At 73.9% G+C, this 55,290-nt stretch carries 54 protein-coding genes and 1 pseudogene (1 of these 55 running past the window's edge); 26 read left to right on the forward strand and 29 right to left on the reverse strand.

The genetic code is table 11. The features are described from left to right. Positions 1–63: 63 nt before the first annotated feature. The gene (locus ACFVSN_RS03305) at positions 64–468 is read right to left on the reverse strand and encodes a hypothetical protein (RefSeq protein ID WP_387590444.1); all 405 of its coding nucleotides are present in this window, start codon (positions 466–468) and stop codon (positions 64–66) included. A gap of 185 nt (positions 469–653) precedes the next feature. Here ACFVSN_RS03305 and ACFVSN_RS03310 point away from each other — a divergent pair, with 185 nt between their 5' ends. The 5 genes from ACFVSN_RS03310 (at position 654) to ACFVSN_RS03330 (ending at position 5,168) form a co-directional block, all read left to right on the forward strand. After that, complete coding sequence (locus ACFVSN_RS03310; protein ID WP_387590441.1) at positions 654–1,916, forward strand: ABC transporter substrate-binding protein; 1,263 nt, start codon at positions 654–656, stop codon at positions 1,914–1,916. Further along, positions 1,913–2,839, forward strand: a complete 927-nt coding sequence (locus ACFVSN_RS03315) for a carbohydrate ABC transporter permease (protein WP_387590438.1) — start codon at positions 1,913–1,915, stop codon at positions 2,837–2,839. Before ACFVSN_RS03310 ends, ACFVSN_RS03315 begins: the two co-directional genes overlap by 4 nt. A 32-nt stretch (positions 2,840–2,871) precedes the next feature. Next, positions 2,872–3,666, forward strand: a complete 795-nt coding sequence (locus ACFVSN_RS03320; protein ID WP_387590620.1) for a carbohydrate ABC transporter permease — start codon at positions 2,872–2,874, stop codon at positions 3,664–3,666. A gap of 3 nt (positions 3,667–3,669) precedes the next feature. Continuing rightward, positions 3,670–4,803 (forward strand): ABC transporter ATP-binding protein, encoded by a 1,134-nt coding sequence (locus ACFVSN_RS03325; RefSeq protein WP_387590435.1) that lies wholly within the window; start codon positions 3,670–3,672, stop codon positions 4,801–4,803. A 95-nt stretch (positions 4,804–4,898) separates the two neighbouring features. Next, a complete protein-coding gene (locus ACFVSN_RS03330; protein ID WP_380439766.1) occupies positions 4,899–5,168 on the forward strand; it encodes a GlsB/YeaQ/YmgE family stress response membrane protein in 270 nt (89 codons plus the stop codon). Between the two features lie 32 nt (positions 5,169–5,200). Here the strand turns inward: ACFVSN_RS03330 and ACFVSN_RS03335 are convergent, their stop codons facing one another. Next, the gene (locus ACFVSN_RS03335) at positions 5,201–7,102 is read right to left on the reverse strand and encodes an amino acid transporter (RefSeq protein WP_387590432.1); all 1,902 of its coding nucleotides are present in this window, start codon (positions 7,100–7,102) and stop codon (positions 5,201–5,203) included. 457 nt (positions 7,103–7,559) lie between these two features. Between ACFVSN_RS03335 and ACFVSN_RS03340 the strand changes: the two genes are divergently transcribed. The 3 genes from ACFVSN_RS03340 (at position 7,560) to ACFVSN_RS03350 (ending at position 11,326) form a co-directional block, all read left to right on the forward strand. Continuing rightward, positions 7,560–9,080 (forward strand): N,N-dimethylformamidase beta subunit family domain-containing protein, encoded by a 1,521-nt coding sequence (locus ACFVSN_RS03340; protein WP_387590617.1) that lies wholly within the window; start codon positions 7,560–7,562, stop codon positions 9,078–9,080. A 181-nt stretch (positions 9,081–9,261) separates the two neighbouring features. Beyond that, a complete protein-coding gene (locus ACFVSN_RS03345; protein ID WP_387590429.1) occupies positions 9,262–9,999 on the forward strand; it encodes a polyprenol monophosphomannose synthase in 738 nt (245 codons plus the stop codon). A gap of 91 nt (positions 10,000–10,090) precedes the next feature. Further along, entirely contained in the window at positions 10,091–11,326 is a 1,236-nt protein-coding gene (locus ACFVSN_RS03350; protein WP_380439772.1) for an aromatic acid exporter family protein, read from the forward strand. A gap of 3 nt (positions 11,327–11,329) precedes the next feature. On the opposite strand, the gene ACFVSN_RS03355 is transcribed toward ACFVSN_RS03350, so the two are convergent. From ACFVSN_RS03355 to ACFVSN_RS03370, 4 genes are all read right to left on the reverse strand, one after another. Beyond that, positions 11,330–11,779: an SRPBCC domain-containing protein gene (locus ACFVSN_RS03355; protein ID WP_387590425.1), complete on the reverse strand. Its 450-nt coding sequence runs from the start codon at positions 11,777–11,779 to the stop codon at positions 11,330–11,332. Between the two features lie 6 nt (positions 11,780–11,785). Continuing rightward, positions 11,786–12,259 (reverse strand): VOC family protein, encoded by a 474-nt coding sequence (locus tag ACFVSN_RS03360; protein WP_387590422.1) that lies wholly within the window; start codon positions 12,257–12,259, stop codon positions 11,786–11,788. 171 nt (positions 12,260–12,430) lie between these two features. Further along, a complete protein-coding gene (locus tag ACFVSN_RS03365) occupies positions 12,431–14,413 on the reverse strand; it encodes a phosphocholine-specific phospholipase C (protein ID WP_387590419.1) in 1,983 nt (660 codons plus the stop codon). A 14-nt stretch (positions 14,414–14,427) separates the two neighbouring features. Continuing rightward, positions 14,428–15,861 carry an endonuclease/exonuclease/phosphatase family protein gene (locus ACFVSN_RS03370; RefSeq protein WP_387953610.1) on the reverse strand — a complete coding sequence of 478 codons (1,434 nt, stop codon included), beginning with the start codon at positions 15,859–15,861 and terminating at the stop codon, positions 14,428–14,430. Between the two features lie 485 nt (positions 15,862–16,346). On the opposite strand from ACFVSN_RS03370, the gene ACFVSN_RS03375 reads away from it, so the two are divergent. Then, a complete protein-coding gene (locus ACFVSN_RS03375) occupies positions 16,347–17,177 on the forward strand; it encodes a DUF4328 domain-containing protein (RefSeq protein ID WP_387953612.1) in 831 nt (276 codons plus the stop codon). A 61-nt stretch (positions 17,178–17,238) separates the two neighbouring features. Here ACFVSN_RS03375 and ACFVSN_RS03380 read toward each other — a convergent pair whose 3' ends face one another. The 5 genes from ACFVSN_RS03380 to ACFVSN_RS03400 form a co-directional block, all read right to left on the reverse strand. Further along, positions 17,239–18,471, reverse strand: coding sequence for a hypothetical protein (locus ACFVSN_RS03380; RefSeq protein WP_387590410.1), 1,233 nt, complete (start codon positions 18,469–18,471; stop codon positions 17,239–17,241). Continuing rightward, on the reverse strand, positions 18,461–19,090 hold the full coding sequence (locus ACFVSN_RS03385) for a SigE family RNA polymerase sigma factor (protein ID WP_387590408.1): 630 nt from the start codon (positions 19,088–19,090) through the stop codon (positions 18,461–18,463). The genes ACFVSN_RS03380 and ACFVSN_RS03385 overlap by 11 nt, the downstream gene beginning before the upstream one ends. Before the next feature lie 183 nt (positions 19,091–19,273). Continuing rightward, complete coding sequence (locus ACFVSN_RS03390) at positions 19,274–19,540, reverse strand: metal-sensitive transcriptional regulator (protein ID WP_329931520.1); 267 nt, start codon at positions 19,538–19,540, stop codon at positions 19,274–19,276. A gap of 85 nt (positions 19,541–19,625) precedes the next feature. Next, entirely contained in the window at positions 19,626–19,973 is a 348-nt protein-coding gene (locus tag ACFVSN_RS03395; RefSeq protein WP_380439788.1) for a PRC-barrel domain-containing protein, read from the reverse strand. Positions 19,974–20,174: 201 nt separating this feature from the next. Then, positions 20,175–21,107 carry a LysR family transcriptional regulator gene (locus ACFVSN_RS03400; protein WP_387590404.1) on the reverse strand — a complete coding sequence of 311 codons (933 nt, stop codon included), beginning with the start codon at positions 21,105–21,107 and terminating at the stop codon, positions 20,175–20,177. A 272-nt stretch (positions 21,108–21,379) separates the two neighbouring features. Here ACFVSN_RS03400 and ACFVSN_RS03405 point away from each other — a divergent pair. Continuing rightward, a pseudogene (locus tag ACFVSN_RS03405) lies at positions 21,380–22,555 on the forward strand (MFS transporter); the annotation flags it as partial. A 209-nt stretch (positions 22,556–22,764) separates the two neighbouring features. Next, the gene (locus ACFVSN_RS03410; RefSeq protein WP_380439793.1) at positions 22,765–23,499 is read left to right on the forward strand and encodes a DUF4097 domain-containing protein; all 735 of its coding nucleotides are present in this window, start codon (positions 22,765–22,767) and stop codon (positions 23,497–23,499) included. On the opposite strand, the gene ACFVSN_RS03415 is transcribed toward ACFVSN_RS03410, so the two are convergent. Together ACFVSN_RS03415 and ACFVSN_RS03420 are read right to left on the reverse strand one after the other, a co-directional pair. Further along, on the reverse strand, positions 23,480–24,391 hold the full coding sequence (locus tag ACFVSN_RS03415) for an alpha/beta fold hydrolase (protein ID WP_387590401.1): 912 nt from the start codon (positions 24,389–24,391) through the stop codon (positions 23,480–23,482). The genes ACFVSN_RS03410 and ACFVSN_RS03415 overlap by 20 nt on opposite strands. Positions 24,392–24,483: 92 nt before the next feature. Further along, positions 24,484–25,677, reverse strand: coding sequence for a LuxR C-terminal-related transcriptional regulator (locus ACFVSN_RS03420; protein WP_387590399.1), 1,194 nt, complete (start codon positions 25,675–25,677; stop codon positions 24,484–24,486). 160 nt (positions 25,678–25,837) lie between these two features. Between ACFVSN_RS03420 and ACFVSN_RS03425 the strand changes: the two genes are divergently transcribed. Next, positions 25,838–26,542, forward strand: coding sequence for a VC0807 family protein (locus ACFVSN_RS03425; protein WP_380510661.1), 705 nt, complete (start codon positions 25,838–25,840; stop codon positions 26,540–26,542). On the opposite strand, the gene ACFVSN_RS03430 is transcribed toward ACFVSN_RS03425, so the two are convergent. Beyond that, positions 26,532–27,308, reverse strand: coding sequence for an NUDIX hydrolase (locus ACFVSN_RS03430; protein WP_387590396.1), 777 nt, complete (start codon positions 27,306–27,308; stop codon positions 26,532–26,534). The two genes, ACFVSN_RS03425 and ACFVSN_RS03430, sit on opposite strands and share 11 nt — an antisense overlap. A 328-nt stretch (positions 27,309–27,636) precedes the next feature. Between ACFVSN_RS03430 and ACFVSN_RS03435 the strand changes: the two genes are divergently transcribed. Next, positions 27,637–28,062 carry a hypothetical protein gene (locus ACFVSN_RS03435; RefSeq protein WP_387590393.1) on the forward strand — a complete coding sequence of 142 codons (426 nt, stop codon included), beginning with the start codon at positions 27,637–27,639 and terminating at the stop codon, positions 28,060–28,062. A gap of 49 nt (positions 28,063–28,111) precedes the next feature. Here the strand turns inward: ACFVSN_RS03435 and ACFVSN_RS03440 are convergent, their stop codons facing one another. Next, entirely contained in the window at positions 28,112–28,756 is a 645-nt protein-coding gene (locus ACFVSN_RS03440) for a hypothetical protein (RefSeq protein ID WP_380439805.1), read from the reverse strand. 168 nt (positions 28,757–28,924) lie between these two features. On the opposite strand from ACFVSN_RS03440, the gene ACFVSN_RS03445 reads away from it, so the two are divergent. The 4 genes from ACFVSN_RS03445 to ACFVSN_RS03460 all read left to right on the forward strand — a co-directional run bounded on the left by ACFVSN_RS03445 (position 28,925) and on the right by ACFVSN_RS03460 (position 33,023). Next, positions 28,925–30,373 carry a DUF2079 domain-containing protein gene (locus tag ACFVSN_RS03445; protein WP_387590390.1) on the forward strand — a complete coding sequence of 483 codons (1,449 nt, stop codon included), beginning with the start codon at positions 28,925–28,927 and terminating at the stop codon, positions 30,371–30,373. 133 nt (positions 30,374–30,506) lie between these two features. Then, complete coding sequence (locus tag ACFVSN_RS03450; RefSeq protein WP_380439913.1) at positions 30,507–30,914, forward strand: GntR family transcriptional regulator; 408 nt, start codon at positions 30,507–30,509, stop codon at positions 30,912–30,914. Between the two features lie 33 nt (positions 30,915–30,947). Further along, entirely contained in the window at positions 30,948–31,877 is a 930-nt protein-coding gene (locus ACFVSN_RS03455; protein WP_387590387.1) for an ABC transporter ATP-binding protein, read from the forward strand. A gap of 150 nt (positions 31,878–32,027) precedes the next feature. Next, positions 32,028–33,023, forward strand: coding sequence for a hypothetical protein (locus ACFVSN_RS03460; RefSeq protein WP_387590384.1), 996 nt, complete (start codon positions 32,028–32,030; stop codon positions 33,021–33,023). A 64-nt stretch (positions 33,024–33,087) separates the two neighbouring features. Here the strand turns inward: ACFVSN_RS03460 and ACFVSN_RS03465 are convergent, their stop codons facing one another. The 3 genes from ACFVSN_RS03465 to ACFVSN_RS03475 all read right to left on the reverse strand — a co-directional run bounded on the left by ACFVSN_RS03465 (position 33,088) and on the right by ACFVSN_RS03475 (position 37,462). Then, complete coding sequence (locus tag ACFVSN_RS03465; protein WP_387590381.1) at positions 33,088–33,762, reverse strand: response regulator; 675 nt, start codon at positions 33,760–33,762, stop codon at positions 33,088–33,090. After that, positions 33,759–35,090: a sensor histidine kinase gene (locus ACFVSN_RS03470; protein WP_387590378.1), complete on the reverse strand. Its 1,332-nt coding sequence runs from the start codon at positions 35,088–35,090 to the stop codon at positions 33,759–33,761. The genes ACFVSN_RS03465 and ACFVSN_RS03470 overlap by 4 nt, the downstream gene beginning before the upstream one ends. A gap of 155 nt (positions 35,091–35,245) precedes the next feature. After that, positions 35,246–37,462 (reverse strand): MMPL family transporter, encoded by a 2,217-nt coding sequence (locus ACFVSN_RS03475; RefSeq protein WP_387590376.1) that lies wholly within the window; start codon positions 37,460–37,462, stop codon positions 35,246–35,248. 415 nt (positions 37,463–37,877) lie between these two features. Between ACFVSN_RS03475 and ACFVSN_RS03480 the strand changes: the two genes are divergently transcribed. The 3 genes from ACFVSN_RS03480 to ACFVSN_RS03490 all read left to right on the forward strand — a co-directional run bounded on the left by ACFVSN_RS03480 (position 37,878) and on the right by ACFVSN_RS03490 (position 41,159). Beyond that, positions 37,878–38,999, forward strand: a complete 1,122-nt coding sequence (locus ACFVSN_RS03480) for a DegT/DnrJ/EryC1/StrS family aminotransferase (RefSeq protein ID WP_387590373.1) — start codon at positions 37,878–37,880, stop codon at positions 38,997–38,999. A 134-nt stretch (positions 39,000–39,133) separates the two neighbouring features. Beyond that, complete coding sequence (locus ACFVSN_RS03485; RefSeq protein ID WP_387590370.1) at positions 39,134–40,069, forward strand: NAD-dependent epimerase/dehydratase family protein; 936 nt, start codon at positions 39,134–39,136, stop codon at positions 40,067–40,069. Positions 40,070–40,079: 10 nt separating this feature from the next. Further along, complete coding sequence (locus ACFVSN_RS03490; protein ID WP_387590368.1) at positions 40,080–41,159, forward strand: hypothetical protein; 1,080 nt, start codon at positions 40,080–40,082, stop codon at positions 41,157–41,159. A 43-nt stretch (positions 41,160–41,202) separates the two neighbouring features. On the opposite strand, the gene ACFVSN_RS03495 is transcribed toward ACFVSN_RS03490, so the two are convergent. The 5 genes from ACFVSN_RS03495 to ACFVSN_RS03515 form a co-directional block, all read right to left on the reverse strand. After that, a complete protein-coding gene (locus ACFVSN_RS03495; protein WP_380439825.1) occupies positions 41,203–41,529 on the reverse strand; it encodes a deoxyxylulose-5-phosphate synthase in 327 nt (108 codons plus the stop codon). Between the two features lie 52 nt (positions 41,530–41,581). Then, positions 41,582–42,316, reverse strand: coding sequence for a polysaccharide deacetylase family protein (locus tag ACFVSN_RS03500; protein ID WP_387590365.1), 735 nt, complete (start codon positions 42,314–42,316; stop codon positions 41,582–41,584). Continuing rightward, complete coding sequence (locus ACFVSN_RS03505; RefSeq protein WP_387590362.1) at positions 42,313–43,047, reverse strand: SDR family NAD(P)-dependent oxidoreductase; 735 nt, start codon at positions 43,045–43,047, stop codon at positions 42,313–42,315. The genes ACFVSN_RS03500 and ACFVSN_RS03505 overlap by 4 nt, the downstream gene beginning before the upstream one ends. Positions 43,048–43,235: 188 nt before the next feature. After that, complete coding sequence (locus tag ACFVSN_RS03510; protein ID WP_387590359.1) at positions 43,236–44,123, reverse strand: hypothetical protein; 888 nt, start codon at positions 44,121–44,123, stop codon at positions 43,236–43,238. 153 nt (positions 44,124–44,276) lie between these two features. After that, positions 44,277–45,080: an SAM-dependent methyltransferase gene (locus ACFVSN_RS03515; protein WP_380495562.1), complete on the reverse strand. Its 804-nt coding sequence runs from the start codon at positions 45,078–45,080 to the stop codon at positions 44,277–44,279. Positions 45,081–45,321: 241 nt separating this feature from the next. Here ACFVSN_RS03515 and ACFVSN_RS03520 point away from each other — a divergent pair, with 241 nt between their 5' ends. Both ACFVSN_RS03520 and ACFVSN_RS03525 read left to right on the forward strand, forming a co-directional pair. Then, positions 45,322–45,906: an RNA polymerase sigma factor gene (locus ACFVSN_RS03520; protein WP_380439835.1), complete on the forward strand. Its 585-nt coding sequence runs from the start codon at positions 45,322–45,324 to the stop codon at positions 45,904–45,906. 146 nt (positions 45,907–46,052) lie between these two features. Next, complete coding sequence (locus ACFVSN_RS03525; protein WP_387590355.1) at positions 46,053–46,691, forward strand: hypothetical protein; 639 nt, start codon at positions 46,053–46,055, stop codon at positions 46,689–46,691. Between the two features lie 105 nt (positions 46,692–46,796). On the opposite strand, the gene ACFVSN_RS03530 is transcribed toward ACFVSN_RS03525, so the two are convergent. The 5 genes from ACFVSN_RS03530 to ACFVSN_RS03550 form a co-directional block, all read right to left on the reverse strand. Beyond that, positions 46,797–48,464, reverse strand: coding sequence for a condensation domain-containing protein (locus ACFVSN_RS03530; protein WP_387590352.1), 1,668 nt, complete (start codon positions 48,462–48,464; stop codon positions 46,797–46,799). Positions 48,465–48,577: 113 nt separating this feature from the next. Then, complete coding sequence (locus ACFVSN_RS03535; RefSeq protein WP_387590349.1) at positions 48,578–49,234, reverse strand: 4'-phosphopantetheinyl transferase family protein; 657 nt, start codon at positions 49,232–49,234, stop codon at positions 48,578–48,580. Further along, positions 49,231–49,989, reverse strand: coding sequence for a hypothetical protein (locus ACFVSN_RS03540; protein WP_387590346.1), 759 nt, complete (start codon positions 49,987–49,989; stop codon positions 49,231–49,233). The genes ACFVSN_RS03535 and ACFVSN_RS03540 overlap by 4 nt, the downstream gene beginning before the upstream one ends. 4 nt (positions 49,990–49,993) lie before the next feature. Next, a complete protein-coding gene (locus tag ACFVSN_RS03545) occupies positions 49,994–50,284 on the reverse strand; it encodes a phosphopantetheine-binding protein (protein ID WP_380495572.1) in 291 nt (96 codons plus the stop codon). A gap of 78 nt (positions 50,285–50,362) precedes the next feature. After that, positions 50,363–51,295: a 3-oxoacyl-[acyl-carrier-protein] synthase III C-terminal domain-containing protein gene (locus tag ACFVSN_RS03550; RefSeq protein WP_387590342.1), complete on the reverse strand. Its 933-nt coding sequence runs from the start codon at positions 51,293–51,295 to the stop codon at positions 50,363–50,365. Between the two features lie 162 nt (positions 51,296–51,457). Here ACFVSN_RS03550 and ACFVSN_RS03555 point away from each other — a divergent pair, with 162 nt between their 5' ends. From ACFVSN_RS03555 to ACFVSN_RS03570, 4 genes are all read left to right on the forward strand, one after another. Beyond that, positions 51,458–51,763, forward strand: coding sequence for a hypothetical protein (locus ACFVSN_RS03555; RefSeq protein WP_387590339.1), 306 nt, complete (start codon positions 51,458–51,460; stop codon positions 51,761–51,763). Continuing rightward, a complete protein-coding gene (locus ACFVSN_RS03560; RefSeq protein WP_387590337.1) occupies positions 51,760–52,932 on the forward strand; it encodes a glycosyltransferase in 1,173 nt (390 codons plus the stop codon). Before ACFVSN_RS03555 ends, ACFVSN_RS03560 begins: the two co-directional genes overlap by 4 nt. Before the next feature lie 135 nt (positions 52,933–53,067). Then, positions 53,068–54,048 (forward strand): ATP-binding cassette domain-containing protein, encoded by a 981-nt coding sequence (locus tag ACFVSN_RS03565; RefSeq protein WP_387590334.1) that lies wholly within the window; start codon positions 53,068–53,070, stop codon positions 54,046–54,048. A gap of 23 nt (positions 54,049–54,071) precedes the next feature. Next, on the forward strand, positions 54,072–54,836 hold the full coding sequence (locus ACFVSN_RS03570) for an ABC transporter permease (protein WP_387590331.1): 765 nt from the start codon (positions 54,072–54,074) through the stop codon (positions 54,834–54,836). 59 nt (positions 54,837–54,895) lie between these two features. Here the strand turns inward: ACFVSN_RS03570 and ACFVSN_RS03575 are convergent, their stop codons facing one another. Beyond that, positions 54,896–55,290, reverse strand: the 3' end of a protein-coding gene (locus ACFVSN_RS03575) for a PLP-dependent aminotransferase family protein (protein ID WP_387590328.1). It continues 895 nt past the right edge of the window; only the last 395 of its 1,290 coding nucleotides appear in the window; its start codon lies off the right edge, out of view; its stop codon occupies positions 54,896–54,898.

Here is a 55,290-nt window from a genome sequence, read left to right on the forward strand (position 1 = left end):
GGCCGCCGACCCCCACCCCGACGTCCGCGCGGCGGCCGAGGCGGCCCTGGAGGACTGAACCCGTCAGTAGCCCTCCCGCACCTCGAAGGTCCCGCCACTCCAGTAGACGGACGGTTCGTCGGCGTCGCTCGGCCAGTCGCTCTGCAGGTAGCGGCGGCCGCGGCCCAGGGCGCCGGCCTGGTGCGGGGTCAGGCGGCCCTCCATCAGGTCGGCGGCCTCGGCGTCCGTGATGGGGAGCACGGTCCGGTACTGGGCGTCGTTGGAGGCAGCCCAGTCGACGTACTCGGTGAAGACACTCACGAAGGCCTGCGAGCAGAGCTCGCAGCGCTTGACGGAGACGATGAAGTGCGAGTCGTCCTGGATCATCTTCTCGATCCGGACCCCGCTGTAGCTGTAGTGGTGCTCCCGCGCCACCAGCGCGTCCTCGGCGCAGCACGCCTCACACCCGAAAGTCGCGAACTCCGTCATGCCGGCCCCCGTGAACGCTCGACCCGTTGGGGGCACATCGTACTCAGCGGGGCGCGCGCACTGCCGCCGCGCAACCGCCGGTCGGCGCCACGGCCGCGAAGTCCTCGTCCGTGCACGTCCGTTGCCCTAGCGTGGCGGGACGCGCGCCGTCGAGCCCGGGGTCGTCCGGGAGTTCCGGGAGTGACATGCCGAAACGCCGTTGCCCACGGCCGCAGTTGGTGCTGCTCGCGTTCCTGCTGACCGCCTGCGGCGGCACCGGAAGCGCCACCACCGGCCCGGCGACGCTCGACTGGTACAACTTCCCCGACGACTCCGGCGCCCTCCAACAGGCCGCCGACGCCTGCAGCCGGGCCTCCGGCGGGCGCTACACGATCCGGTACGACAAGCTCCCGCGCACCGCCGACGGCCAGCGCCAGCAGCTCGTCCGCCGGCTCGCCGCGCACGACGCGGGCGTGGACATCATGGGGCTGGACGTCACGTGGGCCCCGGAGTTCGCGGAGGCGGGCTGGATCCGCGAGTGGACGGGTGCGCAGAAGGACGAGGTCACCGCCGACACCCTCCCCGCCGCACTGGAGACGGCCACCTGGAAGGACCGCCTCTACGCCGCGCCGTACAACTCCAACACCCAGCTCCTCTGGTACCGCGACGACCTGACCCCCACCCCGCCCCGAACGTGGACCGAGCTGCTCGCGCAGGCGGACGCCCTCGCCAAGCAGGGCAAGCCGCACTACGTCGAGGTGCAGGGCGCCCAGTACGAGGGCCTGACCGTCTGGTTCAACACCCTCGTGAGCAGCGCCGGCGGCTCGGTGCTCACCCCCGACGCGAGCGCGCCGGCGCTCGGGCCGCCCGCCGTCACCGCGGCCGGCGTCATCCGCGACCTCGCCCGCTCCCCCGCCGCCGACCCGTCGCTCGCCAACCAGATGGAGGACCAGGACCGGCTCGCCCTGGAGTCCGGCACGGCGGCCTTCGAGGTCAACTACCCGTTCGTCTACCCGGCGATGAAGGCCGACCGCCCCGACCTGTTCCCCCACTTCCGCTGGGCGCCCTACCCCGCCGTCACCCCGGACCGCCCGGCCGCCGTCACGATCGGCGGCATCGACCTCGCCGTCGGCGCCTACGGCCACCACCCGGACCTCGCCCACGAGGCGACGCTCTGCCTGCGCAACCGCGACAACCAGCTCGTCAACGCGCTCAAGGGTGGCCTGCCGCCCTCCCTCCGGAGCCTGTACACCGCGCGGGAGCTGACCGACAGCTACCCCTTCGCCGCCGACGTCCTCACCGCCCTCGACAACGCCTCGCTGCGCCCGCGGACGCCCGCCTACCAGAACGTCTCGATCGCGATCGCCCACGCGCTGTCGCCGCCGTCCGCCGTGGACCCGGAACGCACCGTCGCCGACCTGTCCGGCCAGATCAAGGACGCACTCGGCTCGAAGGGGCTGATCCCGTGACCGCACCGCCGCCCGCCGCACCGACGCCCGCCGCGGCCAAGGCGTCCGCCGGCTCCCGCGAGGAGCGCCGCCTCGGCTGGCTGCTGTGCGCCCCGGCCGTCCTCGTGATGGCGGCGGTCACGGCCTACCCGGTCGGCTACGCCGTCTACCTCTCGCTCCAGCGCTACGACCTGCGCTTCCCGCAGCACGCCCGCTTCGTCTGGCTCGACAACTACGCCGCCGTGCTGTCGAGTCCGTACTGGTGGCAGGCGCTGTGGGTGACGGTCGTGATCACCGTCGTCTCGGTGACGGTCGAGCTCGCGCTCGGCCTCGCGCTCGCCCTGGTGATGCACCGGACGGTCCTGTGGCGGGGCACCGTCCGCACCGCCGTCCTGGTGCCGTACGGCATCGTGACGGTCGTCGCCGCGTACTCGTGGCAGTACGCCTGGACGCCGGGCACCGGCTACCTGGCCGCCCTGCTGCCGGCGGGCAGCGCGCCGCTCACCGACCACTGGCAGGCGATCGGTCTGATCATCCTCGCGGAGGTGTGGAAGACGACGCCGTTCATGGCGCTCCTGCTGCTCGCGGGCCTCGCCCTGGTGCCCGAGGAGACGCTGCGCGCCGCCCAGGTGGACGGCGCGGGCCCGGCACAGCGCCTGCGCCTCGTCGTCCTGCCGCTGATGAAGCCGGCGATCCTCGTGGCGCTGCTGTTCCGCACGCTCGACGCGTTCCGCGTCTTCGACGACATCTACGTGCTGACCGGCGGCTCCGACAACACCGGCTCGGTCTCGATCCTCGGGTACGACAACCTGTTCACCGCCCTCAACCTCGGCATCGGCTCGGCGATCTCGGTCCTCGTCTTCCTGTGCGTGGCGGCCATCGCCCTCGTCTTCGTCACGGTGTTCGGCGCGGCGGCGCCGGGCGCCGGGGAGGACCGCCGGTGAACGCCGACACCCGCCGCCGGTCCGCGTGGACGATCGTCAACGCCGTCGTCGTGCTCTACGCGCTGTTCCCGGTCTGGTGGATCGCCGCGCTCTCCATCAAGGATCCGAGCACCCTCACCGACGGTGACTTCGTGCCCCGCCGCTGGACGCTGGAGAACTACCGCGGCATCTTCCGCACCTCCGAGTTCACCCGCGCGCTGCTCAACTCGGTCGGCATCGCCGTCATCGCGACCACCGTCGCCGTCGTGCTCGGCACCATGGCCGCCTACGCCGTCGCCCGGCTGCGCTTCCCCGGCAAGCGGCTGCTGATCGGCATGTCGCTGCTGATCGCGATGTTCCCGCCGATCTCGCTGGTGTCCCCGCTCTTCGACATCGAGCGCGTGCTGGGCCTGTTCGACACCTGGCCCGGTCTGATCATCCCGTACACGACCTTCTCGCTGCCGCTGGCGATCTACACCCTCTCCGCGTTCTTCCGGGAGATCCCGTGGGACCTGGAGAAGGCGGCCCGGGTCGACGGCGCCACGCCGTGGCAGGCGTTCCGGCTGGTCATCGCCCCGCTGGCGGCGCCCGGGGTGTTCACCACGGCGATCCTCGTCTTCATCTTCTGCTGGAACGACTTCCTGTTCGCGATCTCGCTCACCTCCACCCGCGCCGCGCGGACCGTCCCGGCGGCGATCGCGTTCTTCACCGGCAGCTCGCAGTTCCAGCAGCCGACCGGGTCGATCGCCGCGGCGGCCATGGTGATCACCGTCCCGATCGTGGTCTTCGTGCTGCTGTTCCAGCGGCGCATCGTGGCCGGCCTGACCGCCGGCGCAGTGAAGGGGTGACGGATGGCCGAGCTCGTCCTGGACGGACTCACCAAGCACTACCCGGACGGCGCGGTCGCCGTGCGGGGCGTCGATCTGACCATCGCGGACGGGGAGTTCGTGATCCTGGTCGGCCCGTCCGGGTGCGGCAAGTCCACCACCCTCAACATGATCGCGGGCCTGGAGGACATCACCGCGGGCACCCTGCGGATCGGCGGCCGGGTCGTCAACGACCTCGCGCCGAAGGACCGGGACATCGCCATGGTGTTCCAGAGCTACGCCCTCTACCCGCACATGACGGTGCGTCAGAACATGGGATTCGCCCTGCGGCTGGCCAGGGCGGACAAGGCGGAGATCGCCCGCAAGGTCGAGGAGGCCGCCCGCGTCCTCGACCTCACCGAGCACCTGGAGCGCCGCCCGGCACAGCTGTCCGGCGGACAGCGCCAGCGGGTCGCGATGGGCCGGGCGATCGTCCGCGCGCCGAAGGCCTTCCTGATGGACGAGCCGCTGTCCAACCTGGACGCCCAGCTGCGGGTGCAGATGCGCACCCAGATCTCCCGCCTCCAGCGCCGCCTCGGCACCACGACGGTCTACGTCACCCACGACCAGGTCGAGGCGATGACGCTGGGCGACCGCGTCGTGGTGATGCGCGGCGGCGTCGTCCAGCAGGTCGGCCCACCGCAGGAGCTCTACGACCGCCCGGTGAACCTGTTCGTCGCCGGCTTCATCGGCTCGCCCGCCATGAACGTCCTGGACGCGACCCTGGAGGAGGGTGCGCTGCGCACCGCGCTGGGCGAGCTGCCCCTCGACGACCGGCTGCGGCGGCGGCTGGAGGAGGCCGACGCGCCGCGCCGAGTGGTCGTGGGCATCCGCCCCGAGCACTTCGAGGACGCGGCGCTGCTGGAGCAGCGGCGCGGCGGGCGGACGGTGACGGTGGGCGTCGAGGTGCTGGAGTCGGTCGGTTCTGACGTGTTCGTGCACTTCACCGCGCGGAACGGTGCCGGTTCGGGCGCCGACGCCGGCCCCGAGGTGGTGGCCCGGATCGGCACCGCCACGCGGGCCGCCGAGGGCCGCCCGCTGGAGCTGTGGGTGGACACCGCCCGGATGCACGTCTTCGACCCCGGCACGGGCGCCGCGCTCACCTCGGCGGCCCGCTGACCAGCGGCGCGGCCCGCCGAGGTGCCCGTCCGGCCGAATCGGGCGATCATGGGACGGACCCCGACGGGGCGGCCCCGCCCGAAAGGTGGACTGCGATGTTCCAGCTCCTGTGGATTCTGCTCATCGGCTTCGTCCTGGGCGTGCTGGCCAAGCTCATCCTGCGCGGGCCGCAGTCGATCCCGTGGTGGCTGACGATGCTGCTCGGTGCCGCCGGCGCCTGGCTCGGCAACGCGGTCTCCGGCTGGGTCGGCGTGCGCCACACGTCGGGCATCGACTGGATCCGGCACATCCTCCAACTGGCTTTCGCGGTGGCGCTGGTGGCCTTCGTCGCACCGGCCTGGTCCAAGTCCCGGCCGAACCGTTAGGGGCTTCATCCGGCTCCCGGCCGAGCGGCCCGTCAGCCGACATGCACGGCCGGGCGGCGGCTGCGGTCGGGCTCGGCCTCGCGCAGCACCTCGCGGGTGACCGGCGCGATCTCGCCCTGCCCGAGCAGGAAGAACCGCAGGAACTGGGCGAAGGGGTTGCCCTCCGTCCACTCGAAGTAGATGTGCGGCTGCTGCCCGGTCAGGTCCCTGACCCGGAGCAGCAGCGCCGCCAGCGCGTTCGGCACGCTGGAGCTCTCCAGCGCGAGCACCCGGTAGCGCTCGTGCAGCACCTCGCCGTGGACGGTCAGTTCGGCCTCGAAGTCGGACGGGTCGAGCACGGTGACCTCGACGAAGACGAGGTCGTCCTCGGCCGGGATGTCGTTGTCGGCGCGGATCTGGCGGATCTTGTCCCGGTACTCGGCGAGGTCGCGGCTGTTCGGCTCGTTGGCGATCAGCCGCAGCGGCCGGTGGGTGTAGTCGCGCACGAAGCGCTCGGCCGTCTCGTCCAGGACGACGTCGGTGACGCGCAGTTCGAAGGCGCGCTTGAGCCGGGAGAGGAAGGAGACCAGCATGATCCCGGCGATGAAGCAGGCGCCGATCTTCACGCCGTCGGACCGTTCGACGACGTTGACGACCGTGGTGTAGAGGAAGACCGCGGCGATCACCGCGAAGATGACGGTCCAGCGCTTCTCCCTGGCCTTGCGGGCGGCGATGGTGACGGCGACGGCGGCGGAGCTGATCAGCACCAGCACGCCGGTCGCGTAGGCGCCGCCCTGCGCGTCGACGTTGGCGTCGAAGATCCAGGTCACGAGGAAGGCGATCAGGGTGAGCACGATGACCGTCGGCCGCACGGCGCGCGCCCAGTGCGGGGCCATGCCGTAGCGGGGCAGGTAGCGCGGCATGAGGTTCAGCAGCCCGGCCATCGCGGAGGCGCCGGCGAACCAGAGGATGGCGATGGTCGACAGGTCGTAGACGCTGCCGAAGGCGCTGCCCAGGTTCTCGTGGGCGAGGTAGGCGAGCGCCCGCCCGTTGGCCGGGCCGCCGGTCTTGAAGGCGTCCTTCGGGATGAGCAGGGTCGTGATGAGGCTCGTGGTGATGAGGAAGACGCTCATGATCACGGCCGCGGTGGTGAGCAGCTTGCGGGCGCCGCGGATCCGCCCGGTCGGCTTCTCCTCGGTGTCGTCCGGGTCGCCCTCGATGTGGGGCATCACGGCGACGCCGGTCTCGAACCCGGAGAGGCCGAGGGCGAGTTTGGGGAAGACGATGAGCGCCACGCCGATCATCGCGAAGGCGTTGCCGTGCTCGGCGGTCAGCCCGTCGGTCCAGTCGCCGAACACGTGCGGGGTCTTGAACAGGTGCCAGATGCCGTTGACGACGACCACGACGTTGAGCGCGAGGTAGACGGCGACGAGCACGACGGCCAGGCCGATCGCCTCGCTGAAGCCCTTGAGGAACACCGCGCCGAGCAGGGCCACCAGGATCAACGTGAGCAGCACCTGCTTGCCGGACAGGGCGCTGTGCAGGTGGGGGTTCTCGATCAGGTGCGCGGTGGCGTCGGCGGCCGACAGCGTGATGGTGATCATGAAGTCGGTGGCGGCGAAGCCGAGCAGTGTCAGCACGAAGAGCTTGCCCTGCCAGAACGACAGCAGCCGTTCCAGCATGGCGATCGAGCCCTCGCCGTGCGGGCTCTCGACGGCCACCCGGCGGTAGACCGGCAGCGCGCCGCAGAGGGTGACGAGCACCAGCACGACCGTCGCGACCGGCGAGAGCAGGCCGGCGGCGAGGGCCGCGATGCCGGGCTGGTAGCCGAGGGTGGAGAAGTAGTCGAGGCCGGTCAGGCACATGACGCGCCACCAGGCCGCGCCCTTCTCGTGCGGGGCCTGCGCGTGCGGCCCGGGATGCTGCTTGGCCATGTCCGCCAGGCCTTCCAGCATCCAGGCCCGGAACCTCGTGCCGCGTGTCGGAGGGGCCACCCCCGGGTCGGCCGTACCCGACGAAACCACGTACACCCCTGTCCATGACTCGTGTCGATGTGTCGATGACGCGGCCGGGCCGCCACGGCTCCTGACCCCCTGGCCGCCGGGCGGACGGCCCGGTCAGGCTAAGGGACCGGATCGGCGCCGCAGGGGAACCGCGCGACCGGACGCGCCGGGGAGCCCCCGGACGGCCCTCTCCGGTGGCGCACGGGCGCGGGACGTGCGGCGAGGGCGCGCGAACCCGTCGTACGCCCGGCGCGGCGGGTGGGAGACCATGACCGGAAAGAGTGAGGATGTGCGCGCGCCTTGACGCACGGGCGAGCGGGTAGAGAACACCGAGACGGGCAACCGGGAGGCCGACGTGGCGGACCAGCGGGCGGAACCGAGCCGACGAGGGGTCCTCGGTCTGGGCCTGATGGCCGCGGCCCTCACCTCCTGCGGCACCCACCACTCCGACGAACCCGCGAGCCCCGCGCCCTCCCCCGACCCCACCGGCGCGACCCCGCAGCGGGCCGGCCTCAAGGACGACCACCAGCCCGAGCAGTCACTGCCCGGCAACGCCGACTGGGAGATCACCAACCCCGGCCCGGCCGGCGCCATCGAGGGCTTCGCCGACCGCGTCAGCGTCCTGCCCGGCGAGCCCGTCGGCCTGCACGTCTCCACACCGGCCCCCGCGTTCACCGTCTCCGCCTACCGGATCGGCTGGTACGGCGGCGCCCGCGCCCGCCTGGTGTGGCGCCGCGAACACGTGCCGGGCGCCAAGCAGCCCGCGCCGCACGTGGACGGCACGACCCGCACCGTCCTCACCGGCTGGCAGCGCACCCTCGCCGTCGACACGGCCGGCTGGCCCGAGGGCGCGTACCTGCTGCGCCTGGACGCCGAGGACGGCTCCGGCCAGCGCTACGTCCCGCTCACCGTCCGCTCGGCCGTCACCGCCGGGAGGACGGTCGTGGTGAGCGCCCCGGCGACGTGGCAGGCCTACAACGAGTGGGGCGGGTACAGCCTCTACAACGGCCCGACCGGCGGCCTCGCCACCCGCTCGCTGAAGGTCGTCTTCGACCGCCCGTACGACTACGACCACGGCGCCGGACTGTTCCTGGTCTACGAGGCGCCGCTGGTCTCCTTCGCCGAGCAGCTCGGCATCCCGCTCGCGTACACGACCGGGATCGACGTCGCCCGCGAGCCCGCGCTGCTGCGCGGCGCCACCGCCGTCCTGTCGCTCGGTCACGACGAGTACTGGTCCCCCGAGCAGCGCGCCAACGTCGTCGCGGCCCGCGACGCCGGCACCAACGTGGCCTTCCTGGGGGCGAACTGCTGCTTCCGCCGGGTCCGGTTCGAGCCCACCGACCTCGGGCCGGACCGCACGGTGGTCTGCTACAAGGACGCCTGGGCGAGCGACCCCGGGTACCAGGCGGGAGCCCCGGCCACCACCGACTTCCGCACCGGCCCGGGCGCCGACCCGGAGAGCTCGATGCTCGGCGTCATCTACGACGGCTACCCCGTGGACGCGCCCTACGTCGTCGGCGCGCCCGACCACTGGGCGTTCGCGGGCACCGGCGTCGCCGCGGGCGCGTCCTTCCCGCACCTGGTCGGCGTCGAGTACGACAAGGTGGACACCGCCTTCCCCGTCCCGCGCCCGATCGAGGTCATCGCCCACTCCCCCGTCGTCTGCGAGGGCCGCCGCTCGCACGCCGACACCGCCTACCACACCGTCCCGAGCGGCGCCGGGGTGTTCGCCACCGGGACGATGCGCTGGGTGGAGACGCTCGACGCGCGCGGCCCCGGGGGCACCGGCGCCGACCACGGCATCGACGCCAAGGCCGGCGACCTGGTACGCAAGGTCACCGAGAACGTCCTGCGCGCCTTCGCCGCCGGCCCGGCCGGCCGCACCCACCCCGCGAGCGACAACCTCGCCGCCGTCTACGGCGGGAAGTAGCCCCGGCGGTCCATCGCAGTCGAACCGACCTCCGACGCCGCCGCACCCGCCCGCCGGCCGGGGCCCCGGGGCCGGGCCGTCCCCCGGCACGGCTACACTCGCACGGTCCGATCAGCAGATCACGGACGCCCGTGAGGCGGGGCACGGGGTCCGGCCGGAGAGCGCGGGTAGGGAACAGAGCATGGTCGAGGCCTCCCCCAAGGTCGTTGTCGTCGTCCCCACGTACAACGAGCGGGAGAACCTTCCGGTCCTGGCGGGCCTGCTGGCACAGCTGCCGGTGCCGAACCTGCACCTGCTGGTGGTCGACGACAACTCCCCGGACGGCACCGGCGAGCTGGCCGACAAGCTGGCGGCCGGCGCGGACGGCCGGATCGGCGTCCTGCACCGCACCGAGAAGGACGGCCTCGGCCGCGCCTACCTCGCGGGCATGGCCCGCGCCCTCGACGAGGGCGCCGACGTCGTCGTGCAGATGGACGCCGACCTGTCGCACCCGGCCACGGCGATACCCGAGATGGTCCGGACCCTCCTCACCGGCGACACCGCCGTGGTGCTCGGCTCCCGCTACGTGCCCGGCGGCTCGACCGCCTCGGAGTGGCCGTGGCACCGCAAGGCCCTCTCCGCGTGGGCCAACTTCTACGTCAACACCATCCTCGGCCTCGGCGTCCGCGACGCCACCGCCGGCTTCAAGGCCTGGCGGGCGGACACGCTGCGGGCCATCGACCTGCCGACCGTCCAGAGCAACGGCTACTCGTTCCAGGTCGAGATGAACTACCGCGTCGTCAAGCGCGGCATGACGATCCGCGAGGTCCCGATCCGCTTCGAGGAACGCGTCGAGGGCGCGTCCAAGATGAGCATCGGCGTCCAGGTCGAGTCCGCCCTCGCCCCCTGGAAGCTGCGCCTGGACCGCCGCAACCCCTGACGCGGCAGTTTCCCGATCCTGCAGCGGGCAACCGGGTGCCCTCCGGCGCGATCGGCGGTGTGAACACCGGCTGCGGGGAAAGAAGGGCCTCATGGCCATCCTCCCGGAGTCCCTCACGGCCGCCGTCCGCCGTGGCGCCCGAGAACCGTTCGTCGTCCAGACCGTCCGGGCGACCGTGGCGGCCACCCTGTCCTACGCGGTGGCGACGCGGCTGAGCAGCGAGCCGGCCCCGCTCACGGCGCCGCTCACCGCGCTCCTGGTGGTGCAGGTCACCGTCTACTCGACGCTCAAGACCAGCATCCGCCGGGTCAACTCGGTGGTCGTCGGCGTGCTCATCGCGATCGGGTTCAGCGCCGTGGTGGGGCTCTCCTGGTGGAGCCTCGGGCTGATCATCCTGGCCTCGCTGACGATCGGCCGCTTCGTGCGGGTCGAGGAGTTCGTCCAGGAGGTCGCGATCAGCGCGATGCTGATCCTCGGCGTCACCAAGCTCGCCTCCCAGGCCTGGGACCGGGTCCTGGAGACGCTGATCGGCGCCGCCGTCGGCCTCCTGTTCAACCTGCTGTTCGCCCCGCCCGTCTGGGTCGACACCGCCGGCGCCTCGATCGAGGACCTCGCCCGGCGCGCCCGGCAGCTGCTCCTGGACATCGCCGAGGAGCTGGGCCGCCCCACCCCGGTCGCCGTCGCCGCCGAACGCCTCCACGAGGCCCGCCGCCTGGACCAGGCGATCGCCGAGGTCGACGCGGCCCTGCGCCAGGCCGAGGACAGCCTCCGCTTCAACCCCCGGATCAGCGAGGGACTCCTCTCCCGCCTGGTGCTGCGCACCGGTCTGGACACGCTGGAGATCTGCGTGGTGGTCATCCGCGTCCTGGCCCGCTCCCTGACCGACCTGGCCAAGCGCCGCGAGCCCGGCGAGCGCCTGTTCGAACCGGACGTCGCCGTGGCCCTGGAGGAACTGCTGGCCCACATCGGCGGTGCGATGGTCAGCTTCGCCGTCCTCGTCACGACCCAGGTGAGCCGCAACGCCGAGGAGGCCGAGCAACGCCTGGCCGCCGAACTCGCGGCCGCCTGGACCTGCCGGGAGAACGTCGCCCAGCTCCTCCTGCGCCAGGTCCGGGAGCACCCCGAGGCCTGGCAGCTGCACGGCGCGCTCCTGGCCGAGGTGGACCGCATCCTCGACGAGATGGACCTGGAGCACCGCGGCCGCCGCCTGATGGAGGAACTGGACCGCGCCTCCGTGGCCAACCGGGCCCGCTTCTCCCGCTTCGCCGGCCTGCGCAGGTGGCTCCGCGGCGAGCGCCCCCGCCCGGCCACGAGCACCGGGCGATAGTCGCTAAGGCATGAGCCACGGTTGCTGCGGCAGCGGGTGGCCGGTTTCGAGGTAGGTCTTCAGGTTGGCGAGGACGGCCGACCAGCCGGCGGCGGCCTGCTCCGCCCCGGTCTCGTCGGCGAGGTTCTCGTGGGTCACGGTGAGGCGGGTGAGGTCCTGCCAGCCCTCGATCCCGAAGGTGACCCGGGACGGGCCGGCCGGGTCCGGGGTGCCCGGGGAGTACCAGGTGGTGACGAGGTGGTGGGGGCGGGTGGAGGCTTCCACGGTGCCGGTGACGTCGGCGGTGCCGGAGTCGTCCGTGCGCCGGTGTTCCCAGGGGGCGCCGGGGAGCCAGGTGGAGACGTTGCGGTGGCCCCAGTAGACGGCGGACTCGTCGGCGCTGGTGAGGGCGTGCCAGACCCGCTCGGGGGTGGCGTGCAGGTAGACGGTGGTGCGGACGGCGGCGGGGGTCATGGCGCCTCAGCCCTCGGCCGCGGCGAGCAGCGACCGGATGTCGATCTTCCCCATGGACATCATCGCCGCCATCACCCGGCCGGCCTTGGCGCGGTCGGGGTCGGCGATCAGGTCCAGCAGGACGCGCGGGGTGATCTGCCAGGAGAAGCCGTAGCGGTCCTTGAGCCAGCCGCAGGGGCCCGCCTGGCCTCCGTCGGCGGTGAGCTTGGCCCAGAGCTCGTCGACCTCCTGCTGGTCGTCGCACTCCACCTGGAGCGAGACGGCCTCGGTGAAGGAGAACTGGGGCCCGCCGTTGAGGGCCGCGTACGGCCGGCCGTCGAGTTCGAACTCGACGGTCATGACCGAACCGGCGGGCGCCGGGCCGCCGTCGAGGTAGTGGGTGACGTTGGTGATGCGGGAGTCGCGGAAGAGCGATGTGTAGAAGGCGGCGGCCTCTTCGGCCTGCTGGTCGAACCAGAGGAAGGTGGTGATCTTCTGCATGGACCCGACGCTAGCGGCGGGGGCCGACGGTCCGGCCGAGCCACGGCCGGGGGTCACCGGTTCGGCGCCCCCGGCCGTGGCTCGGGTCGGGTCGGGTCAGGTCAGGTCAGGTCGGGTCAGGTCGGGTCAGGTCAGGTCGGGTCAGGTCAGGTCGGGTCAGGTCGGGTCGGGTCAGTGCACCCAGCCCGCGAAGCGGCGGACGAAGCGCTGGCCGGTGTGGGCGGTGACGACGACGTCGTAGCGGCCCTGCTTGTCCAGCGGCCAGGCGATGTTGGCCTGCTTGCCGGGCTTGACCCACACCGTCTGCGCGGTGCCCGCGAAGTCGTTGGGCGCGGCCGTGAAGGCGACGTCGGTCAGCCCGTCGTTGGCCACCTGGAGCGTGAGCTTGACGTCGCCGCGCAGGTCGGCGGTGACGATCGGCACGCCGATGTCGTTCTGGCCGCCCTGCCCGTCGCGGACGACGGTGCCGGCGAAGCGGCGGACGAAGCCGTCCGGGCCGTGCACCGTGAAGTCGTAGCGGCCGTTGGTCGCCGCGGCGTCCCACACGTAGGTGGCGGTGGCGCCGGGGGCGACGGTGAACGGCGTGCCGGCGAACGGGAGGACGATGTTCGGGTAGACGGTGTACGGGAAGGCCACCGAACCGTCGTTGCTCATCGTGCAGGTGACCTTGCCGCTCCTGCGGTCCACCTCCGCGTCGGCCCACGGCTGGTAGGGCAGCGGGCGGTGCGGGCGGTCGCCGCGCTCCGGGACGGGCATCGACTGGGCGCCGACGGCCGGCAGGGCGACGCCGGGCAGCTTGGCGCCCGCGTCGGCCCTGGCCATCAGGGCGTTGGTGTCGGGCAGCTTCGGGATCGAGAAGTCCGGTGCGGCGAAGTCGAAGCAGCTCGTGAGGTCGCCGCAGACGGCCCGGCGCCAGGCCGAGATGTTCGGCTCGGCGACCCCGGTGACGACCTCCATGAAGCGCAGCACCGAAGTGTGGTCGAATACCTGGGAGTTGACCCAGCCGCCGCGCGACCACGGGGAGGCGACCCACAGCGGCACGCGGTTGCCGAGGCCGATCGCCCGGCCCTGGGTGAACTCCTCGGGCGTGCCGGCCTCGGGGGTGGGCGGGACCATGTGGTCGAAGTAGCCGTCGTTCTCGTCGTACATGACGAGGAAGACGGTGTGCTGCCACACCTCCGGGTTGGACATCAGCGACTGGAGCGCCATGTCGACCCAGTGCGCGCCGTAGGCCGGGCCGGCCGCCGGGTGCTCGGAGAAGAGGTAGGGCGCGACGAGCCAGGAGATCGTCGGGAGGGTGCCGTCCTTGCAGTGGCGGTCGAAGTCCGTCGGGTCGAACTTCGTCATCGCGTTCACGTACCGCGGGTCGTCCGCGGGGAAGTCGTGGAACTGCTTGAAGTAGGAGAGCGCGTTGTCGTCGTAGTCGCCGGTGCGGTCGTCCTTGCTGGGGTTGTGGTAGACGCGCCAGCTGACGCCCGCCTTCTCCAGGCGCTCGGCGTAGGTGGTCCAGTCGGCGACGGGGTTGTCGGTGACCGGCGTGTTGTCGATCCAGGGGCCGGTGGTGCCGTCGCGGCCGGGGCCGGCGGTGCCGGTCCACAGGTAGAGGCGGTTGGGGTCGGTCGGCCCGGCGAGGGAGGTGAAGTAGGCGTCGCAGAGGGTGAACGCGTCGGCGAGGGCGTACTGGTAGGGGATGTCGTCCCGGGTGAAGTAGCCCATGGTGCGCTCGCCCTTGGCGGCGATCCACTTGTTCATCGCGCCGTTGTTGATCGCCTGGTGGCCGGTGGCCCAGTCGTGGGCGAGGCCGCCGGCGTTCTGCGCGTTGTACTTGGAGGTGTCCATCCGGTACGGCAGCATCGCCCCGCCGTCGCTGCGGCGGGCGTCGGGCTGGCGGAACACGTCGGTGCCGTCCGGGAACTGGAGCGCCTGCTTGTCGCCGTAGCCGCGGACGCCGTTGAGCGTTCCGAAGTAGTGGTCGAAGCTGCGGTTCTCCTGCATGAGGACGACGACGTGCCGGACGTCCTTGACGGTGCCGGTGGGCGCGTCGGCCCCGGCCGCGGGGGCGGCGTCGGCGGGGGTCGTCGCGAGGCCGGTGAGCGCGACGGCGCCGGCCGCCGCGGTGGCGCCGACGAAGGTGCGACGGGAAAGTTCGGACATGGCGGACCGGCCTCTCAGAGCTGGAAGGTGGCGACGGCGGCGGCGGTGTCGGAGGGCCACTCGTTGGCCGCGGTGTTCGGCTCGGGCTGCGGCCAGTCCGCCACGAGGGTGTGCGCCTCGACGAGCTTGAGCGCGCCCGCGTACTGCACGTAGTCGATGCGGTCCTGCGGCTCGGGCTTGGCACTGCGTTGCTTGCGGGTGGGCGACCAAGTGGCGGCCGGGACCTTGACCGGGTCCGGGCTCTCCTCGCGCAGGGTGTCGGTCAGCCCGGCGGCCTGGAACTCCTTGCCGACGGGCCAGTTGACGGCTCCGACGTTGCCGTGCGCGGCGGCGGTGGCGGCCGTCCAGTCCAGGTGGGAGGGCGAGGAGAGCGCGCCGGCGAGCACCACCGGAGTGTGCTTGGCGACGTCGGCCCGGACGGCCACGGCCAGCGCCTTGGCCTGCTTGAGCCGGACGGAGGCGTTCTCGGCGGCCTCGGCCTGCGCGGCGGTGCGGCCGTCCTGGACGCCGTACGGGCCGTAGTCGCTCTCGTCGAGGTGCGCGGCCCAGAAGCGGACGGTCCGTCCGCCGGGCAGCCGCACGGTCGCCGCGGCGGCGGGCAGGTCGGCGGTCACCGGGGTGACGTCGGCCAGCGGGTGGCGGCTGAGGATGCCGACGCTGCCGGAGCTCTGGTAGGCGTACCAGCCGAGCGCGGTGGCGAGGGTCTGCGCCTGGGCACCGGCCGTCTCCTGGAGCGCCACGACGTCGAGGCCCTGGGCGAGCACCACGCGCACCTGCTTCTCCAGCGCGTCGGTGTAGCCGCTGCCGGCGTCGTGCAGGTTCCAGCTCGCGGTCTTCAGGCGCAGCGGCCCGGCCGGGTCGGCGACCGGGACCAGCACGGTGATCGTGTCGGTCGCGCCCGCGCTGTCCTTGACGCCGACGACGACGATCTCCGGGTTCTGGCCGGCCTTGGGGGCGGTGCCGGTGAGGGTGCCGTCCGCACTGACCGAGGCCCAGGCCGCGCCGCCGGCCTTGCGGAAGGTCGCGGTGCCCGCCGGGTTGCCGGTCGGGCGCGACCACAGGCCGCCGAGCTTGACGGACACCGCGGCGCCGGGGGCGACGGGGGCGGTGGTCAGCGAGTCCACGGCGGCGTGCGGGCGCACGACGGCGGGCCTGGGGCGGAAGCTGAACGGCTCGGTCTGGGCGAGGACGCCGTAGCCGTCCTTGGCCAGCAGGTAGGCGGTGTATGGGCCGCCGGTGAGCGCCGAGGTGTCGAGCTGGAGGTCGCCGGAGCCGCCCGGGGTGTACTTCCACAGCAGGGAGGATCCGGTGCCGGGCTTGCGGCTGCCGTCGTAGATGCCGACCCAGTTCTTGGCGTCGGGGGCGTCGGTGGTCCAGTGGAAGGTGAGCCGGTCGCCTTCGGTCGGGTTGACGGGTGCGGTGAGGGTCAGGGCGCTGCCTGCGGCCACGGTTGTCCTGTCCGCCGCCGGGGAAGCCGGGCCCGCCCGGAGTCGCCGGGGATCGTCGGGATCACCGGGATCGGCGGGGCCGGTTCCGCGCGCGGCTGGTCACGGAGGCTGAGGGGGGAGCCACAGTTGGCTGTACAACTGTGGGCGCCCTCATTCACCCGAAGGCCAGCGACCGGAACGTGAACGACGCGTGACGCACCATCGGGAGGTTCGGGAACTCCGGGACTTGCGGGTGTTCGAGCGACCTTCGGAGGATCTGCCCGGATTTCCCCGATACAGCCCCTGACCTGCGGCGATCCCGGCGGTATTCCACTGGCGGAGGCCCCGGCCGCCCCACTAGGCTCGGCGCGCCCGCCCCGCTCGGGGCGACGGCCCGACCGACCGGAGCGCGACGTACGCGCCCGGCGGCCCCCAGGAGTGGACCGATTCTGATGATGTGTGCGGTGTGCGGGGCTCGCCCTGCGGCGATCCCGAACCGGCGCTGCTTGAGCTGTGCCGAGGCCGACCCGACGTGGCCGAGGGCGTACCGCTCGCCCGTCGTACCGGCGATCCTCGCCTACGTGGCACTGGCCTTCAACATCCTGCTGGCCGTCCTCGCCGTCGGCGCCGACGTCACCGCCCTGGTCTTCTACTCCCTTGCGCAGGACCCGGGTTCGGACGTCTCGCTCGGCGACTTCGACACGCTGGAGAGCCTGGCCAAGGGGCTGGACGGGGTCGCCTTCCTGCTCCTCGCCCTGGGCGCGACCGCGTTCATCATCTGGTTCTACCGCGTGCGGCGGAACGCCGGCCTCTTCCTGCCGCTCGGCCACCGGCGCGGCACGGGTTGGACGATCGGCGCCTGGATCACGCCGATCGTCCAGTTCTGGTTCCCGCAGCAGCTCATGGCCGACAGCTGGGACGCGAGTGCGCCGGTGGACCGGGACGGCCGGCGCCGGCCGGTCGGGCACGGGCTGGTCTCGGCCTGGTGGACGGCGTGGCTCGTCTCGCTGCTCCTCTCCCGCATCGCCGACGATCTGGCCGGCCACTCCTTCGGCACGGTCGACCCGCAGGCCCTGCTCGTGGTCGACTCCGCCGCCGGGACGGTCCGCGCCGCGGCGGCCGTGCTGGCGATCCTCGTGGTGCGGCGGCTGACGGCGATGCAGGAGGAGCGGCGGGCGATGGTGAGTCCGTACGCGGCCGCGGCGGACGCCTCGGAGTTCGCGTTCGGGATCGGGCCGGTCGAGGAGGTCGTGCCCCCCGCGGACGACGCGAGGCCGACGGACGACGCGAGGCCGACGGACGACGCGAGGCCGACGGACCCCGTCGGCGGGCACTGAGCCCGGAGACGGCGGCGGCCCGGCAGGGGATCGACTCCCCTGCCGGGCCGTCGTTGTGGCGTCAGGGCCGCAGGGTGGGGGCGGTCACGATCGCCTTCAGGTGGTCCAGGTCGAGCGCGGGGTCGCCGGGCCGGTAGGTGTAGGCGTTCTCGCCGTTCCACTCCGAGATCCGCACCTGGCCGCCGTCCGGCGTGTGCACCGCGGCCGTCCAGTGCAGGATCGGGTTCGTCGCGGTCTTGCCGTTGCCGAAGCGGTTCGTGACGACAAGCGTCCCGTCGGGCTGCTTCTCCCGGACCTCCAGCGGGGTCGGCAGGTTGTCGTCCATCGACCTGAGGTCGTCCTGGCCCCGCTTGGACGGTGCGTCCCCGCCGACCATCAGCATGCTCGTGCGGCCGTCGACGGTGACGGTCAGCACGCCGTGTTCCGGGTCCTGGCCCTCGACCTTCGCGCCGGCGGGCAGCAGCGGGACCACCTTCGCGAGCAGCTCCGCGTTCGACGGGGCGCTCGCGGACGGGGTCGGCGCCGGGGCGGCGCCCGGTGCCGGCGCGTCCTTGACCGGGCTGAGCGCGGCGAACACCCGGAGCCACTCCATCGAGCACACCAGGGCGGTCAGTTGGGCGTCGTTCAGCGGCGGGTCCGGGCGGTTCGCCGTGGCGGGCTGCCCGTTGTACTCGATGACCTGGATCCGGTTGCCGTCCGGGCGCGCCAGGGTGGCCCGCCACTCCCGTCCGCCCGGGGTGGTGGTCGTGCGCAGCTTGTCGATCGCGATCGCGGCTCCGTCGGGCCGGACGGTGCGCCGGCAGGAGTCCTGCGGCGTCTGGAACGGGTCCATGCAGACCGCTCCCGCTTCGGGCCGCAGGTTCGTCCGGTCCACGAAGGCCTCGATGATGCTCGCCCCCGCCCCGTCGTCGAACAGCAGGGTGACCGCGGTCTGGTGCCCGTGGAGCATCGTCGTCGGATCGCCGCCTCCGAGCGGCGTGACGGTGCCCTTCGGCAGCAGGCCGCCGACCAGCGAGACCAGTTCGTGCGCCGACATCGGCTGCTCCGGCGCCGGGTCGGCGGGCCCGACCGCGCCGCGGGACGCCCCCCGGTCGACCGCCGCGAAACCGCCCACCCCGGCCAGCACCAGCACCGCGAGGGCGCTCGCGGCGACCGCGCGCCGACGGCGGCGCCAACGGCGGCCGCGCTGCTCGGCGACGGCGGCCAGGGTGTGCTGCACCGGCTCGGGGGCCAGCTCGGCGGCACCGCGCAGGGCGCGGGCGAAACCGTCCTCGAACATGTCGTCAGTGGGCATGGCGCAGCACCGCCTTCTCGGAGGAGGGGTTGGGTCCGCCGGTTCCGTTCGCACTTCTCGCCGTACCGGTGCCGGCCGTGTCCGTGGATCCGCCGAGGACGGCGTCGATGTCGTCGCCCAGGACCCCGCGCAGGCGGGCGAGGGCCCGGCGGCAGCGCGCGCGGACGACGGTGCCGCTCAGCCGAAGCGCGGCGGCCGTCTCCTCGACGCTGCGGTCCTCCCAGAAACGCAGCACCAGCACGGCGCGGTCCGACGCCGGGAGTTCGGCGAGGGCGCGCAGCAGCGTCAGCCGCAGTGCCGGGTCCGGGTCCTGCACGCCGACCTCGGGGAACTCGTCGGTGACGCGCTCGGAGGCGCTGCGCTTGCGGCGGTACGACAGGAACGTGTTGACCAGGACGGTCTGCGCGTAGCCGCTGGGGTTGTCCAGCCGGGAGATCTTCCGCCACTTGACGAAGATCCGGCCGAGCGCCTCCTGCACGAGGTCCTCGGCGAGGTGGACGTCACCGCCGGTGAGGAGGAAGGCGGTCCGGTGGAGGTGCCGGGCGCGGGAGGCGACGAAGTCCGGGAAGTCCGGCCGGTGTGGCTCGGCCGGGGTGTCCGGATTCGATGATTGATCCATACCTTGGTAACGCGGTGGGAGTCGGGGCGTGTGACAACGTGATCGTCAGAAGATCGTACGGATGTGCGCGCACCCCGAAGTGCGCACACATCCGTACGTCCGAGCCAGGGGTCGGGCCGGGGCTCGGGCCAGGGGTCAGGTCACGGTTCAGGCCGGGGGACGGGCCGGGGTTCGGGCCGGGGCTCAGGCCAGGGCCAGGAACAGCTTCTCCAGCTCCGCCTCGGTCATCGGCGCACCGTCCTCGTCGGCCGCCGCCATGCACTGGCGCATACCGCTGGCGACGATCTTGAACCCGGCCCGGTCGAGGGCCCGGGACACCGCGGCGAGCTGGGTCACGACGTCCTTGCAGTCGCGGCCCGCCTCGATCATCGCGATCACACCGGCCAGCTGGCCCTGCGCGCGACGCAGCCGGTTCAGGACCGCGCCGACCGCCTCCTCGTCCACCTGCATGTCCGGGCCACCTTTCACGTCGGCTGTCGACTGGCCAGTGTACCCGGTGGGGTATCCGGGCCGGGGCCCCGGCCGGCCACCGCCCTCAGCGCCTCGCCAGGCGCCGCTCGCCGCCGGCACCGGTCGCGTACGGGAGTTCGTAGTGCGCGAAGACGGCGGGCTCGTCGACGGCGGGCAGGACGTCGTCCGTGCCGATCGCGGGCGCCTGCTTGACGACGCTCTTCGGGAACGCGACCTTGACGTAGCCCGGTCCGACCACGGCCCCGTCCAGCGGGACGAAGACCAGCCGGCGCCCGGACATCACGCCGACCGTCACGGTCGCGAAGAAGGGCTCGTCGGTGGACGTCTCCACGTACACGGACTCCAGCGAGCCGATCCGGCCGCCCTTCTCGTCCACGACCGCCTGGCCGCGCCACTCCCGGATGTCCGCCATGCCGATCACCATGACCCGTCCGCCTTCCCGTCGACGACCTGGGACTCCCATCCTCCGCCGGAAGCCCCGGCTACGCCCGACGAGCGATTCGCTCACCCGAGCGGGTGACAGCACGGGCATGGAGTCGGCGGCGGGAGCAACACGGGGAGCACGGGCGACCGGTCCCGCGCTCACGACCGCCGGTCCTGAGCGCGGGACCACCTACCGCCGGGCCCAGTCCGGGGCCCAGGTGGGGCCCTCGGGGCGGGCGTCCGGGATGGCGGCGAGGTGGGTGCGGAGCGCCCGCAGGGCGGGGTGCGGGTTGTCGCGGTGCCAGATCAGCGAGTGCGGGTAGACCGGGACCGGGTCGTGCACCGGGACGCGGCGCAGGTCGTGGCCGGCGGGCCAGACCAGGCGGGTGCGGGCGCCGGCCAGGGTGGCCAGGCCCGGGGTGTCGGCGATGACATCGAGCAGCGCGTCGGAGCCGAAGTTGGGGCCGGTGCCCTCGATCGTGAGCCCGAACGCGGCGCAGAGGTCGTCGTAGTAGGCGCCCCACTCGGTGCCGGGTGCGCTGCCGGGGATCCAGATGCGGTGGCCGGCGAGCCCGGTGAGCGTCACCGAGCGGGCGTTCGCGAGGGCGTGGCCCGGGCCGGTGAGCAGGTCGTGGGGCTCGTCGAGGACGTGCGCCGTCGCGATCTCCTCGGGCAGCTCCCGGCCGGGAGCGAGGACGGCGCGGAAGGAGGCGTCGATCGTCCCGGCCAGGAGCGCGGCGACGGCGTCGTCGGCGGTGTGCAGGTGCACCACGTCGAGCTCGACGTCCGGGTGGGCGCGGTGGAAGTCCCGCAGCAGTCCCGACGGGGCGATCCGGGAGGCGATCACGTCGACGCGCAGCGCGCGGCTGCCCGGCCGCACCGAGGCGGCGGCCCGCTCCGCGACGCGCAGGAGCTCGCGGGCGTGGGGCAGGAACGCCTGTCCGTCGATGGTGAGTTCGGCGCCGCGTGGGGTCCGGTGGAACAGCCGCACCCCGAGGTCCTGCTCCAGCGCGGCGACGCGCTTCGAGACGGCCTGCTGGGTGACGGCCAGCTCGGCGGCGGCGTCCTGGAAGCTGCCCGCCGTGGCTGCGGCCACGAAGGTCCGTACGGCGTTGAGGTCCATGCCGCGAAGCCTAAGGGCACAACGGATGGTTGTGCGGTGCCGGGCCTGCGGTTGTTTGATCCGTGGTGGGGCGGGCCGGTTTGATGCTCCCGGTCGCCATTCGGTTGTACCGCCGGTGATTCCGGTCCGAGAGGGGTGCGCGGGGGATGTGGGGCAGGAAGTCCTTGGGCGGGCAGTCCTTGAGCGGGCGGTCCTTGAGCGGGAAGCCGCCGGGGAGGCAGTCGCCGGGGAGGGCGTTCGGCTGGCTCTGGGCCGCGTACGGCACGAGCGCGATGGGCACCCGGCTGGCGTTCGGGGCGTTCCCGTTCATCGCCGTCCACCTGCTGCACGCCGGGGCGTCGGCCGTCGCCGTGCTCGCGGCGGCGGGTGCGGCGGTCGGCGCGGTCGTGGCCGTGCCGCTCGGGCCGTGGGTGGAGTTCCGGCGCAAGCGGCCGGTCATGATCGGGATGGACCTGCTCCGCTGCGCGGCGCTCCTGAGCATCCCCGCCGCCCACGCGCTCGGGTGGCTCGGTTTCGGCCAGTTGCTGGCGGTGTCGGTGGCCGTCGCGGCGGCGGACATCACCTTCGGGGCGGCCTCCGGCGCGTACCTCAAGAGCATCGTCCCGCCGGAGGGGCTGCTGGCCGCCAACGCCCGCTTCGAGTCAACGATGTGGACGACGACCGTCCTCGGGCCGCCGCTCGGGGGCGCGGCGGTCGGGCTGCTCGGCCCGGTCGCGACCGTCGCGGCGGACGCGGTCAGCTACCTGCTCTCGGCCCTCGGCATCCGGGCCATCGGCGGCCGGGAGGCGCGGCCCCCGCGCGGCGGCTCCGCGCGCCTGCGGGCCGGGGACCTGCTCCAGGGCTGGCGGTTCGTGCTCGCCGATCCGGGGCTGCGGCCGCTGTTCCTCAACACCGTGCTGGTGAACGCCCTGATCATGGCCACCGAGCCGGTGCTCACCGTCCTGCTGCTCGGGCCGCTCGGGTTCGCGCCGTGGCAGTACGGCCTCACCTTCGCCGTCCCGTGCCTCGGCGGGCTGGTCGGCTCCCGGTTGTCCGGGCCGCTGGTCGCCCGGTTCGGGCGGCGCCGGGTCCTGCTCGTCTCCGGGACGCTGCGGGCGTGCTGGCTGCCGGGGCTGGTCCTCGTCGGTCTCGGCGGGCCCGGGATGCTGCTGGTGATGGCCGTGGAGTTCGGGATGATCCTCTGCATCGGGGTGTTCAACCCGGTGTACTCCACCCACCGGCTGGAGCGGGTCGCGCCGGACCGGGCCGCCCGCGTGCTCACCGCGTGGTCGGTGAGCGCCAAGGCCGCGACGGCCGTGCTCACCGCGCTGTGGGGCGTGCTCGCCGGGGTGACCGGTCCGCGGGCCGCGCTCGGCCTCGCCGGGCTGTGCCTGCTCGCGACCCCGTTGCTGCTCCCCCGGCGCGGGCGGGCGGCGGAGCCCGTACCGGCGGCGTCGGCGGTTTCGGGAGCGCCGGGGGCGCCGGGGACTTCGGGGACTTCGGGGGTCCGAAGGCTGCGCCGGCCGGTGGTGCCCGGTCGTGCTGTCGGGGGCCTGGGTACCGGTCCGATGGTGGTGCCTGCTCCAGGGGAATTGGGGGGCTGGCCCTATCGCCCCGGGCTTGGCGGCGCGACTACCGTCCCTCGTGTACGGAATTTCGGACGACAGGGAGGTTGGGCATGGGGTCGCAGCACCGGTACGTCGGGGCGGTCGTGGTCGCCGGGGCGGCCGCACTGGCCGTCGCGGCTCTCGGCGGCTGCTCGCCGACGAAGAGCAGCTTCCAGGACGACGCGACGGTCTCCGACCGGATCACCGCCGTCCGACTGGACACCGACGCGGGGAACGTCACCGTGGAGGGCAGGCCGGGGGCCACTCAGGTGTCGGTCCACCGGTCCGTCGAGTACGGGCACGGCAAGCCCGACGGCACCACGCGGGTGGAGAACGGCACGCTGGTGCTCGGCGGCTGCGGGGACGACTGCTCGGTCGGCTACACGGTCGAGGCCCCGGCCGGGCTGCCGATCAGCGGCCGGACGTCGGCCGGGGAGATCCGGCTCTCCCGGGTCGGCGAGGTCGCCGTGCACACGAGCGCCGGCGGCATCACGCTCGACGACGTCGGCGGGCCGGTCGACGTCCACACCTCCAGCGGCAGCATCGTGGGCACCACCCTGCGGGGCGAGCGGATCCAGGCCCGCACCAGCAACGGCGACATCCGGCTCACCCCGGCCACCGCGCAGGACATCACGGCCAGGACGTCCAACGGCGCCATCACGGTGACGGTCCCGGCCGCCGCCTACCACGTGAGCACGTCGACGAGCCACGGGAACATACGCGTCGGGGTCGGGGACGACCCCGGTGGCCGCTACCGGCTCGACCTCACCACGTCCAACGGCGACATCACCGCGGCGACGGGCTGAGGAGTCCCCCGGCGACGGGAGCCTCGGCGGCGCCGAGGAACTCCTCGACCAGGCCGACGAACCGCTCCGGCTCCTCCACCCACATCCGGTGGCCGGAGCGGGCCAGCACCTCCAGCCGGGCCCGGGGGTGGCAGGCGGCCACGGCGCGGGCCGGGTTGGTGCCGATCATGCCGTCGAACGCACCGGCCAGGACCAGGACGGGCGTCGCGGCGGCGGTGAAGCGGGCCAGCCGGTCGCGGAGCTCCTCCGGGGCGGCGGAGCCGGCGTAGAAGGCCTCGCGGTACCACGGCAGCGAACAGGCGTGCTCCGGGCGGTACTCGGCGGCGGTGTCCGCGGTCCAGGTGTGCCAGAAGAAGGGCAGGATGCGGCGCTGCAGCGCCGCCGGTCCGGCGGCGCCCGCACCGCCCTCGGCGAGCAGGCGGTCGGCCTCGGCGGCGTCCGCGTACCAGGGCTCGCCGGAGCGCGAGGCCCGCAGGGCCGCCAGTTCGGCCTCGTCGGCCTCGCGCGCCGCCCGGCCGACGGGTGCGGCGAGCACGGCCCGGCGGACACGGTCGGGGTGGGCGGCCAGGTACTCCTGCGCGGTGAGGCAGCCCGCCGAGTGGGCGAGCAGGTCGATCCGTTCCAGGCCGAGGTACCGGCGCAAGGCCTCGACGTCACGCGCCTGGTGGACGAAGGACACGGTGTCCCGGTCCGCCGGTACGTCGGAGTGCCCGGTCGCGCGCGGGTGCACGAGCACCAGGGTGCGCCGCCGGCCGAGGCCTCCGAGGTCGCCGAGGTACCCCGGGGCCATTCCGGGCCCGCCGGGCAGGACGACCAACGGCTCGCCCCGGCCCGCACGTTGGCAGCTGATCCGGGACCCGTCGTAGGAGGTGTACGAGAGGAAGGTCGACATACGGCAAACGATCACACGCCGGGGCCGCGGCCGTCCCCGCGTTCCACACATTGGTCCAGACCAGCAGGCGGTCAAGGGCTGATGACGGACCTTCAGAGCCAGCCTCGTTCCTTGGCGCGGAGACCGGCCTCGAAGCGGCTGCGCGCGCCGAGGCGGGCCATCAGGGTGGCGGTGTTGCGGCGGACGGTGCGGACGGAGAGGGCCAGCCGGTTGGCCACCGCCTCGTCGGTCAGGCCCTGGCTGAGGAGGTCGAGCAGACCGCGCTCGTGACGGCTGAGTTCGTCGCTGCGCGGGCCCGGCACGGCCTCGCCCCCGGCGACACCGGCAGCGCCACCGGGGGCGATCAGCGGCTCGGCCGTCTCCCAGACGGCCTCGAACAGGGCCCGCAGCGCGGCGACCACACCGGGGGCGGTGATCAGGACGGCGTCCAGGCAGTCCGGGTCCAGCGTCGCCGGGACGATCGCCGCCGTCCGGTCGAAGACCAGCATCCGGCGCAGCGGCGTGACCGGGACGGTGCGGATCTCGGCGCCGTGCGCGGTCAGGACCCGGGCGTAGGCCAGGCTCGGCTCGTGCCGGCGCACGCTGTCCGGGTACACCGAGCGCATCCGGATGCCGCGCGCGAGACCGTCGAGGGTGAGCCCCAGTGCGTTGGTGGTCGCGACGGCGCCGCTGGTCCGGGTCTGGAACGAGATCGTCTCGAACCGGTTCCCGCGGGCGAGTTGTTCGATCCGGGCGACGACGGTGTCCTGGCCGATCAGCCGTTCGGTGTCGCGGTGGCGGATGCCCGGTTCGGCCATGGCGTACTCGGTGAGGAGCCGGGTGACGGTCGTCCGGGTGCGGTCGAACTCCGCCTGCTGGGCGAGGAGTCGGGCCTCCTGGCGGGCCAGCAGCGCGCGCAGGCCCTCGCTGGGGTCGGCGAGGCACAGCGGGCCGGGCTCCGCCGGGTCGGCGCGGCCGGTCGCGGAGCCCGCGGGCGGCGAGACGGCGGGCGGCGCGGTGAGTGGCTCGCTCGGTGGCTGGGCGGGCGACTCTGCGGACGATGCGGCCGGCGGATCGGCCCGCGGGTCGGCCGGCGGATCGGCCGACGGCCATGCGATCGGTTCCGGCCGTGTCCGGATGGACGGCCTGAGCAGCCCCGCCGCGACGAGCCGGCCCAGTGCGTCCCCGACCTGCCCGGCCGTCAGGCCCAGCCGCGCGGCGATCTCGGCGTGGTGCGTCACGCCCTCACCCAGCATCAGTCCGTACACGGCCCCGGCGTCCCGCCCGAGGCCCAAGCCCTCGTACACCCTCTGACCTCCCCCGATGTCCCCCGCTGGCGCGATCCTGCCACTGGCCGGATGCTGCCCGCCGGCGATCTTCCCACAGCACGCCACGGGCCGTCAGACTCTCGTCCGCCGCCAACCGCACCCTGGCGCGGCACGCCCGAAGGCCGTAGGAGGAAGTCCCATGTCCCAGCCCGCCTCAAGCCCCGCCCCCAGGCCCGGACGCGCCCTCCGGGTGCTGCTGGACTGGGGGCCGACGCTGCTGTTCAACATCCTCGCGCCGGTGCTGACGTTCAACGCGCTCAGCGGGCACGGCACGTCGGACGTCAACGCCCTGCTGATCTCCTCGGCCTGGCCGGTCGCCGACCTCGGCGTGTACTTCCTGCTGCACCGCAGGCTCGACGAGTTCGGGATCTTCACCCTGGTCACGCTCGTCCTCGGGGCGCTCAGCGCGCTCGCGTACAACACCACCGAGCTGATCTTCATCAAGGACTCCGCGCTGACCGGTCTGATCGGCCTCGGCTTCCTCGCCACGCTGTTCGCGCCGCGCCCGGCGATGTTCTACTTCGGCCGCAAGTTCGCCGCCGGCGGCACCGCCGAGGGCGTCGAGCGCTGGAACGGCCTGTGGGTGCACGAGGGCTTCCGGCGGGGCCAGCGGCTGCTGACGGTCATCTGGGGCGTCGCGTTCGTCGTGGAGTCGGCGCTGCGGATCGCGCTGACCTACGTGCTCTCGACCAAGGCCATGGTCACCGTGAGCAGCGTCATGCCGTGGGTGTTCCTCGGCGGCCTGATCTTCTTCACCATCACCTGGGGCCGCCGTCGCCAGGCCCGGATGCAGGAGACCCTGGGCCTGTCGGACGACCGGATGCCCGCCCCGCCTACCGCCTGAGTCGCCCGGCCGCCGTGGCGCGGTGGTGCTCGGCGTACCGGCGGAGCACCGGCTGGAGGTAGTCGACCTGCGGGCCGGCCAGTGCGGCGGCCTCCTCGGGCGTGGCGATGAGGGCCATCCCATCGAACTCCGGCTCGACGCCGCGCGAGCGCTCGTCGGCGAGCATCGCCTCGAAGTCCTCGCGCAGCGCGACGGCCGAGCGCGGCGGGGCCAGGTAGAGGACGCCGACGTTGCCGTTGGTGGTGTGGACGACGATCCACCGCCGCAGGGCCCCGGGGTCCGTGTCGCCGCCCGTCTCCTCCAGGAGTTCACGGGCGGCGTGGCGCTGGAGGGCCGGTTCGTCGAGGAGGTCGTCGCCGGTCGGCGGTTCGACGTTGCCACCGGGCAGGCCCCAGCGACCGGGGTGGGCGGTCGGCCCCGCCATCCGGCCGACCAGCACGCGGCCGTCGTCGGCCGGCTGGACGACGGCGACGAACAGGGCCGGCAGCCAGCCGGTCGCACCGGGCACCCGGCGCAGGACGAACTGCCGGTAGGTGGTGCGGGCCCAGCCGAGTTCGAGGTCCTGTGGACCGTCCGACCGCAGTCCCGCGCAGACGGCGACCGGGCCGTCGAAGAACGTCGGGTTGGCCCGCACCGCCTCGGCCCAGGCGCGGTCCATCGCCGTCCGCTCCTCCGGCGTGAGGTCGGGGGCGGCGGTCTCGACGAGGCGGATCCCGGTGGGCGCCAGGATCTCGACCTCGGCGGGGGCGGGCTGTCGTTCGGTCACGCGGCACATGCTGGCACAGGCCGTGCCACCAGGCCGAACCCGGCGTGGAGCGCATGCGGCCGATCACCGCGCCCGCCCGGCGATCGGCGCGCGAACCGGCACGGTGCCACGGGCCCGCACGGGCGCGGCGCAGACGCACAACGCCCGGCGCAGCGCAGATGCATCACGCCCGGCGCACGCGGCGCCCGCTCCGCGCGCACCCTCGCCGAGCGCCGGTCCCGCTTTCCCCCGACCCGATCCATACGGCACCCTGATGCCGCCCGCCTTGCCCGCCCGCGCAACGCTTTGCCACCGTGGTGAGGTGAGCGCGGCGGAACGGGGTGGACGCATGAACGGGCTCGGCGAGCGGACGGCCCCGGTCGTCGACCCCACGGACACCCCGCGGATCACGATCCTCGACGGGCGGTACCAGCTGGCCGTCCACGGCCTGGCACGGGCGGACGACACGTTCGCCGTCGCGTACTCGGTGACCCCGCCCATGCCCGGCGACCTGCACATCCCCTCCCCCGTCGCCTCCCGGCTGTCCCTCCGCCTGGAAGCCGACGACGACCTCGGCCACCGCTACACCGGCACGGGCGGCGCCCATGGCCTGAGCGCCGACGGGCTGCGCACGGAGGGGACGGTCTCCGGGCAGCCCGCCGTCGCAGCGGAGGCCGCGGAGCTCAGGGTGCGGCTGGTCTTCCGCCGCGGCCCGGAGGAGTACGCCTACCGGCTCGCGTTCCCGCTCCCACTCCCGCTCCCGCCGGAGGCCTGAGCGGCGGCCGAGACCCGGCCCGCATCACGCCGAAGGCCAACACCCTTTGTCAGAGGGCGACTTGGGTCTCGGCGCGCTCACGGATGTACTCGTCCGGGTGCGTTCTGGCGATCTCCACCGCGCGTTCCACGAGCGGGTGCAGCTCGGCCGGGTACGCGCGCGGGACGAGCGGCAGCCCGGGGAGGATGCTGCGGCGGACGTCCTGGTCCTCGTTGGCGACGAACTCCCGCAGCGCGGCCTCGTGCCACGCGTTGCGCACGCTCGCGCCGTCGTCCGGGTCGGTCCAGCGGTCGCCGGCCGACAGCGCCGTCCAGTACCAGGCCCGCGCCGCGCCCGCGCGCTCCTCGTCCGTGCCGGTCCGCAGCCGGGCGAGCAGCGCCATCCGGACCCGGCGCCGGCCGAAGCCCGTCAGGGCGGGCTCGACGAACCGCCGGTTGAAGCTCGGGTTCGGGTCGTAGACCGCGGCGTTCAGCAGCGCCTCGAAGTACTCCTCGGGGAGTTCGGCCCGTCCGGCGAGCGCCTTGTGGACCTCCCAGCGCCCCGCGTCCGTGAAGTCCGCCCCCGGCGCGACCTCGATGTCGAGCAGTCGGAGCAGGTCGGCCAGACGTTCCTCGAACGCGCGTGATCCGCGCCTCGCACTCCCCGGCCACGGCCGGAGACCCCGCACCTCGCCCGCCGTTTCGTTCGCTTCCACGAGCCCCTCCTCATTCTGAGTCACCGGCACACTACTCGCTGCACATCCGTTCGGAGGGTGTTTTCGCGCAGGCCGGGGGCCCGATCGGCGCCGCCGGACCGGGATTGACGAGCCCCCGCCCCTTCCACCACCCTTCCACTAATCGAATAGTGAAAGGGTACTTTCCCGATGCACGCGGTCCTCTCGCCAGCCCGCCCGATCCACCCCGACCCCCAGCCGTTCCCCGGCCTCCTCACGCGGCGGCTCGCCGTCCTGTGCCGCCCCGCCGCCCTCGCCTGGGGACTGGCCGCCGGCTTCGCCGCCCTCTACGCGTGCGTCGGCGTCAACCGGCACCGCCGCGGCCTCACCAAGGCCTACGACCTGGGCATCTTCGAACAGGCCATCCGCGCCTACGCACACGGCCGGGCGCCGGTCGTGCCGCTCAAGGGGCCCGGCTACCACCTGCTCGGCGACCACTTCCACCCGCTGATCGCCACCCTCGCCCCGCTCTACCGGGCCTTCCCGACCCCGGTCACGCTGATCGTCGCCCAGGCGCTGCTCATGACCCTGGCCGTCGTCCCGCTCACCCGCTGGGCGCACGAAGCGGCCGGACCGCGGGTGGCCCTCGCCATCGGCTGCGTCACCGGGGCCTCCTGGGGGATCGTCCGGGCGGCGGCCGACGACTTCCACGAGATCGCCTTCGCCGTCCCGCTGCTCGCCTTCGCCGTCACCGCGCTCGGCCGGCGCCGACCGTTGGCGGCCGCGCTGTGGTCGCTACCATTGCTGCTGGTCAAGGAGGACCTCGGCCTGACCGTCGCCGCGGTCGGCGCGCTCATCGCCTGGCAGGCCAGGCAGGACCGCCGCAGCCCGGCGCCCGGCCTGGCCCTCGCGGCGGCCGGCCTCGCCGCGACCGCCCTCACCGTGCTCGTCATCCTGCCGTCGTTCAACCCCACCGGCGGCTTCGACTACTGGCAGCAGGTGGACGGCGGCGGACACCCCTCGGCCGGAGCCATGGCCGCGCGGCTGGTCTGGCCCCCGGTCAAGTGGCTGCTGCTGTTCCTGCTCGCCGCCACCACCGGCTTCCTCGGCCTGCGCTCGCCGCTCGCCCTGCTCTGCGTGCCCACCCTGGCCTGGCGCCTGCTGTCGGCCAACCCCAACTACTGGGGCGTCAGTTACCACTACAGCGCGGTGCTGATGCCGATCGCGGTCGGCGCCCTCATCGACGTCATCCGGCGGGCCGACCGCCGCCGGATCCGGCGCGCGCTCGCCGTCAGCGCCCTGGTGACGGCCGTGACGCTGCCGCTCTACCCGCTGCACGAGGTCGTGATGCCCGAGGCCTGGCGGACCTCGCCGCGCCTCACCGAGACCCGGGCGATGCTCGGCCTGATACCCGACGACGCCACCGTCGCCTCGTCCAACCGGCTGGCGGCACAGCTCACCGACCGGGCGGTCGTCACCCTGGTCTGCCGGCCGCCGGACGGTCCGGGCCCGGAGTGGGTCGCCGTCGACCTGCACGACCCGACCGTCCAGTCGCCGTGCGCCATCGCCGCCACGCTCCACATGGTGACGGAGTACCGGGAGCGCGGGTACCGGCCACTGATCGACCAGAACGGCCTGCTCCTGCTGAAGCGACCCTGACCGGCCGGAGCCGCGCCGATCGAACCGAGCCGCCGTCCGGCCGGAGGCTCTCCCGGACCCCCGGGTCCGGCTTGACCCGCGCGCCGCAGTGGGCCACCATTCCACTATTGAACTAGTGAAAGGCCGCAACGGGGTGATCGAGTACCGCATCGAGCGGCGCAGCGGCGTCTCCACCTACCAGCAGATCGTGCAGCAGACCAAACAGGCCCTGCGGCTGGGCCTCCTGCAGCCCGGGGACAAGCTGCCGACCGCCCGCGAGGTGGTCGAGCTGACCGCGATCAACCCCAACACCGTGCTGAAGGCCTACCGCGAACTCGAACGCGAGGGCCTGGTCGAGCCCCGGCCGGGGCTCGGCACCTTCGTCCGGCGCTCGCTCGCCCGGCCGGAGGCGGCCGCCGACGGGCCACTGCGCGCCGACCTGGTCGGCTGGGTGGACCGGGCCCGGGAGGCCGGGCTGGAGCGCGAGGACATGGCCGCGCTGATGGCATCCGTTCTGGAGCAGCGCTTCGGCACCGGGGTCTCCCCGGCACCGCCGAACTGAGAACTACCTGTGGGGGACCGGGTGAACGACCCGATGAACATACCGCCGGCCGAAACGCCCCTCGAAGCGGCGGCAGCCGAACCGGCGGCATTGGAGGCCACCGGCCTCGGCAAGCAGTACAAGGGGGAATGGGCGCTTCGCGGCTGCGACTTCACCGTCCCGGCCGGCCGGATCTGCGGGGTGGTGGGCCCCAACGGCGCGGGCAAGAGCACCCTTCTCGGCCTCGCCGCCCGTCTGGTCGCCCCGACCGAAGGCGGGCTCCGGGTCTTCGGCGAACCCGGCGCGACGGCCGAACTGCGCGCCCGCGTCTCGTACGTGGCGCAGGACAAGCCCCTCTACCCGGGCTTCACGGTGGCCGAGACGCTACGGATGGGCCGCGAGCTCAATCCCGCCTGGGACGACGAGGTGGCCCACCGGATCGTCGAACAGGGCGAGTTGAGGATGCGGGCGCGGATCGGCTCGCTCTCCGGCGGCCAGCGCACCCGGGTCTCGCTGGCGCTCGCCCTCGGCAAGACGCCCGACCTGCTGCTGCTCGACGAGCCGATGGCCGACCTCGACCCGCTCGCCCGCCACCAGCTCATGGGCACGCTCATGGCCGAGGCCGCCGACCGCGGCACCACCATCGTGCTCTCCTCGCACATCCTCCCCGAACTCGACGGCGTCATCGACCACTTGCTGCTCGTCCAGCACGGCCGCATCCGGCTGGCCGGCGACCTCGACGACATCCTCGACGGGCACCGGCTGCTCACCGGCCCCGCCGAGGCGCCCGCCCCGCCCGCCGACGTCCTGGTCGAACGGCGCGTCGGCGGACGCCGGGCCACCGCGCTCGTGCGCACCGACGCGCCGCAGGACGGACCGTGGGAGGGCGAGCGGCCGAGCCTGGAGGACCTGCTGCTCGGCTACCTCCGCTCCCCCGCCGCCGGACAGCCGTCCGCCACCCTGAATGACGAGGCCGCCGCATGAGCGAACGAAGTGAGCGAATCATCAAGAGGTGCGCATGGGCGAATGCCCCTGCCGAGCGAAGCGAGGCGGGCGCATGAGCGAACGAAGTGAGCGAATCATCAAGAGGTGCGCATGGGCGAATGCCCCTGCCGAGCGAAGCGAGGCGGGTGCATGAGCACGAACGTCCTGCCCGACCGGGCCGCCACGTCCACGGCCCCGCGGCCGGCCGCCGGGCGGATACGCGGCCTGACGTGGGTGGTGCTCCGCCAGAACCGCGCGCTCCTCCGGACGATGGGCGCCCTGCTGGTCCTGGCGGCCGCCGATCTGCTCTGGATCCACATCGCCAGCCAGCACACCATCGGAATTCTCCGGAGGACCGGCTGCTACAGCCCCGCGAGCTGGAACAGCACCCAGTGCTGGACCCTGCTCGCCCCCATCAACCGGCCGACGTTCTGGTACGTGCAGGTACTCCAGCCCGTCGTCACGGCGATCCCGCTGCTGGTCGGCGTCTTCGTCGGCGCGCCGATGATCGCCCAGGAGCACGAGCGCGGGACGATCCGCCTCATCCGCTCGCAGTCCGTCCACCCGCTGCGGTGGCTCGCGGTCCGACTCGCCGTGCCCGGCCTCGCCGTGCTGGCCACCACCGGCGTCGTCGCCGCGCTGATGAGCTGGGTCTGGTGGACGGACGTCGTCCACGGCCCGATCGCCTTCGACCCGCCGTTCCAGTTCTTCACCTACCCCGCCCTCGGGCTGGCGCCAGTGGCCTGGTCCCTGTTCGCGCTCGCGGTGGGCGCGCTGCTCGGCCAGCTGCTGCGCCGGACGCTGCCCGCGATGTTCGTCACGGCGGCTACGGTCGGAACCGCATTCGGCGCCATGAGCTGGGCCCGCCGGTACCTCTACCCGATCACGGACAAGGTGGTACCGCTGCACGAGGCGCAGCCGACCAACGCGTGGCTGATCGACCGCGGTGCCGTCATGGCCGACGGCACCCGGGTCGGCAGCGACACGTGCCTGTTCGGGAGCCACGCCTGTGACGGGGCCACCGCCTCCTGGATCAAGTACCACCCCTCCGCCGACCTCGTCCCCGTGCAACTCGTGGAGGCCGGAATCCTGCTGGCCCTCACCGCCGCCGTCCTGGTGGCCGTCTTCCGGCTGGCCCGGAAGTAGCCCGCCCCGGGCGGCCTGCCGCCCCGACGCCCCGACGGCAGTGACACCCCGACGGCCGTGGCACTCAGGCCGGGCGGCCGGGCGGGACGAGGCCGGACTGGTAGGCGATCGCGACGAGTTGGGCGCGGTCGCGGGCGTCGAGCTTGGCCATCGCGCGGTGCACGTGGGTGCGGACCGTGAACGGGCTCACGTACATGCGCTCGGCGATCTCCTCGTTGGTCAGGCCGGTGGCGGCCATCGACATCACCTCGCGTTCGCGGGCGGTGAGGACGGCGAGGCGTTCGGCGGTGACGGCGGCGGCCGGGTCGGGCTGGGCGAGGAACTGGTCGATGACGGCCCGGGTGGCGGCGGGCGAGAGCAGGGCGTCGCCGGCGGCCACGGTGCGGACGGCGGCGAGGAGCTCCTTCGGGTCGGCGCCCTTGCCGAGGAAGCCGCCCGCGCCCGCGCGCAGCGCCTGGGCCACGTACTCGTCGATCTCGAAGGTCGTGAGGATGAGCACCCGGGTGCCGGCCAGTTCCGCGTCGCCGCAGATCGCCGCCGTCGCACCGAGGCCGTCGGCACCGGGCATGCGGATGTCCATCAGGACGATGTCCGGCCTGGTGGCGCGGGCGAGCTCCACCGCCTCGCGGCCGTCGGCGGCCTCGCCCACGACCTCCATGTCGTCCTCGGCGTCGATGAGGACGCGGAAGGCGCCGCGCAGCAGGGCCTGGTCGTCGGCGAGCAGTACGCGGATGGTCATGGGCGGTCCTTGTCGGGTCGGGCGGAGTCCCGTCGGACGGCGTCGCACCAGCCGGCGACGGGACGGGCGGCGTCGGAGCGGCCGGTCTCCGGGTGGGAGGCATCAGGGAGGGCGGCCTCCGGGCCCGGGTCGCGGGCGCCGGTGCGCAGCGGGAGTTCGGCGGTGACGAGGAACCCGCCGCCGGGGCGGGGGTCGGCGGCGAGGCGTCCGCCGACGGCGCCGGCCCGTTCGCGCATGCCGATGAGGCCGAAGCCGCCCTCGCCGGGGACCTGGCTGGGCAGCAGCACAGTCCGGCGGGCGGCGACCGGCGGCGGGCCGCCGTTGGCGACGGTCAGGGCGAGCCGGCTCTCGGTGTACCCGATGGTGACCTCGGCGCCGGCACCGCTCGCGTGCTTGGCCACGTTGGTCAGGGACTCCTGGAGGATCCGGTAGGCGGTGAGGTCGACGCCGGGCGACAGCGGCCTGGCCTCGCCCCGGACGTTGAGCCGCACCGGCAGGCCGGCCCGCTCGAAGGCGTTGATCAGGTCGGGGAGGCGGTCGAGGCCGGGGGTGGGTTCGAGCGGGGCCGGCTCCTCGGCACGGCGCAGCAGGCCCACGGTGGCGCGCAGTTCCTGGAGGGCGGAGCCGGTGGCGTCGGTGATGTGGCTGAGGACCTCGCGGGCCTGGGCGGGGTGGCGGTCCATGAGGTGGACGGCGATGCCGGCCTGGGCGTTGGCGAGGGCGATGTGGTGGGCGACGACGTCGTGGAGGTCGCGGGCGATCCGGATGCGCTCGTCGGCGACGCGGCGGCGGGCCTCCTCCTCGCGGGTGCGCTCGGCGCGTTCGGCGCGCTCCTCGATGGCGGCGAGGTGGGCGCGGCGGTTGCGGATGGAGTCGCCGAGGGCCCCGGGCAGCAGGGCCCAGGCGAGGACGCCGAGCCGCTCGCCGAAGTGGCCGCCGGCGTCGACGGCCAGCGAGGTCGCGGTGAGCACGACGGCCGTGACGATGGAGGCGCGCAGCGCGGTGGTGCGGTCCGTGCGGACGGCGAGGAAGTACAGCGCGCAGAGCAGCGGGGTGGCGAGGGCGGGGGTGAGCTTGGGGGTGGTCGGGGTCAGCAGGACGGAGCAGACGAGCGTGACCGCGACGACCGCGAGCGGGTGGCGGCGGTGGGCGAAGACGGCGACGACGGAGACCAGCGACAGGACGCCGGTGAGCGGGTTGAGGCCGTGGAAGTGGCCGCTCTGGTCGAGCGTCGCCCCGAAGGCGGTGGAGGTGACGAGAGCGGCGCCCCCGACGACGTCCATCAGTCGGGGGTGGTTCTGGCGCAGGCGCTGCCAGGTGGTGGTCATGGGTGCTCTCCGGGTCGCGGGTCGGGGGCCGTCGGCGCGAGCGGCGGTGCGCTCGGCGGCGGCCCCCGACTGCAACGGTAATCGGTGGGCGTTCGAATCGGTGGCCGTGGAATCCGTGACCCTGGGTCCGGCGGCCGTTCGAATCGGTGACTGCGCTAGACGCCGACGGACTCCCGGACCGGGGCCGGCTCGGGGGCGGCGGTGTGCAGCTTGCTGCCCTCGACGTCGATATCCGGTATGAGGCGGTCCAGCCACGTCGGCAGCCACCAGGCGCGGCGGCCGAGCAGGGCGAGGACGGCCGGGACGATCGTCATGCGGACCACGAAGGCGTCGAACGCGACGGCGGCGGCGAGGCCGAGGCCCATCATCTTGATCATCGGCTCGCTCATGCCGATGAAGCCCGCGAAGACGGCGATCATGATGAAGGCGGCGGCAGTGACCACCCGGGCGTTGTACCGGAAGCCGGTGACGATGGCCTGGCCGGGCTGCTCGCCGTGCACGTAGCCCTCGCGGATGCGGGTGACCAGGAACACCTCGTAGTCCATGGCGAGGCCGAAGACCACGCCGATCATGAAGATCGGCATCATGCTCATCACCGGCCCGGTCTGCTGGACGCCGATCAGGTCGGCGAGCCAGCCCCACTGGAAGACGGCGACGACGGCGCCGAGCGCGGCGGCCACCGAGAGCAGGAAGCCGAGCGCGGCCTTGAGCGGGACGAGGACGGAGCGGAAGACGACCAGGAGCAGGAGCACGGCCAGGCCGACGACGATCGCGAGGTAGGGCACGAGCGCGTCGGTGAGCTTCTGCGACACGTCGATGTTCATCGCCGTGGTGCCGCTGACCAGGACGCTCGCCCCGGTCTCGGCCTTGAGGCCGGCCGCGTGGCCGCGGATGGCGTGGACGATGTCCTTGGTCTCGGCGGCGGCCGGGCCGGTGGCCGGGATCGCGTTGAGCAGGGCGGTGTCGCCGGCCTTGTTGAACATCGGCGGGGTGACGGTGATGACCCCCGGCAGCGCGGAGACCGTCTTGGCGACCTCGCTCGCGGCGGCCTTCGGGTCGGGCGCGCCCTTGGCGTCCACCAGGACGGTCAGCGGGCCGTTGAACCCGGGACCGAAGCCCTCGGAGAGCAGGTCGTAGGCGCGGCGCTGGGTGGTGGAGGTCGGCTTGGCCTCGTCGCCCGGCAGGCCGAGCCGCAGGTCGAGCGCGGGCGCGGCCAGCACGCCGAGGCCGATCACGCCGCCGAGCAGCACGGCGACCGGCCGGCGCAGGACGAACCGGGCCCAGCGGGCGCCGCCGTTCTCCTTCGCGGACGCGGGGGCCGGGGCGGCCCCGTCGGCGTTCCCGGCCCTCTTGCGGACCTTGCGCGGCAGCACCCGCTTGCCGATGAAGCCCAGCAGGGCGGGCACCAGCGTGAGCGCGACCAGGACGGCGATGACGACCGTGCCGGCCGCGGCCATGCCCATCTTGGCGAGGAGCGGGATGCCGACCACCGAGAGCCCGGCGAGGGCGATCACCACCGTGAGGCCCGCGAACACCACCGCGGAGCCGGCCGTGCCGGCGGCCCGGCCGGCCGCCTCCTGCGGGGTGCGGCCCTCGGCGAGCTCGGCGCGGTACCGGGAGACGATGAACACGGCGTAGTCGATGCCGACCGCGAGGCCGAGCATCATCGCGAGCGTGCCGGTGGTGCTGGACAGACCGAGTACGCTGCCGAGCCCGGTGATCAGCGCCATGCCGAGGCCGACGCCGACGACGGCGGTGAGCAGCGGCAGCCCGGCGGCGACGAGCGAGCCGAAGGTGATCGTCAGGACGACCGCGGACAGCGCCATGCCGATGGCCTCGCTGCTGCCGCCCGCCTCGGGCTTGGCCGCCAGGGCGGTGCCGCCGATCTCGACCTTGAGCCCGGCGTCCCGGCCGTGCTGGGCGGCCTGCTCCAGGGCGCTGGTGGCGCCGGCGGACAGCTTGCCCGCCTTGACGGAGTAGTTCACCGTCGCGTACGCGGTGGTGCCGTCCTTGGAGATCGTGCCGGCCTTGAACGGGCTGACCGCGCCGGTGACCTCCTCGGCGTGCGCGAGCTCGTCGACCGTCTTCTCGACGACCTGCTGGTTCGGCCCGGCGGTGATCTTCTGCCCGGAGGGGGCGACGAACACCATGCGGGCGGAGGCGCCGTCGGCGTGGCCGCCGGGGAAACGCTCGTTCATCAGGTCGAAGGCCTTGTGGGCCTCCGTGCCGGGCATCGCGAAGCCGTCGTCTGGCGCGGCGGGTGCCTTGGCCGCGAGGACCCCGCCGACGGCCAGCAGGGCGACCCACAGGAGGGTCACCAGCCGGCGCCGGACGAAGGCCCATCGGCCCAGGCGGTAGAGCAACGTGGCCACGGGAGAGCGGCCTCCTTCGGATCGCGGTCTTCGACCTGGTGCGGAACACGCCGCGGAGGGCCGGGCGCCGGTCGGCGCGGTCCTTCCGCAGCGTGACCAATCCTTCGTCGCCGGCCCCTGCTCCGTCGTCATCCCTGCGCAGACACTTCCCGTACTGCGTACGCAGTAGGTCACCTCCCCGGACGGCGGAGCGCACGCCCTCCCCTCGAAGCAGTCCCGGGTGCTTCCGACGGCGTACCCGGCGTGCCCCCAGCGGCGGGCGTCACCCGTGCGGGGGCGTCACCCGTGCGGGGGCGACAACGGGCCGGTCGCGGGCGGCCGAAGTAGCGTGATGTGCCTGGCCCGGCCGTTTTCGGACGCCCGGACCGACCCCACCCGATCGGTGCTGACCCCAGCCCGCCGCCGGAGGTGCCCCATGGGCGTACCCGCCGCCCGCATCGTGTTCGACGAGAGCGACCGCACGGCCGTCGCCGAGGCGGTGGCGGAGATCCTCGCCACCGGTGCGATGACGCTCGGCCCCTGGACCGAGCGCTTCGAGCAGGCCTTCGCGGCCGAGCACGGCGCCTCGCACGCCGTCGCGGTGTCCAGCGGCACGTCGGCGCTGGAGATCGTCCTGCGCACCGTCGGCGTGCGGGACCGCGACGTGGTCGTGCCCGCCGTCACCTTCTACGCCACGGCCGGAGCCGTGCTGCACGCGGGCGGCCGCCCGGTGATCGCCGACGTCGACCCGGCCACCCTCGCGCTGTCCCCCGAGACCCTCGCGGCGGCCCTCACCCCGGATACGGCAGCCGTCGTACTCGTCCACATCGGCGGGCTGATCACCCCGGCCGTCGACGACCTGCGCGCGCTGTGCAACCGGCACGGCGTCCCGCTGATCGAGGACGCCGCGCACGCCCACGGCAGCAGCCTCAACGGACGCTCCGCCGGGTCGTTCGGCCTCGCCGGGGCGTTCTCGTTCTACCCGACCAAGGTCACCACGAGCGGCGAGGGCGGCATGATCCTCACCGAGTCGCCGGAACTGCGCGACGAGGCCCGCATCTACCGCGACCAGGGCAAGGGCTCGTTCAGCACCAACCACCACGTCCTGCCCGGCTACTCCTGGCGGATGAGCGAGCTCAACGCCGCCGTCGGCGCCGTCCACCTGCGCCGGCTCAAGGAGTTCATCGAGACCCGCCGGGCCGTCGCCCGCCGCTACGACGAGGCGCTGGCCGGACTGGCCGGGCTGGAGCCGGTCGCCGAACCGGTCGGCTGCCGCAGCAACTACTACAAGTACGTGGCGCTGCTGCCGCGCGGCGTCGACCGGGCCGACTTCAAGCGGATCGCCGCCGAGGAGCACGGCGTGCGGCTCTCCGGCGAGGTGTACGACCTGCCGCTCCACCTCCAGCCGGTGCTCGCCCCCTACCGGCGCGGCCCGCTGCCCGCCGCCGAGGACGTCTGCGCACGGCAGGTCTGCCTGCCGGTGCACTCCGACATGACCGAGGACGAGATCGAGCAGGTCGTCGAGGCCGTCTCGGCGGTCCTGCGGCGGCTGGCCTGACCGCGGCCGGCCGGCCACCCGCACCGATCCGTCGCCCGACCGACCGCCTCACCGACCGCCTCACAGACCGCTCGACAGACCGCTCAGACCGCTCGACAGATCAGCCGAAAGACCGCCCGACAAGGAGAGAGACCGTGCGGATAGCCGTCACCGGGGGATGCGGATTCATCGGCTCGCACGTCGTGGACCGGCTGGTCGCGGCCGGGCACGACGTCCTCGCGATCGACACCGCCGACAAGTACCTCAACCCCGAGGCCGAGCACGCCAGGATCGACGTCCTCGACCTGCCCGGCCTCACCGCCGCCCTGGCCGGGAGCGAGGTCGTCTACCACCTGGCCGCGATGGCCGACGTCGACCAGATCCGCACCGACCCCCTGCGCGCCGTCCGCGTCAACATCGACGGCACGGCGACCGTCCTGGAGGCCGCCCGGCGCAGCGGCCTCAGCCGCACCGTGCTCGCCAGCACCGTGTGGGTGTACGGCGCCGCACTCGGCGCCGAGGACCAGCTGGGCGGCGACGAGCAGGAGCTGGACGAGCACGTGCCGATCGATCTGGAGCGCAGCGGGCACCTGTACGTGGCCACCAAGCTCGCCGCCGAGATGCTCGTGCACAGCTACCGCGAGCTGTACGGCCTGCACTTCACCATCCTGCGCTACGGCATCCCGTACGGGCCGCGGATGCGCGACGAACTGGTCGTCGCCCGCTTCGTGCAGGCGGCCCTCGCCGGGCGGCCGATCACCATCGCCGGCGACGGCCGGCAGAGCCGCAACTTCGTCTACGTGGAGGACCTGGCCGACGGCCACGTCCGGGCCCTGTCCCCCGCCGCCGAGGACCAGACCTTCGCCCTGGAGGGCTCGACCGCCGTCTCGGTGCGCGACATCGCCGACACCGTCGACGGGCTGCTCGGGCCGGTGTCGATCGAGCACATCGAGGCCCGCACCGCCGACTACGCCGGCCGGCGGATCTCCTCGGCGCAGGCCAAGCGGCTCCTCGGCTGGTCGCCGCGGACGAACTTCGCCGACGGCGTGCGGCGGTACGCGGACTGGTACCGGGCCTCCCTCGGCTCCTGAGGCGCCGCTCGTGCCGCACGCACTGCTGATCTCCGGCTCCCTCGGCCAGGGCCACGACGTGATGGCCCGGGCCTGCGCCGACACGCTCCGGGAGCGCGGCTGGACCACCGACACCGTCGACGCGATGGCGCTGCTCGGCGAGCGCTCCGGCGCTGCCGGGGAGGCGGTGTTCCGGCGGCTGCTCGACCTGCCGGGGGTCTACGACGCCTTCCACTTCTCCGCGCTGCGGCCCGGCGCCCGCATCGCGCTGCTCGCCGACGCGGCGGCCCGCTCCCGGCTGGTGCCCGCGCTGCGGGAACTGACCGCCCGGCAGCGGCCGGACCTGGTGGTGTCGGTGTTCGCCACCGCGACCTCGGCCGTCAACCGGCTGCCGGGGCGGGACTTCAGGCACTTCGTGTTCTGCACCGACGTCACCCCGCACCGGCTGTGGGTGCAGGAGGGGACGGACCTCTTCCTCGTCACCTCCGAGGTCGCCGCCTGCGCGGTGCGGCGCTACCGCCCGGACGCGGAGATCGCCGTGCTGCCCGCCCCGCTGCGCGCGCCGTTCTACCGCCCGCCGGGGCGCGCCGCGGCACGGGCGGAGCTGGGTGTGCCGCCGGACGCCCGGTGCGTGCTCCTCATGTCCGGTGCCTGGGGACTCGGTCCGCTCGCCCGGACCGCCGCCTCCCTCGCGGCCGCCGGGCCGCACGTGCTCGCGGTGGCCGGGCGCAACGCGGAGCTCGAACGGCGGCTGCGGCGGGCCGCCGCCCGCGAACCGCGCCTGCACCCCTTCGGGTACACCGAGCGGATCCCGGCGCTCATGGCCGCGGCCGACCTCGTCGTCACCAGTTCCGGCGACACGTGCAGCGAGGCCCGGGCGCTGGGGCGGCGGATGCTGCTGCTCGACGTCGTCCAGGGGCACGGACGGGACAACCTGCAGCACGAACTGGAGCTCGGCCACGCCGACGTGACGAACGCCCACCCGGCCGACGTGGTCCGCAACGCCCTGGCCGCGCTGACCCGCCCGGAGCCCGCGCCGTCCGTCGGCGCGACGCCGGACGCGTGGCGCGCCGGGTTCGGCGCGGCGCTGGACAAGGCGGGGCTGGGGTGAGGTGGGCTGGGGTAAGGCGGGGCTAGGGTAAGGCGCCGCAGCGTCAAGGGAGTTCGCGACGCACCAGCGCCTTGTGGGCCGGCTCGCCCGTCCTGCGCGCATGGGCGAGGCGGGCCTTGACCTCGGGCAGGGTGCGCGGGCGGTAACCCGGGCCGCCGCAGCAGCTCTTGTGGAAGCCGATCCCCGCGTTCAGCAGCACGGACAGCGTCCGCCAGGCCGCGGTGTCGCGGCGGCGGGGCGCGGCGAAGGCGGAGCCCGCGTGGAACATCGGTGCGGCGCAGCGCGGGCAGATGCGCTCCAGCGCGCCGTAGGGCTTCTTGTACGTGGCCCGGCAGGGCAGGCAGACGTACGAGGTCTTCGCGTGGGCCATGGGCCGAGGGTAGCGAGCGCGCAGCCGTCTGGCCGAGCGATTTACCGGCCGCTCAGGACGGCGGCCGGTCCGGGGGCACCGCGTGGTCGCGGAGGGGGCCGAGGGTGAGGGCGTGCGCGCGGCAGTGGGCGGCGATGAGGGGGAGGGCGGCGAGGGTGGCGCGCCAGGAGCCGGGGGCGGAGGTGCAGTCGGAGTCGTGGAGGAGGAGCGTCGCGCCGCCGGTGAGGCCGGGGCGGGCGGTGGCGTGGACGGACTCACCGGTGGCCTCGGCCGTCCAGTCGCGGCCCCACGCCGTCCACAGGACGCTGCGCAGGCCGAGGCGGCGGGCGGCCAGGGCGGGGCCTGCGGTCAGCACGCCGTACGGCGGCCGGTACCAGAGCGGGCGGGCACCGCACAGATCGGTCACCGCCTCGGTGGCACGCCGGAGTTCACGCAGGTCGCGCGCCGGGGCCGGGTACCACTGCTGCCGGTGGTGCCAGCCGTGCACGGCCACCTCGTGGCCGCGGGCGACGAGTTCGCGGCCGAGGGCGGGGGCGCGGTCGAGCATCGCGCCGAGGAGGAAGAACGTGGCGCGGGCACCGAGTTCGTCGAGCACGTCGAGGACGTACGGGGTGCTGCGCGGGTCCGGTCCGTCGTCGAAGGTCAGGGCTACGTGGCCGGGGGCCGTGCCGAACCCGGCGGTTCGGCGCGCCACCGTGCGGCGCAGCACCGGGAGGCGGACGGCGGCCGGGGCCAGGTGGAGGAGCTCGACGGCGGCCGCGGCCGCGAGGAGGTGGCGGGCCGTCACCCGAAGCGGGACGCCATGCGGCGGAACACGCCCGGCGCGGCGCCGTGGATGCGGGCCGGGACGCCCAGCCAGTGCGGCACGAACAGGCGGTCGCGCTCGGTGCGGATCGTCGCCACGACGGTGTCCGCGACCCGCTCCGCCGACACCGGGCGCGGGCGGTCGCGCTGGTACGGGGTGCCGCGGCGGTCGAAGAACGGGGTCTCGACGGCACCGGGCAGCACCAGCCGCACGCCGACCCCGGTGCCGCGCAGCTCGTACCAGAGGCTCTCGGCGAACATCGCGAGGCCGCCTTTGGTCGCCGAGTAGCCGGACTCGTCGCGCACGCCGACCTGGCCGGCCATCGAGCCGAGCAGGACGATCCGCCCGTGCCGGCGTTCCAGCATGCCCGGCAGGAGGAGGCGCACCAGGCGCAGGGGGGCGGCGAAGTTCACCTCGATCATCCGGTCGAGGGTGTCGGACGGGGTGTCCTGGAACGCGCCGCGCCAGCCCAGGCCCGCGCTCGCGACCAGCACGTCCACCCGGCCGGCCGTCTCCAGCGCGGCCTCGGCGAGGCGGGCCGGGCCGTCCGGCTTGCTCAGGTCCTCGGGCAGGGCGACGCCGCCGGTGCCGGCGGCGAGCTCGTCCAGCCGGGCGCGGTCGGTGCCGGAGAGCAACAGCTGCCAGCCGGCCTCGGCCAGGCGGGTCGCGGTGGCCAGGCCGATGCCGGAGGACGCGCCGGTGATCAGCACCACGGGGCGTTCGGGCGCCCCCGGGTGTCGGGACCCTCGGTGGGCTTCGTCCGCCATCGCGCACCTGCCGCTCTACCGTCCTGCGTGGACGCCGTCCGTTTTGTCCGGCAAGCCACCTTCGCACGGCGGCGCCGCGCGGGCTACCGGGAGGGCCTTGCGGGGCACACTGCCGTGGCACTGGCGGGGCGGGACTAGCGGGGCGGCACCGCCGGCTCCGCCCGCGTGCCGGCCTCGGGGGCGAGCGCCTCGGCCGACTCCCCCTCCAGCTCGCCGAACCGGGACAGCACGAACGTGCCGCCCACCGCCACCGCGAAGCCCGCCAGCGCACACCATTCGAGGCCCGGCCGGGCGGCGTCGCCGAGCGCCACCACCCCGACCAGGGCCGGGCCGAAGGTCTCGGCGACCGTCCCGGCGGCCGTCGCGGCGGTCACCGTGCCGCGCTGCAGCGCGAGGGCGTACGCGAGGTAGCCGCCGAGCCCGCCCAGCACGAGGGCGTACGCGGCGGGGTCGGCGAGCACGGACGTCAGCCGGTGCGCGTCGAGCACGCGGACGGCGAGGCTGGTCACGCCGAACCCGACGCCGGCGAGCAGGCCGAGGCCGGCCGCGGCGACCGTCCCGTTGCGCCGCACGAGGACGACGGTGAGCAGCACCATGACGACGGTCGTGCCGAGCAGCGCCCAGTGGAACGCGGACGGCGCGTACTCGCGGCCCTCCTTGCCCGAGCCCAGGCCGAGCAGCGTCAGGCCGAGGACCACCGCCACGATCCCCGCCAGGTCGCCACGGCGCAGCCGCGCGCCGAGCAGCCAGACGGCGGCGAGGGCGGTGACGGCGAGGCTCGCGTTGGTGACCGCCTGCACGAGGAAGAGGGGGAGGCTGCGCAGCGCCACGATGCTCAGCACGAAGCCGAGGATGTCCAGCAGCGTGCCGAGGACGAACTGCCACGAGCGGACGAGCGCCGCCAGCAGGCCCGCCCGCACCCGGTCCGCGCGCGGCGCCGACCTGGCCCCGCGCGCCTGGAACACCGCCCCGAAGCCGAAGCAGACGGTCGCGACCAGCGCCGTCGAGAGTCCGAGCAGCATGCTTCTCCCAGCCTCGGGGGCAGCATCGATCCACCACCAGTCTGTGACAGGAGGGGCGGGGCCGCACGGTCCACGGGGGCGGGGCATGACGGGACGGGGGCGTGGTCGAGAAGGGTGATCGACGGAGGACCCGCCCGGCTCACCCGGACCGGCTCACGGTTTCAGGGCCACGCCCGAGTAGCACGCGGCCTCGGTGTCGGTGACGGCCGGGTCGTCGGGGGCCGGGCGCCAGCGGGGGGTGGGGACGATCGTCGGGGCGATCAGGGTCCAGCCGTCGAAGAAGCGGGTGAACTCGGCCCGGGTGCGGGGTTGGGTGGCGGTGCCGGCCGCCGCGTAGATGTGGATCAGCCGGGCGACCTCCTCCGGGGCGAACTCCGGGCTGACGTGCGTCATCACCAGCGCGCTGCCGGGGGCGAGCGCCGACTTGAGGTGCTCGACCACCTCGCGCGCGCCGTGCGCGTCCGGGACGAAGTGGAACAGCGCGTTGAGGGAGAGCGCGACCGGGCGCGCGAGGTCGAGGGTCTCGCGCAGGCCGGGCGCGGCGAGCAGGCCGGCCGGGTCGGTGACGTCGGCCTCGACGTAGGCGGTGCGGCCCTCGGGGGTGCTGGCGAGCAGGGCCTGGGCGTGGGAGAGCACGATCGGGTCGTTGTCCGCGTAGACGACCCGGGCGCGCGGGTTCACCCCCTGGGCGGTCTCGTGCAGGTTGGGCGAGGTGGGGATGCCGGTGCCGATGTCGAGGAACTGGTCGATGCCGGCCAGCGCGAGGGCGCGGGTCGAGCGGTGGACGAAGGCGCGGTTGGCGCGGGCGGCGGCGCGCAGCCAGGGCGCGATCGCGAGCGCCTGGCCCGCGGCCTCGCGGTCGGCGGCGAAGTTGGTGAAGCCGCCGAGGTAGTAGTCGTACATCCGGGCCGAGTGCGGGACGTTCAGCCGGAGGTCCACCCCGTCGTACCGGTTCATCGCTCTCCCCTGTGCGGCGTCTGCTGCGCAACGTGATCGATTGCTGCCCAGGCCGGCCGGAGGTCAACCGCGGTCCCGTCCCGCTCAGCCTTGTACGCAACCAGGCACTCATTCCCATGAGATGACAATCTGTATTCGCTTTGCAGCCTGGAGTGACAGGGCTGATGGAATGAGGATGGGCGCACACAGCCCGACCCTCGGGTGGCCCGGCGACCGGCCGGTGCCACGGAAAGCAGGCTCGATGACGATCGACAGGGGTGGCCGCGAGGCCCTCGCGGTGCCGGGCGAGTCCGTCAACGTCCGGATGGGGCTGGCCTATTCGGCGTTCTGCGAGACCCACGAACCCGCCTGGCACGCCCTCGCGCTCACCCGGATAGGCAACCGCGCCGACGTCACGCTCGTGGTGGAAGCGGTCAAGGAGGACCTCGCCCGGTGCTGGTCCCAGGTGCTGCGGTTCGAGGAGCCGGCCGCGTACGCCTGGCGGCTGGCGAACCGGCACATCGCCGACTGGGTCGCGGGCGAGGAGCCGGTGGCGGTCGAGGCGGTCACGTTCGCGGCCGTGATCGGGGCGTTCAAGCAGGTCGCGAACGGGCTGCTGCACAGCGAGGCGGACGAGGTGCGGCTGTACGCGGCGATCCTCGAACTGCCGGACCGCCAGCGGGACGTGATCGTCCTGCGCTACCTGCTCGGCCTGCACGTCAAGGTGATCGGGGCCTACTTGGACCGGCCGGTGGCCACCGTGCACTCCAACCTGCGGCACGCCCGGGAGCGGCTGGCGCGGCGGCTCGGGGTGGGCGAACTCCCGGACAGCGAGGGCGCGCAGTGACGCTCCGGCCACGACCCGAGCCGGAGCGGCAGCCGCAGCCCGAGACTCAGCCGCGCCGGGTCGAGCCGCACCCGCCGGTCGACGGCCCCGGTACTCCCCCGCCCGACAGGGCGCGGAGTGCCGGGCAGGGGCGCGCGCCGTTCCACGTGCCCCGCCCCGAACGCGCCCACGCCCAACGCATCGCCGCCCTGCGTCAGGCCCGACTCACCGCAGGACCGCCCCACCTGCCGACCGAGCACGAGCAGGCCGCCTTCGAACTGGGCCTCGTGGTGGCCCTGGTGCTGGGCGCGCCGGACGCCTCGCGCGGCCTCGACCTGCTGGTGAACGCGCGCCGCATCCAGCCCGAGGGGGCCGAGGTGTTCGGCGCGCTGCTGTACGCGACCGGGCGGGAGGAAGGCGCCGAGTTCTGGTGGCGCTTCGCCGCCGGGTCCGGGAGCGGGACCGCCGCGTACTGCCTGCACCTGCACCACCTGATGCTCGGCGAGACCGACGACGCGGACTACTGGCGCGCCTGGTCGGACCAGCTCGCCGCGGCCGAACGCACGCGCGGGCCAAGGCCGTTGCGGGTGAGCCGGCCGCTGCTGCCGGACGACGTGCGGCGCGACATCCTGTCCCGCTGCCACCGCGGGCTGGCGCCGCAGCTGCCGCCCGCGCTGGTCGCGGTGATCGACCGGCTCCCCGTGCAGGACGGCGACGGGGATCCGCACGAGGTGCCGAGCCCGTGGGAGCTCACCTCGGGGGCGACGGCGGAGTGCTCGTGGGAGTGGGAGGACACCCAGGGGTGACGCGACGGGCGCTCGATCTTCCTCCGTTCAGGTGAGCCGGGGCGGGCGCGGCGTCCGGGCGGGCGCGGGGTTCAGGCGGGTGCGGGGTCCAGCCAGGTCCGGCGCTCAGGCGAGTCCGGCGAGGCGCGCGGTGATCACGGGGTCGCGGCCGTCGCCCTCGGTCGTGCCCCCGGGCCCGTGGACGACGTAGTGGTGCGGCGCCATCACCGTGTCCCGGCAGGGCAGCACCGCGACCACGGCCCGGTGGGCGACGGCCGGGGTCAGCGCGGGGTCGCCGGTGGTGAGGCGGGCGACGAGCCGACCGTCGGCGTGGTCGACGGTAGCGGCGGCGCCGAGGACCTCGGCGAGGACCGTACGGAGGGCGGCCAGGTCGATCCACGAGCCGTCGACCTGCCGCCACTCCCCCGCCCGCAGGGTCGCCGGCCGGGCGGCCAGCGGGACCGGGCCGTGGGCGGCGGCGGCCAGGAGGTCGAGCAGGCGGCGGGCGAAGGCCTCGGTCTCGGCGGCGTCGAGCACCTGCGGACAGGCGGACAGCACGAACTCCAGCACGCCCCCGTGCCGCAGGACCGTGAACATCAGCCGGACGCCGATCGGCTGGTCGGGCAGCCTGACCAGCTCGGGGTCGGCGGCCGGGGCCGGGCGCGTGTCGAGCACGGCGTCGGGGACGGCCTGGCTCACGTCGTTCACCACCAGCCGCCGGGGGTACCGGGCGCCGCGCAGGTGCGCGGTGTCCTCGACCAGCCGCCAGACCTGCTCGGCGTCGAGCGTGCTGTGCCAGTACGCCCGCAGCGCGGCCGACTTGGCACGGCCGACCAGCCGGTCGAAGTCGGCGACGCCGGTGTCGAGGAGCAGCAGCGCGTCCTGCGCGAGGGTGCCGACGTGGTCGGCCATCGCAGCGCGCTGCCGGTTCGACGAGAGCGCCGAGATCATCAGCTCGTGGCTGCCCGCCCACTGGGCGGCCAGGGCCGCGAAGGCCGCGAGCACGACGACGGACGGGCCCGCGCCGGTGCGGCGGCAGACGGCGGCGAGGTCGCGGGCCCCGGCGGCGGACCGGACCAGCACGGCCCCGACGCGGTCCGGCGGGCCTGCGATCCGCGCGTCCGCGAAGGGCGTGAGCGGACCGGTGGCGAGCAGGCGCGCCCAGTGCCGCAGGGCGGCGTCGGTTCTTCGCAGGCCCCGCGGGCTCCGCTCGACGGCGGCCACCTGCAGCGGGGTGGGGGCGGTGACGGGCGGGAGCTCCTTGCCGGCCGCGAGGTCGAGCCAGTCCTCGATGAGCACGGCGGTGGCCGCTCCGTCGGCACCCGCGTGGCACACGACGGCGATCAGCCGCAGCACGCGGTCACCGTCGGCGAGCAGGATGAAGCGCAGCCGGGGAGCGGCGGCGACGTCGAACGGCAGGGCCACGTCGGCGCGTCCCAGCGCCTCGGCGAGCGGATCGAGTCCGGCGGCCGGAACGTCGTCGGCGTCGACGACCGTGACGTCGAACTCGCCTTTCGCGTGCACCACTTGGCGGTCGGGGAAGCCGTCTTCCCCCAACCCCCGGGGGAAGGACGTGCGCAACGACTCATGCCGCTCGACGAGTTCACGCAGGACGCGAAGGGCTTGTGGCACGGTGACGCCGTCCGGCACCGGCCAGACGGACTCCCGGTTGATCGCCGCGGGGGCGTCGTTGCGGATGCAGCGGAGCATGTTGTCCTGGCCGAGCGTGAGCGGGCCCGTGCCGCTGCTCGCGCCGTCGTACCGGACGGTGATCCGTCGGCTGGTCCGTGTCACGTCGCACGCGCCTCTCGGCCTGCCCGGATCGGACCGGGGGCGGGAATGTGTCCCGGACGCTACCAGCGGTATCCGCGACTGGACCAGACCACATTGCACATCGGATTCCGCTCTCAACTCCCTTGCCATACTTCGCAGTTGACATGACAAGGTGACTCGCCGAGAACGGCGAGGGCGGCACGGAACGGCCCCGGGACCGGGACGTCGGACAGCCACACCGGCCCCGGCCCGAGCGCGCCCGCATCCGCGAGCAGCAGCGGCGACGGACCGTCGACGGGCAGGCCGAAGGACTGCACCAGCCGGCCACCGTACGCCTTCGCACAGGCCTCTCGGCGGCACCACAACTCCGTGAAGCGCTCGGGCGATTCCAGGACGGCCCGCGCCTCGGCGGCCGGGAAGAAGCGCGCCGCCACCCGCCCGGCCACCCGCCGGTCGTGGATCCGCTCGACGTCGACGCCGAGCGGCCGCCCGTCCGAAAGGGCCAGCGCGGCAAGGGAGTCGGAGGCGGAGTAGTTCACCTCCAGCCCGCCGGACCGCTCGGGCAGCGGCTTTCCGTGCAGGCCGCGCCGCCACACGACGTCGGCCGGACGCACGCCGAGCCGGGCGCCGACCAGTTGGCGGACGGCGCCGTGCACGACGGTGAAGCGTCGGCGCACCACCGGGTCCGCCCCGGCACACCGGGCGCGCTCGCTCTCGTCGAGGAGGTTCCACAACTCCTTTGCCACTGACGCCGGCTGGTCGGTCGGGATGAGCCAGACGTCGACGGTCACGGGAGCGCGAGCGTGTTCAGCACGCCCAGTCGGCGGTCGAAGCTCGCGACGAGGACGGGGGTGCGCTGCGGCAGCCCCTCGGCGAGCTCCGCCCACACACCGGTGAAGGGCTGGGCAGTCGGACCGCCCACGCCGGGGCCGCGCACGAGCGCCGTTCCCGGCTCCAGCGACTCGGCGAGTGTGCGGACCTCCTTCTCCGGCTCGTCCGCGCAGGGCATTTGGCGGATGTCCATCGACTCCCCCGGAGCCTCCTCGCACACCAGCACCACCGCACCGTGCCGCTCGGGCAGTCGGACCGGTGCGCCGGGCGCGTAGTGCAGCGCCGTCTGCTCGGCGACGACCACCACCGCTCGGCGGCAGAATCCGGTGCGGTGGTACTCGGCGGCCAGTCGCAGCGCGGTGAAGGCGGCGCCGAGCCCCTGGTCGCAGACCGCGAACGCGAGCGGCGACCCCGGACAGGAGCGGCTCAGCGCCAGCGAGGACGGCGCGCCCGGACGGACGTCCGGGGAGTCGAAGGCCAGGATCAGCAGGTCGACGGGCTCGTCGTCGGCCAGCTCCTCGCGCAGCAGGCCCGCCGCCATCTCCTCGTAGGAGTGGCCGACGCCCGCGCGCAACAGGTCCTCGCGCACCGGCAGGCCGTACGGGCGGGTGAGGTCGGTGACGAAGACGCGCAGGTTCGGGTCGAGCGACAGTTCCGACCGGCCGTCGAAGCGCCGGGCCCGGGCCCGGGTGATCCGCAGGCCGCGCGTGGTCACCCGGTCAGTCCTCGGGGATGACGTGCCCGGCGACGTAGTCGGCGAGGCTGGTGACCGAGCGCAGGTCCTCCTCGGTGATCTGCTCGACGTCGACCTGGATGTCGAGCGACTCCTCCAGTTCGAGGATCAGCTCGATGGTGCCGGCCGAGGTGAGGCCGAGGTCGTCGAAGAGGCAGGCGTTCTCGGGGATCTCCGGCAGCTCGCGCTTGAGGACGCGCGGCAGGAGCTCGCCGATGCCGTGCAGGATCCGCTCGCGCAGCTCGGGGTCAGTGGTCTGGACCACGGGTTCCGACATGGGTGAACCGTCCCGTCGTACGTGGGAAGTGGCTGAAGTGACTGGTGATACCCGGAAGGGAGAGAGTCTGACGGATCGTCAGCACTGGACCGTCATCGCGGAGAAGGTGGCTCCGATCCCGGCGGCGGCGATCAGGTAGCGGTCGCCGCGGCGGAGCAGCCCCCGCGTCGTGGCGGTGTGGAGGTTGATCAGGCTGTCCGCAGCGAAACTGTGCCCCACGGACGGCACGTTGTCCAGCACCACCTTCTCCACCGGGAGCCCGATCCGGCGCGCCAGCATCCGCCAGGAGGCCTGGTTGACGTTGTGCGGAAGCACCGCGGCCAGGTCCGAGAGGTCCAGACCTGCCTGGTCCAGGGCGGCCTCGATCGCCTCGGTCAGCACGACCGGGTACTCGCGCTGGTAGCGGGCGAGGAGGTCCGGGTCCTCGGCCAGCCGGCCGTCGAACTCGGGGCGCTGGCGCACCGCGAAGGACAGCACGCGGTGCCGCTCGCCGGTCGCGCGGACCAGGCAGGCGGCGGCGCCCTCGGCGAAGACGCCCGTCTCGGGCACCACCTGGGCGTCCCTGGTGAAGGTCTTCTCGCCCGCGACGACGAGGGCCAGCGCCTCCGGGTCCGGGTCGCCGGCCAGCAGGCGGCCGGCCAGGTCGATCGCCAACAGGCCCACCGCGCAGGCGTGGTGGGTCACCGTGAAGGCGTTGGCGTGGGCGAGGCCGCGCCGGGCGATCAGGTCGTGCAGGGGGTTGAGCGGGTAGGGCACCGCCACCGGCATGCTGCGGGCGTGGATCACGAAACGGACGCGCCGTTCGCGTCCGCGCAGCTCCGTGAGGTTGTCGACGGCGGCGTCGAGCAGGTCGGGCAGCGTCCCGTCCGGGTCCAGTCGCAGCTGGTCCAGGCCGTGGAAGCGGCGGAAGAGTTTGAGTTGACGTGGGGTCAGGCCGATGCGCTCGCCCACCGCCTCGATGGGCACGGCGTGCGGGGGGAGGTGAACGGCCACTGCCTCCAGTGCGGTCACGCGGGCTAGTATTCCCACGCCCGGACCGGTCGCACAAGTGATCGCGGGCTCCTTCTCTTCGCATTCTCCTCGCGTTTCTCGCATTCCCTTCGCTTTTCCTCCGCACCGGCCACCGCCGCCGGTCGCGCCCGCCCCGTGCCGTCGAGCAGGTGGAGCCTTCCCGTGAACGATCCCGAACTTCCCGCGTACGCGGGGGCCGCATCCCTCCGCCCCGACCTCGTCGCGCTGCTGGTCGAGGCCGCCGCCGCACCGCTCGGGTGGGCGTCCCGCGTGACGCCGGACGCCCGACTCGACGGCGACCTCCTGCTCGACGAGACCGAACTCGCGGCGCTGGCCGCGGGTTTGCGCGAACGGTTCGGAGCGAGGGCCGATCTCGCCGCGCTGCGCGCCCGGTTGGACCTCGCCGCGCTGGAGGCGCTCACCGTGGGAGACGTGCAGCGATTGATCTCCGGGGAGGCGGGAGCATGAGCCGGTTCCTCCTCGTCATGCCCCCGTTGACCGGGCACGTGCACCCGGCCGCGGGCATCGCCGCCGAGCTCGCGCAGCGCGGCCACGACGTCCTGTGGACCGGCACCGAGACCGTCCTGCGTCCACTCCTCGGGCCCGGCGCACACGTCCTCGGCACCGGCACCCGGGCGTTCCGCGCGCAGGGCGGGCACGGGCTCGCCGCGCTGCGCTCGCTCTGGGAGGGCTTCATCGTGCCCTACGCGCGGTTCACCGCGAAGCCGCTGGACGCGATCGTGCGCGAGCACCGGCCGGACGTCGTGCTGGTCGACCAGCACACCCCGGCGGGCGCGATCGTCGCACACCGGCACGGGCTGCCCTGGGCGAGCTTCGCACCGGGCGCGATGGAACTCGGCCGACCGTACCGGGCGTTGCCGCAGGTCGAGGCCTGGATGACCGGGCTCCTCCGGGGTCTGTGGGAGCGGGCCGGGCTTCCTGCGGACGAGTTCACCGACCCGCGCTTCTCCCCCGCACTGCTGCTCGCGACCACCGGGCCGGCCCTCACCGGCGCCGGCGCACACCCACCGGGGTACGCGCTGGTCGGGCCGGTGCACGGCGAGCGGCCGGCCGACCCGTCGTTCCCGTGGGAGCGGCTGCTGCCCGGGCGCCGGCGCGTCCTGGTCACCATGGGCACGCTGGCCGGCGAGCTCGGTGCGGACTTCCACGCCCGGGCCGTCCGGGCGCTGGAGCTGTGCGGGGAGGACGTGCAGCCGGTGTTCGCGGCGCCGCACGAGTTCCTGCCCGAACTCCCGCCGCACGCCGTCGCGGTGGACCGCGCGCCGATCCTGGAGATGATGGCGCGCGGCACCCTGGACGCGGTGCTCTGCCACGGCGGGATGAACACCGTCGGCGAGGCGCTCGCGCACGGGATTCCGCTGGTCACCGCGCCGATCCGGCACGACCAGCCGTTCGTCGCGGCGCAGGTCGAGGCCGCGGGAGCGGGGGTGCGCGTGCCGTTCGCGCGGGTCTCGCCGGAGGGGCTCGCCCGGGCGGTGCGCGGCGTCCTCGACGACGAGCGGTACCGGGCGGCGGCCGCCCGGGTCGGCGCCGGGCTGCTGGCGGGCGGCGGAGCCCGTACGGCGGCCGACCGGCTGGAGGCACTGGTCAACGGGCCCGCGGCCGGGTCCCTTTAGCAGACCGGAAGATCGCACGTCCATTGGTCTAGGCCATTGTCTCCGCCCGGCCGACGCCCTAGGGTGGCGCCCGACAGCGGCCCGGCCGCACCTGGACCGGTGTGCCGGCCGCCCATCCCCGCACGGGAGTTCCGGTTGATCGAGACCACGGGACTGCGCAAGTCCTACCGCAAGAAGACCTCCCGCAGGAGCGGTGAGGACACCACCGTCGACGCCGTCCGCGGTATCGACCTCGCCGTCGACGCGGGCGAGATCCACGGCTTCCTCGGCCCCAACGGCGCCGGGAAGACCACCACCCTGCGCATGCTCGCCACCCTGATCCGCCCCGACGGCGGCCGGGCGACCGTGGCCGGCGCCGACCTCTTCGCCGACCCGGCGGAAGTGCGGCGCCGGATCGGCTACGTCGCCCAGGGCGGCGGCACCACCGACGGCGTCAGCGCGCGCGAGGAGCTCGTCCTCCAGGCCCGGATGCACGGCGCCCCCAAGGCGCGTGCCGTCCGGGCCGCCGAGGACGCGCTCAAGGCCTTCGACCTGGGCGAGTTCGGCGACCGCCCGTGCGCGACGTACTCCGGCGGCCAGCGCCGGCGGGTGGACATCGCACTCGGAGTGATCCACGAACCGCGCGTGCTCTTCCTCGACGAACCCACCGTCGGCCTCGACCCGGCCAGCCGGGCGCACGTGTGGGCGGAGATCAAGCGGCTGCGCTCCGAAGGCATGACCGTCGTCGTCACCACCCACTACCTCGACGAGGCCGACGCGCTGTGCGACCGGGTGGCGATCGTCGACCACGGCCGGGTCGTGGCCGAGGGCACCCCCGAGGCGCTCAAGCGCGAGATCTCCGGGGACGTCGTGCTGGTCGGCCTGGCCGACACCACCGAGGGCACCGCCGAACGCGCCGCCGAGGTGCTGCGGGCCCAACCGTACCTGCACCGACTGGAGTTGCGGGGGGAGGACGGGCTGCGGCTCTACCTCGACGACGGCGCGGCCGCGATCCCCCGACTGCTGCGCGCACTGGACGGCGCCGGCGTCACACCCGGCACCGTCCAGCTCCAACGGCCCAGCCTGGACGACGTGTTCCTGGCCCGCACCGGCCGCTCGCTGGAGCAGACCGCCTGAGCCGCCACCTGGAAGGAGTTCGCGTGAAGCTCGCCCGTGACACCTGGCTGGTCTTCCAGCGGCAATTGCTGCTGATGATCCGCACCCCGGTCTGGATCGCCGTCGGAATCATCCAGCCCCTGTTCTACCTGCTGCTGTTCGCGCCCCTGCTCAAGAAGGTGCTCGCCCCCGAGGGCGCGAGCAGCTACGCCGACGCCTACCAGGTCTACGTGCCGGGCCTGTTGGCGGTGCTGTGCATCTTCGGCGGCCTGTTCACCGGCTTCAGCCTGCTCGGCGAGCTCAAGGCCGGCATCATCGAGCGCTCCCGGGTGACGCCGGTGAGCCGGCTGGCGCTGCTGCTCGGGCGCGCGCTGCGAGAGATGGTGGCGCTGCTGGTGCAGGCCGTCCTCATCACGCTGATCGCGCTGCCGTTCGGGCTGCGGGTGAGCCCGCTCAACCTCCTGCTCGCCTACCTGCTGCTCGGCCTGCTGGCGCTGATGACCTCGGCGATCTCCTTCGGCATCGCGCTCATGGTGCCGACGGACGCGGCGATGGCACCGGTCGTGAACACCATCGCGCAGCCGATCGCGCTCCTGTCGGGCGTGCTGCTGCCGCTCACCCTCGCGCCCGACTGGCTGCGCTCCGCCGCTCGCTGGAACCCCTTCTACTGGGCCGTGGAGGGCATGCGGGCGCTGTTCTCGGGGCACGCCGGCGACGCCGTGGTCTGGCAGGGGCTGCTGGTCGTCGTCGTGATGACCGTCCTGTCGGTGTACTGGTCGGCGCGGCTGTTCTCGACCCGCGTGCGCTGACGGACGGGACGACGAGAAGGGCCCGGCCGGCACAGGCCGGACCCTTCTCGTCGCTCCGCTCAGCAGGACGTGATGAAGGCGGCCAACTTGGCCACTCCGTCGATGATCTGACGCTGCGTCACCGAACTGATGGAGAGCCGCAGCAGGCGCTCTCCGCCGCCCGCCGGGTAGAACGGCGCCATCGGCGTCCAGAGCACGCCGTACTCCCGTGCGCACCGCTCCATCGCCGCGTCGTCCGCCGTGAACGGCACGGTGAGGACGGCGAAGAAGCCGCCCTCGGGCCGGTTCCAGGACACCCCCAGGCGGCGGCGCGCGGACGCCGGGAAGTGCCGTTCCAGCTCGCGCAGCAGCGTGTCCATCCCGGCCGCGTAGTGGGCCGTGGCGGCGGCGTTGGCGGCGCGCAGGCGGCAGTCGTGGCGCAGCAGCATGCCGCCGATGACGGCCTGGCTGAGGG

Source organism: Kitasatospora sp. NPDC057904 (genome assembly GCF_042887925.1).
Classification (GTDB): Bacteria; Actinomycetota; Actinomycetes; order Streptomycetales; family Streptomycetaceae; genus Kitasatospora.

Excerpts from the sequence above, each read along its gene's own strand:
- ACFVSN_RS03305 (WP_387590444.1), bottom strand. The coding sequence starts at position 468 with ATGACGGAGTTCGCGACTTTCGGGTGTGAGGCGTGCTGCGCCGAGGAC.
- ACFVSN_RS03310 (WP_387590441.1), top strand. The coding sequence starts at position 654 with ATGCCGAAACGCCGTTGCCCACGGCCGCAGTTGGTGCTGCTCGCGTTC.
- ACFVSN_RS03325 (WP_387590435.1), top strand. The coding sequence starts at position 3,670 with ATGGCCGAGCTCGTCCTGGACGGACTCACCAAGCACTACCCGGACGGC.
- ACFVSN_RS03330 (WP_380439766.1), top strand. The coding sequence starts at position 4,899 with ATGTTCCAGCTCCTGTGGATTCTGCTCATCGGCTTCGTCCTGGGCGTG.
- ACFVSN_RS03335 (WP_387590432.1), bottom strand. The coding sequence starts at position 7,102 with ATGCTGGAAGGCCTGGCGGACATGGCCAAGCAGCATCCCGGGCCGCAC.
- ACFVSN_RS03340 (WP_387590617.1), top strand. The coding sequence starts at position 7,560 with ATGGCCGCGGCCCTCACCTCCTGCGGCACCCACCACTCCGACGAACCC.
- ACFVSN_RS03345 (WP_387590429.1), top strand. The coding sequence starts at position 9,262 with ATGGTCGAGGCCTCCCCCAAGGTCGTTGTCGTCGTCCCCACGTACAAC.
- ACFVSN_RS03350 (WP_380439772.1), top strand. The coding sequence starts at position 10,091 with ATGGCCATCCTCCCGGAGTCCCTCACGGCCGCCGTCCGCCGTGGCGCC.
- ACFVSN_RS03355 (WP_387590425.1), bottom strand. The coding sequence starts at position 11,779 with ATGACCCCCGCCGCCGTCCGCACCACCGTCTACCTGCACGCCACCCCC.
- ACFVSN_RS03360 (WP_387590422.1), bottom strand. The coding sequence starts at position 12,259 with ATGCAGAAGATCACCACCTTCCTCTGGTTCGACCAGCAGGCCGAAGAG.
- ACFVSN_RS03365 (WP_387590419.1), bottom strand. The coding sequence starts at position 14,413 with ATGTCCGAACTTTCCCGTCGCACCTTCGTCGGCGCCACCGCGGCGGCC.
- ACFVSN_RS03380 (WP_387590410.1), bottom strand. The coding sequence starts at position 18,471 with ATGCCCACTGACGACATGTTCGAGGACGGTTTCGCCCGCGCCCTGCGC.
- ACFVSN_RS03385 (WP_387590408.1), bottom strand. The coding sequence starts at position 19,090 with ATGGATCAATCATCGAATCCGGACACCCCGGCCGAGCCACACCGGCCG.
- ACFVSN_RS03390 (WP_329931520.1), bottom strand. The coding sequence starts at position 19,540 with ATGCAGGTGGACGAGGAGGCGGTCGGCGCGGTCCTGAACCGGCTGCGT.
- ACFVSN_RS03395 (WP_380439788.1), bottom strand. The coding sequence starts at position 19,973 with ATGGCGGACATCCGGGAGTGGCGCGGCCAGGCGGTCGTGGACGAGAAG.
- ACFVSN_RS03400 (WP_387590404.1), bottom strand. The coding sequence starts at position 21,107 with ATGGACCTCAACGCCGTACGGACCTTCGTGGCCGCAGCCACGGCGGGC.
- ACFVSN_RS03410 (WP_380439793.1), top strand. The coding sequence starts at position 22,765 with ATGGGGTCGCAGCACCGGTACGTCGGGGCGGTCGTGGTCGCCGGGGCG.
- ACFVSN_RS03415 (WP_387590401.1), bottom strand. The coding sequence starts at position 24,391 with ATGTCGACCTTCCTCTCGTACACCTCCTACGACGGGTCCCGGATCAGC.
- ACFVSN_RS03425 (WP_380510661.1), top strand. The coding sequence starts at position 25,838 with ATGTCCCAGCCCGCCTCAAGCCCCGCCCCCAGGCCCGGACGCGCCCTC.
- ACFVSN_RS03435 (WP_387590393.1), top strand. The coding sequence starts at position 27,637 with ATGAACGGGCTCGGCGAGCGGACGGCCCCGGTCGTCGACCCCACGGAC.
- ACFVSN_RS03445 (WP_387590390.1), top strand. The coding sequence starts at position 28,925 with ATGCACGCGGTCCTCTCGCCAGCCCGCCCGATCCACCCCGACCCCCAG.
- ACFVSN_RS03455 (WP_387590387.1), top strand. The coding sequence starts at position 30,948 with ATGAACATACCGCCGGCCGAAACGCCCCTCGAAGCGGCGGCAGCCGAA.
- ACFVSN_RS03460 (WP_387590384.1), top strand. The coding sequence starts at position 32,028 with ATGAGCACGAACGTCCTGCCCGACCGGGCCGCCACGTCCACGGCCCCG.
- ACFVSN_RS03465 (WP_387590381.1), bottom strand. The coding sequence starts at position 33,762 with ATGACCATCCGCGTACTGCTCGCCGACGACCAGGCCCTGCTGCGCGGC.
- ACFVSN_RS03470 (WP_387590378.1), bottom strand. The coding sequence starts at position 35,090 with ATGACCACCACCTGGCAGCGCCTGCGCCAGAACCACCCCCGACTGATG.
- ACFVSN_RS03480 (WP_387590373.1), top strand. The coding sequence starts at position 37,878 with ATGGGCGTACCCGCCGCCCGCATCGTGTTCGACGAGAGCGACCGCACG.
- ACFVSN_RS03495 (WP_380439825.1), bottom strand. The coding sequence starts at position 41,529 with ATGGCCCACGCGAAGACCTCGTACGTCTGCCTGCCCTGCCGGGCCACG.
- ACFVSN_RS03510 (WP_387590359.1), bottom strand. The coding sequence starts at position 44,123 with ATGCTGCTCGGACTCTCGACGGCGCTGGTCGCGACCGTCTGCTTCGGC.
- ACFVSN_RS03515 (WP_380495562.1), bottom strand. The coding sequence starts at position 45,080 with ATGAACCGGTACGACGGGGTGGACCTCCGGCTGAACGTCCCGCACTCG.
- ACFVSN_RS03520 (WP_380439835.1), top strand. The coding sequence starts at position 45,322 with ATGACGATCGACAGGGGTGGCCGCGAGGCCCTCGCGGTGCCGGGCGAG.
- ACFVSN_RS03545 (WP_380495572.1), bottom strand. The coding sequence starts at position 50,284 with ATGTCGGAACCCGTGGTCCAGACCACTGACCCCGAGCTGCGCGAGCGG.
- ACFVSN_RS03560 (WP_387590337.1), top strand. The coding sequence starts at position 51,760 with ATGAGCCGGTTCCTCCTCGTCATGCCCCCGTTGACCGGGCACGTGCAC.